Annotated in this window: 50 protein-coding genes and 1 pseudogene (1 of these 51 running past the window's edge); 25 read left to right on the forward strand and 26 right to left on the reverse strand. The window is 70.0% G+C overall.

The genetic code is table 11. The features are described 5' to 3' along the window. Positions 1-131: 131 nt before the first annotated feature. Positions 132-680, reverse strand: coding sequence for a hypothetical protein (locus AB0O19_RS34210; protein WP_363625142.1), 549 nt, complete (start codon positions 678-680; stop codon positions 132-134). 148 nt (positions 681-828) lie between these two features. On the opposite strand from AB0O19_RS34210, the pseudogene AB0O19_RS34215 reads away from it, so the two are divergent. Next, positions 829-2,067, forward strand: a pseudogene (locus AB0O19_RS34215) (IS701 family transposase). A gap of 211 nt (positions 2,068-2,278) precedes the next feature. Here AB0O19_RS34215 and AB0O19_RS34220 read toward each other — a convergent pair. Together AB0O19_RS34220 and AB0O19_RS34225 are read right to left on the reverse strand one after the other, a co-directional pair. Then, the gene (locus AB0O19_RS34220; RefSeq protein ID WP_363625143.1) at positions 2,279-2,545 is read right to left on the reverse strand and encodes a hypothetical protein; all 267 of its coding nucleotides are present in this window, start codon (positions 2,543-2,545) and stop codon (positions 2,279-2,281) included. 96 nt (positions 2,546-2,641) lie between these two features. Then, on the reverse strand, positions 2,642-2,917 hold the full coding sequence (locus tag AB0O19_RS34225; protein WP_363625144.1) for a hypothetical protein: 276 nt from the start codon (positions 2,915-2,917) through the stop codon (positions 2,642-2,644). Positions 2,918-3,088: 171 nt separating this feature from the next. Here AB0O19_RS34225 and AB0O19_RS34230 point away from each other — a divergent pair, with 171 nt between their 5' ends. From AB0O19_RS34230 to AB0O19_RS34255, 6 genes are all read left to right on the forward strand, one after another. After that, positions 3,089-3,640, forward strand: coding sequence for a sigma-70 family RNA polymerase sigma factor (locus AB0O19_RS34230; RefSeq protein WP_363625146.1), 552 nt, complete (start codon positions 3,089-3,091; stop codon positions 3,638-3,640). 173 nt (positions 3,641-3,813) lie between these two features. Then, positions 3,814-4,080 (forward strand): hypothetical protein, encoded by a 267-nt coding sequence (locus AB0O19_RS34235; RefSeq protein WP_363625148.1) that lies wholly within the window; start codon positions 3,814-3,816, stop codon positions 4,078-4,080. Positions 4,081-4,351: 271 nt separating this feature from the next. Further along, a complete protein-coding gene (locus AB0O19_RS34240) occupies positions 4,352-4,936 on the forward strand; it encodes a ParB N-terminal domain-containing protein (protein ID WP_363625214.1) in 585 nt (194 codons plus the stop codon). Beyond that, positions 4,929-6,341, forward strand: coding sequence for a ParB N-terminal domain-containing protein (locus tag AB0O19_RS34245; protein ID WP_363625150.1), 1,413 nt, complete (start codon positions 4,929-4,931; stop codon positions 6,339-6,341). The genes AB0O19_RS34240 and AB0O19_RS34245 overlap by 8 nt, the downstream gene beginning before the upstream one ends. 104 nt (positions 6,342-6,445) lie before the next feature. Beyond that, entirely contained in the window at positions 6,446-6,985 is a 540-nt protein-coding gene (locus AB0O19_RS34250) for a winged helix-turn-helix domain-containing protein (protein ID WP_363625152.1), read from the forward strand. Further along, entirely contained in the window at positions 6,982-7,509 is a 528-nt protein-coding gene (locus tag AB0O19_RS34255; RefSeq protein WP_363625216.1) for a transposase, read from the forward strand. Before AB0O19_RS34250 ends, AB0O19_RS34255 begins: the two co-directional genes overlap by 4 nt. A 443-nt stretch (positions 7,510-7,952) precedes the next feature. On the opposite strand, the gene AB0O19_RS34260 is transcribed toward AB0O19_RS34255, so the two are convergent. Both AB0O19_RS34260 and AB0O19_RS34265 read right to left on the reverse strand, forming a co-directional pair. Then, positions 7,953-8,348, reverse strand: coding sequence for a hypothetical protein (locus AB0O19_RS34260; RefSeq protein ID WP_363625154.1), 396 nt, complete (start codon positions 8,346-8,348; stop codon positions 7,953-7,955). Between the two features lie 809 nt (positions 8,349-9,157). Further along, on the reverse strand, positions 9,158-16,300 hold the full coding sequence (locus AB0O19_RS34265) for an RHS repeat-associated core domain-containing protein (RefSeq protein WP_363625155.1): 7,143 nt from the start codon (positions 16,298-16,300) through the stop codon (positions 9,158-9,160). A gap of 584 nt (positions 16,301-16,884) precedes the next feature. Between AB0O19_RS34265 and AB0O19_RS34270 the strand changes: the two genes are divergently transcribed. Then, a complete protein-coding gene (locus AB0O19_RS34270) occupies positions 16,885-20,415 on the forward strand; it encodes an RICIN domain-containing protein (RefSeq protein ID WP_363625157.1) in 3,531 nt (1,176 codons plus the stop codon). A gap of 369 nt (positions 20,416-20,784) precedes the next feature. Here the strand turns inward: AB0O19_RS34270 and AB0O19_RS34275 are convergent, their stop codons facing one another. Continuing rightward, positions 20,785-21,291, reverse strand: a complete 507-nt coding sequence (locus AB0O19_RS34275) for a hypothetical protein (RefSeq protein WP_363625159.1) — start codon at positions 21,289-21,291, stop codon at positions 20,785-20,787. A gap of 886 nt (positions 21,292-22,177) precedes the next feature. Between AB0O19_RS34275 and AB0O19_RS34280 the strand changes: the two genes are divergently transcribed. The 3 genes from AB0O19_RS34280 (at position 22,178) to AB0O19_RS34290 (ending at position 25,346) form a co-directional block, all read left to right on the forward strand. After that, the gene (locus AB0O19_RS34280; RefSeq protein WP_363625161.1) at positions 22,178-22,663 is read left to right on the forward strand and encodes an NUDIX hydrolase; all 486 of its coding nucleotides are present in this window, start codon (positions 22,178-22,180) and stop codon (positions 22,661-22,663) included. 761 nt (positions 22,664-23,424) lie between these two features. Next, positions 23,425-24,600 carry a macrolide family glycosyltransferase gene (locus AB0O19_RS34285; RefSeq protein WP_363625163.1) on the forward strand — a complete coding sequence of 392 codons (1,176 nt, stop codon included), beginning with the start codon at positions 23,425-23,427 and terminating at the stop codon, positions 24,598-24,600. A gap of 98 nt (positions 24,601-24,698) precedes the next feature. Beyond that, positions 24,699-25,346, forward strand: a complete 648-nt coding sequence (locus AB0O19_RS34290) for a M15 family metallopeptidase (RefSeq protein WP_363625165.1) — start codon at positions 24,699-24,701, stop codon at positions 25,344-25,346. A 150-nt stretch (positions 25,347-25,496) separates the two neighbouring features. On the opposite strand, the gene AB0O19_RS34295 is transcribed toward AB0O19_RS34290, so the two are convergent. Then, complete coding sequence (locus tag AB0O19_RS34295) at positions 25,497-25,727, reverse strand: hypothetical protein (RefSeq protein ID WP_363625167.1); 231 nt, start codon at positions 25,725-25,727, stop codon at positions 25,497-25,499. A 253-nt stretch (positions 25,728-25,980) separates the two neighbouring features. Further along, entirely contained in the window at positions 25,981-26,454 is a 474-nt protein-coding gene (locus AB0O19_RS34300; RefSeq protein WP_363625169.1) for an ATP-binding protein, read from the reverse strand. Between the two features lie 159 nt (positions 26,455-26,613). Between AB0O19_RS34300 and AB0O19_RS34305 the strand changes: the two genes are divergently transcribed. Further along, positions 26,614-27,897, forward strand: coding sequence for a hypothetical protein (locus AB0O19_RS34305; protein ID WP_363625171.1), 1,284 nt, complete (start codon positions 26,614-26,616; stop codon positions 27,895-27,897). 17 nt (positions 27,898-27,914) lie between these two features. After that, positions 27,915-28,628, forward strand: a complete 714-nt coding sequence (locus AB0O19_RS34310; RefSeq protein ID WP_363625173.1) for a creatininase family protein — start codon at positions 27,915-27,917, stop codon at positions 28,626-28,628. Positions 28,629-28,699: 71 nt separating this feature from the next. On the opposite strand, the gene AB0O19_RS34315 is transcribed toward AB0O19_RS34310, so the two are convergent. Next, positions 28,700-29,026: an antibiotic biosynthesis monooxygenase gene (locus AB0O19_RS34315; RefSeq protein WP_363580788.1), complete on the reverse strand. Its 327-nt coding sequence runs from the start codon at positions 29,024-29,026 to the stop codon at positions 28,700-28,702. 213 nt (positions 29,027-29,239) lie between these two features. Between AB0O19_RS34315 and AB0O19_RS34320 the strand changes: the two genes are divergently transcribed. Next, positions 29,240-29,428: a hypothetical protein gene (locus AB0O19_RS34320; RefSeq protein ID WP_363580777.1), complete on the forward strand. Its 189-nt coding sequence runs from the start codon at positions 29,240-29,242 to the stop codon at positions 29,426-29,428. Between the two features lie 84 nt (positions 29,429-29,512). Here AB0O19_RS34320 and AB0O19_RS34325 read toward each other — a convergent pair whose 3' ends face one another. After that, on the reverse strand, positions 29,513-29,923 hold the full coding sequence (locus tag AB0O19_RS34325) for a cupin (protein WP_363625175.1): 411 nt from the start codon (positions 29,921-29,923) through the stop codon (positions 29,513-29,515). 63 nt (positions 29,924-29,986) lie between these two features. On the opposite strand from AB0O19_RS34325, the gene AB0O19_RS34330 reads away from it, so the two are divergent. Next, entirely contained in the window at positions 29,987-30,511 is a 525-nt protein-coding gene (locus AB0O19_RS34330) for a MarR family transcriptional regulator (RefSeq protein WP_363625177.1), read from the forward strand. Between the two features lie 157 nt (positions 30,512-30,668). Next, positions 30,669-31,598, forward strand: a complete 930-nt coding sequence (locus AB0O19_RS34335) for a S41 family peptidase (protein ID WP_363625179.1) — start codon at positions 30,669-30,671, stop codon at positions 31,596-31,598. Here AB0O19_RS34335 and AB0O19_RS34340 read toward each other — a convergent pair. Further along, complete coding sequence (locus AB0O19_RS34340; protein WP_363625181.1) at positions 31,595-33,667, reverse strand: MFS transporter; 2,073 nt, start codon at positions 33,665-33,667, stop codon at positions 31,595-31,597. The genes AB0O19_RS34335 and AB0O19_RS34340 overlap by 4 nt on opposite strands. A 403-nt stretch (positions 33,668-34,070) precedes the next feature. Here AB0O19_RS34340 and AB0O19_RS34345 point away from each other — a divergent pair, with 403 nt between their 5' ends. Then, positions 34,071-35,213 (forward strand): peptidoglycan-binding protein, encoded by a 1,143-nt coding sequence (locus AB0O19_RS34345; protein WP_363625183.1) that lies wholly within the window; start codon positions 34,071-34,073, stop codon positions 35,211-35,213. 17 nt (positions 35,214-35,230) lie between these two features. Here AB0O19_RS34345 and AB0O19_RS34350 read toward each other — a convergent pair whose 3' ends face one another. The 4 genes from AB0O19_RS34350 to AB0O19_RS34365 form a co-directional block, all read right to left on the reverse strand. Next, the gene (locus AB0O19_RS34350) at positions 35,231-35,821 is read right to left on the reverse strand and encodes a TMEM165/GDT1 family protein (RefSeq protein ID WP_350878273.1); all 591 of its coding nucleotides are present in this window, start codon (positions 35,819-35,821) and stop codon (positions 35,231-35,233) included. Between the two features lie 299 nt (positions 35,822-36,120). Continuing rightward, the gene (locus AB0O19_RS34355; RefSeq protein WP_363580974.1) at positions 36,121-36,837 is read right to left on the reverse strand and encodes an ABC transporter permease; all 717 of its coding nucleotides are present in this window, start codon (positions 36,835-36,837) and stop codon (positions 36,121-36,123) included. Positions 36,838-36,887: 50 nt separating this feature from the next. Continuing rightward, positions 36,888-38,510 carry a phospholipid carrier-dependent glycosyltransferase gene (locus AB0O19_RS34360; protein WP_363625185.1) on the reverse strand — a complete coding sequence of 541 codons (1,623 nt, stop codon included), beginning with the start codon at positions 38,508-38,510 and terminating at the stop codon, positions 36,888-36,890. A gap of 232 nt (positions 38,511-38,742) precedes the next feature. Continuing rightward, a complete protein-coding gene (locus AB0O19_RS34365) occupies positions 38,743-40,047 on the reverse strand; it encodes an MFS transporter (RefSeq protein WP_363625187.1) in 1,305 nt (434 codons plus the stop codon). A gap of 146 nt (positions 40,048-40,193) precedes the next feature. Between AB0O19_RS34365 and AB0O19_RS34370 the strand changes: the two genes are divergently transcribed. After that, positions 40,194-40,754, forward strand: coding sequence for a MarR family transcriptional regulator (locus tag AB0O19_RS34370; RefSeq protein ID WP_363580762.1), 561 nt, complete (start codon positions 40,194-40,196; stop codon positions 40,752-40,754). A 132-nt stretch (positions 40,755-40,886) separates the two neighbouring features. Here AB0O19_RS34370 and AB0O19_RS34375 read toward each other — a convergent pair whose 3' ends face one another. The 3 genes from AB0O19_RS34375 to AB0O19_RS34385 all read right to left on the reverse strand — a co-directional run bounded on the left by AB0O19_RS34375 (position 40,887) and on the right by AB0O19_RS34385 (position 44,419). Further along, positions 40,887-42,716 (reverse strand): glycosyl hydrolase family 18 protein, encoded by a 1,830-nt coding sequence (locus AB0O19_RS34375; protein ID WP_363580760.1) that lies wholly within the window; start codon positions 42,714-42,716, stop codon positions 40,887-40,889. Between the two features lie 364 nt (positions 42,717-43,080). Then, on the reverse strand, positions 43,081-43,707 hold the full coding sequence (locus AB0O19_RS34380; protein ID WP_363625189.1) for a hypothetical protein: 627 nt from the start codon (positions 43,705-43,707) through the stop codon (positions 43,081-43,083). 151 nt (positions 43,708-43,858) lie between these two features. After that, positions 43,859-44,419, reverse strand: coding sequence for a DoxX family membrane protein (locus AB0O19_RS34385; protein ID WP_363580756.1), 561 nt, complete (start codon positions 44,417-44,419; stop codon positions 43,859-43,861). 195 nt (positions 44,420-44,614) lie between these two features. Here AB0O19_RS34385 and AB0O19_RS34390 point away from each other — a divergent pair, with 195 nt between their 5' ends. Next, the gene (locus AB0O19_RS34390; RefSeq protein ID WP_363625191.1) at positions 44,615-45,247 is read left to right on the forward strand and encodes a MarC family protein; all 633 of its coding nucleotides are present in this window, start codon (positions 44,615-44,617) and stop codon (positions 45,245-45,247) included. A gap of 31 nt (positions 45,248-45,278) precedes the next feature. Here AB0O19_RS34390 and AB0O19_RS34395 read toward each other — a convergent pair whose 3' ends face one another. Together AB0O19_RS34395 and AB0O19_RS34400 are read right to left on the reverse strand one after the other, a co-directional pair. Beyond that, entirely contained in the window at positions 45,279-45,824 is a 546-nt protein-coding gene (locus AB0O19_RS34395; protein ID WP_363625193.1) for an NADPH-dependent FMN reductase, read from the reverse strand. 76 nt (positions 45,825-45,900) lie between these two features. Beyond that, a complete protein-coding gene (locus AB0O19_RS34400; protein ID WP_063347413.1) occupies positions 45,901-46,344 on the reverse strand; it encodes an Lrp/AsnC family transcriptional regulator in 444 nt (147 codons plus the stop codon). 215 nt (positions 46,345-46,559) lie between these two features. Between AB0O19_RS34400 and AB0O19_RS34405 the strand changes: the two genes are divergently transcribed. The 3 genes from AB0O19_RS34405 to AB0O19_RS34415 all read left to right on the forward strand — a co-directional run bounded on the left by AB0O19_RS34405 (position 46,560) and on the right by AB0O19_RS34415 (position 49,255). Beyond that, a complete protein-coding gene (locus tag AB0O19_RS34405) occupies positions 46,560-47,390 on the forward strand; it encodes a tryptophan 2,3-dioxygenase family protein (RefSeq protein WP_363580750.1) in 831 nt (276 codons plus the stop codon). 14 nt (positions 47,391-47,404) lie between these two features. After that, positions 47,405-48,631, forward strand: coding sequence for a kynureninase (kynU, locus tag AB0O19_RS34410; RefSeq protein ID WP_363625195.1), 1,227 nt, complete (start codon positions 47,405-47,407; stop codon positions 48,629-48,631). A 126-nt stretch (positions 48,632-48,757) separates the two neighbouring features. Further along, positions 48,758-49,255: a hypothetical protein gene (locus AB0O19_RS34415; protein ID WP_363580746.1), complete on the forward strand. Its 498-nt coding sequence runs from the start codon at positions 48,758-48,760 to the stop codon at positions 49,253-49,255. Between the two features lie 161 nt (positions 49,256-49,416). Here AB0O19_RS34415 and AB0O19_RS34420 read toward each other — a convergent pair whose 3' ends face one another. Beyond that, a complete protein-coding gene (locus AB0O19_RS34420; protein WP_363625197.1) occupies positions 49,417-50,865 on the reverse strand; it encodes a choice-of-anchor A family protein in 1,449 nt (482 codons plus the stop codon). Between the two features lie 284 nt (positions 50,866-51,149). Here AB0O19_RS34420 and AB0O19_RS34425 point away from each other — a divergent pair, with 284 nt between their 5' ends. From AB0O19_RS34425 to AB0O19_RS34435, 3 genes are all read left to right on the forward strand, one after another. After that, positions 51,150-51,857, forward strand: a complete 708-nt coding sequence (locus tag AB0O19_RS34425) for a 4'-phosphopantetheinyl transferase superfamily protein (protein WP_363625199.1) — start codon at positions 51,150-51,152, stop codon at positions 51,855-51,857. A gap of 154 nt (positions 51,858-52,011) precedes the next feature. After that, positions 52,012-52,494, forward strand: a complete 483-nt coding sequence (locus AB0O19_RS34430; protein ID WP_063347418.1) for a DUF2269 family protein — start codon at positions 52,012-52,014, stop codon at positions 52,492-52,494. A gap of 135 nt (positions 52,495-52,629) precedes the next feature. After that, a complete protein-coding gene (locus AB0O19_RS34435; RefSeq protein WP_363580740.1) occupies positions 52,630-53,466 on the forward strand; it encodes a helix-turn-helix transcriptional regulator in 837 nt (278 codons plus the stop codon). 7 nt (positions 53,467-53,473) lie between these two features. Here AB0O19_RS34435 and AB0O19_RS34440 read toward each other — a convergent pair whose 3' ends face one another. From AB0O19_RS34440 to AB0O19_RS34460, 5 genes are all read right to left on the reverse strand, one after another. Next, positions 53,474-53,953 (reverse strand): hypothetical protein, encoded by a 480-nt coding sequence (locus AB0O19_RS34440; RefSeq protein WP_363625201.1) that lies wholly within the window; start codon positions 53,951-53,953, stop codon positions 53,474-53,476. 166 nt (positions 53,954-54,119) lie between these two features. Beyond that, the gene (locus AB0O19_RS34445; protein WP_363625203.1) at positions 54,120-54,998 is read right to left on the reverse strand and encodes an amidohydrolase family protein; all 879 of its coding nucleotides are present in this window, start codon (positions 54,996-54,998) and stop codon (positions 54,120-54,122) included. After that, positions 54,995-56,629 (reverse strand): acyl-CoA dehydrogenase family protein, encoded by a 1,635-nt coding sequence (locus tag AB0O19_RS34450; RefSeq protein ID WP_363625205.1) that lies wholly within the window; start codon positions 56,627-56,629, stop codon positions 54,995-54,997. Before AB0O19_RS34450 ends, AB0O19_RS34445 begins: the two co-directional genes overlap by 4 nt. Continuing rightward, the gene (locus AB0O19_RS34455; RefSeq protein WP_363625207.1) at positions 56,613-57,278 is read right to left on the reverse strand and encodes a TetR/AcrR family transcriptional regulator; all 666 of its coding nucleotides are present in this window, start codon (positions 57,276-57,278) and stop codon (positions 56,613-56,615) included. The genes AB0O19_RS34450 and AB0O19_RS34455 overlap by 17 nt, the downstream gene beginning before the upstream one ends. A gap of 140 nt (positions 57,279-57,418) precedes the next feature. Continuing rightward, positions 57,419-57,671 carry the 3' end of a S28 family serine protease gene (locus AB0O19_RS34460; protein WP_363625209.1) on the reverse strand. It continues 1,238 nt past the right edge of the window, so the window shows 253 of its 1,491 coding nt (coding positions 1,239-1,491); the start codon falls outside the window, past its right edge; the stop codon is at positions 57,419-57,421.

Raw genomic sequence — 57,671 nt, forward strand, 5'->3', positions numbered from 1 at the left:
AAGACCCCACACCGTTCACCTGGACCAAGACCGCCGACGAGATCCTCGACTCCCTCGCCCGATTCTGCCGACGGATCTCCGGCGCAGGACACTAGTACTCCAGCTGTAGATCGCTCCTGTGCCGGTGGCGCCTATGCTCGCCATGGTTTGCGCGGCTTGCCCCAGCTGCCGTGTGGCCGGCTTCGAGTCTGGGCCAGCGTCGCCGCGTCGAACTCGCCCTTGCTGATGACCGCTCGTGGTTCTGGCACGAGCAGGGCCGCAGTCGATCGCCATGGGACAGCCGAGGCCCAACCGACCAGGGGCATCGTCTCGTCGTAGCGGGGAGCGAACTGCGCGACGGTGATGGTGGGCATCCGATAATTCAGGCTACGGACGTGTTCGACGAACGCTTCAGGCAGCGAGACGTGGTGCGTCTCCACGTAGTGCGGGAAGTCCTGGCGCCACAGCCAGGTACCGTCTGTCGTCAGTGAAGAGCACCCCGGGGAGTGGCGGTGGGCGCTGCCGGTGATGGCGTCGCGTCCCGCCTCCATGACGTCGATGAGGATGTGGCCAGCATCCAGGTAGGCCACCAGGTCCGCCTCGTCCGACTCGCCGACAGGCCGGACGGCATCGTGTATCGATCCGTTCGGCTGGCCGGAGCGGTTGTCCAGTTCGTCGTAGAAGCCCAGCAATCCCAGCACTGCGTCCTCCTCTACGAGCCTTGCCGTCCCATCGGCACGTGCAGGTGCGGCCACCGTTGATCATCAGTGTGTGAAGACAAACGATCACGCGGTGGCCGCAGGTCACAGCGTAGACGCCGACCACTGGCAGGAAGCGTTCGAGGGCCTGATGGGCCGTATTGCGGGCCGGTTCGCCCAGGTCGAACCCCGCCACCGAATACGGCGCTTGGTCATGGGACTGCTCGCGGACCTGCCGAGGAAGAACTGCTGGACCATCGCCGAATGGGATGGAGAGGCGACTCCTGACGCCATGCAGCACTTGCTGAGCCGAGCCAAGTGGGACGCCGATGCCGTCTGCGACGACCTGCGCGCCTACGTCGTCGAGCACCTGCATGACGACCAGGCGGTACTCGTGGTCGACGAGACCGGCAACGTGAAGAAGGGCACCCACACCGTCGGCGTCCAGCGCCAGTACACCGGCACCGCGGGGAGAATCGAGAACTCCCAAGTGGCCGTCTACCTCGTCTACACAGGTCGACGCGGACACGCCACAGTGGACCGCGAGCTCTACATTCCGCGCTCGTGGACCGACCAGCCCGACCGCTGCCGGGCGGCCGGACTCGCCCCGGACACCGCGTTCGCCACCAAGCCCCAACTGGCCGCCCGCATGATCACCCGCCTTCTGGACTCCGGCCACCACGCCCCCTGAGTGGCCGGAGACGAGGTCTACGGCGGCAACCCCCAACTGCGCACGGCCCTGGAGGAACGCACCACCGGCTACGTCCTCGCGGTGGCTCGCACCCACGAGGTCACCACCGGGGTCGGCAAGCTCCGCGCGGACGCCCTGGCCAAGAAGCCCCCCAGACGGGCCTGGCAGAAGCTGTCCGCCGGAGCCGGAGCCAAAGGACAGCGGTTCTACGACTGGGCCCACATCGACCTGCCCAGCACCGCTCCCGGCCACCGCCACCTGCTGATCCGCCGCAACCGCACTACCGGCGAACTCGCCTACTACCGCTGCTACCCACCCCGACCGGTGCCGCTGACAGCCCTGGTGCGGGTCGCGGGATCCAGATGGAGAGTCGAAGAGGCATTCCAGGCTGGAAAGGGCCGGGCCGGCCTCGATGAGCACCAACTCCGCCGCTACACGTCCTGGTCCCGCTGTGTCACCCTCGCCATGCTCGCCCATGCCTTCCTGGCCGTCGTCCGCGCCGAGGAGCACCAACTCCGCCCCGGGCCCGACGGCCTGATACCGCTGACATGCAACGAAATCCAGCGACTCTTCATAGCCCATGTCGCCAGATCCGTTCACGAGGCCGACCACTGGCTTCGCTGGTCCATCTGGAGAAGCCGCCATCAGGCTCGCTCCCAGGCCAGCCACTACCAACGCCAAGCCGCGACATCAGCATGATCGTGAACTACAGCTGGAGTACTAGCTCATAGATCATTTGTGCGAGTTTCCTGCATGTGTCTCGGGCCTCTTGAAGGAGGGCATCAGGGAGTTGTCCGGGAGATTTGCCGGACAACTTTCGAACCGCACTCGCCCTGGTGGAGAGTGTGGTCCTCGACCTTCGAGGAGTGCGCAATTGTCAGGAAGCCGACGGACCAGGCCGTGGGGGCCGTTACGTGGCCGAAGTCAGCAGGCAGACTCTACGGCCCTGCTGATGCGGTGTTGGCTCGACGCGACCGGCATGACCGTAAGGGACCTGCATACCGGACTCATGGCCGGTCGCCGGTGCCCGAAGATGGGTCGAACCGCCGTAGCCGACCGCCTGGCAGGAATGTATCTGACGGTCGACTTCGTCGACGCTGTAGCCGAGGTCTGCTTCGACGATATCGATGTCCGGCGAGCCCGTTCGCAGGAAGGTCGAGATGCTCTCAATGGCCAATCCTCGCCGTCACCTTGCTCAGCGAGTGAGTCCGTTTACAGGACCTTGCCGTTAGCGGCGGAGGCTTTCCACCGAGCGAATGAACCCGATCACGAATCAGCCGAGACCCTTAAAGCCAGAGCTGCGCGGCTGGACAGGGAGAATAGCCGCCTGCGTGTCCAAATCGCTGACCTTCGCGAACGAGGGCAGGTCGCCGCAAGTGCAGCTAGTCGCGCTATTCAGCAGCGGGACGACGCCAGGCGTCAGCGCGACGAGCGCGCGGCGGAACTGGCGGACCTCTTGGCTCAGTTGAGCCAAGACACCGAACGCGAGGGAGTTTCCAAGCCCGCACCGTCCGACCAGATCGACTCCGTACATGGTGGCGACGGTCAACCAGGTGATGCTGACGGTTGTCCGCCGCGTCGAGTAGCGGATGGGGTAGGACCTCAGCCAACGTCGTCCGGATCTCCGAATAGGCTCGACGCAGATCGACCGGAGAGGTCTCTGCCGGCGGGTAGAGAAGGAGCTGTCGCACGGGCAGTGGCTGTCCTACCATCCCCAGCCTTGAGTGAAGTTACCGATGCTGCTCAGGAGTCCAGTAACGGGGCGGCCCTCAGTGGGCGAGAACGTCTCGCGTTCGAGGCCTTCCACGACGTCCACTTCCGCGCTCACTACAGCTTCGTGTATGCAAGGTTTGGTGACCGGCGTCGGGCGCTACGGATCGCTGAGGAAACCTTCTCCCAGCTGGCGGCCAACTGGAGGTTCGTCCTAAGGCAGGAGATCCCCGCAGCCTACGCCTGGTCAATCACGCGGAAAGCTATCAGGCGCGAGTTCGGCTACGTGCAGCGGCGGGCCGGCGCCGCTCGGGAGGTGTTTGAGTCAGCCAGGGCGGGCCTTGCTCTCATGGATGACGCGACCGGTCTCTTCGAGGCCATTCTGGAACTACCAGAGCGCCAGTACGAGGTGGTCGTGCTCCGCCACATCCTTGAGCTCGATTTTTATGAGGTGGCGGCTTACCTGGGGGTTTCGGAGACCAACGCGAGGGCCCTCGCCCGACGGGCCACTGACCGTCTACGCAGAACTCTGAACCTGCATCAGTCAACCGATCCATCATGAACTGCGAAATTTCCAGGATTTCGGCTGCTGTGCGCGGACCCCCAGAGCGGCCGACCAAGGCGACCACCGGCCCGGTGAGGGATCGTACCCCCCACCGAGCCGGGCCCCATCAGAAGCGGTACATAGCAAACCCATTACCGCCCTGAGACAAGCAGCACCTACAGGAGGACTACTTGGACAGCAACGGTAGCGCGAACCCACCATTGCAGCCGCCGGTGATCAACATCAACATTGGCGGGACTGGTACGCAACTGCAGATCACCACGCCGGTCGCGATCGCCGATGGTGGCTCTGTCGCTCAGGCGGAAGCTACGAAGTACAAACCGTCGGAAGCTGGCGAAGAACCGCCGTACTGGCGCCGCACCGCGGTCGTGTGGAGTGCAGTAGCTGCGCTTGCGACACTCGCGGGTGTGGCATTCTCCGCCTGGAGTACCAGGTAGCGACGCCGCTGGCGTCCTGCGGAGTTCCTGCAGCACGGGTGGGATCTGCCCGTCGGCTCCCGCCCGTGCTTTGTCGGATGTGCAGGGACTCCCCGCTCGGGAACGGTGAATGGAGGCTCCCGTCCTGTGATCGTCTAGGCTGGCTGCCCAGTAGGGCGCGGGGAATCGGCCTATGAAGGATCCAGCTCGTGCCTGCTCCGATCGACCGGATCGTTGACTCCCTGCTGCCTCTTGCCGTTCCGATCGCGACCTGACCCGGTACTACCGCAACCTGCGGCGTGGCGATGTAAACTCCGTCGCCGACTCTCTGTACTGGCACGGCCAGTTCAAGCCGATCGTCGTCAACCGGGGCACGCTTACCGGCCGCCTGAACGAAATCCTGGCCGGCAACCACACCTGGGATGCTGCCGTTCAGCGCGGCTGGGACCAGATCGCGGTCTCCTGGGTTGACGTCGATGACGACGCGGCCGCGAAGATTGTGATCGTCGACAACCGCACCAGCGACTTGGCCGGGTACGACACCGAGCTGCTGGCCGACATCCTGGGTGCCCTGCCCGACCTCGACGGGACCGGCTACGACCACGATGCCGTCGATGACCTCCTCGACGGCATTGAGCTGCCGTCCCAGCTCGCCGCCGAGACCAGCGACCGCGAAGGCGACAAGACCGTCGACGAGCACCTGCAGTGGGGCTTCGTGCAGTGGGGCACCACCCGCGTGCAGATCACCAAAGACGAAGTCGAACGGCTGAACAACATCCACGAGGCGTTCTACGAGGCCCGCGGCACCGACACCGGCTTCGCTCACTACCTCCTCGACCAGCACGGCGACGCGCAGCAGGAGGCCGTCGATGCCTAAGTTCGTCGAGGCGTACGCGATCGACGGGCTCAAGCCCGCCCCGTACAACCCGCGCCGCCTGTCGGAGGAGGCGTTCGACCGGTTGCAGAGGTCCCTGGCTTTGTTCGGTTGGGTGAAGCCGGTGATCGTCAACGGCAACGGCATCCTCGTGGCTGGCCACCAGCGAACCAAGTCCCTGAAGGCCATCGGCCAGACCCACGCCCCGGCGATCCTCCTCGATGGCCACGTCTCCACCCAGGACGAAGTCCAGTTCAACTTGTTGCACAACTCGATCGAGACCGATGGCTCGAAGGTGCGGGTGCCCGCGTCCGGGCCTGATGGGCACGGCTGGGAGTGGATCCAGCCCGAGGACGTCACCGCGGTGTCCCACTCGAACCCGGCGATCCAGGCCGAGATCCGCCGCCTGGTCACCCGCTACGGCACGTGGGGCTCGGTCGTCGCCGACAGCGACGGCAGGGTCATCCTCAACAACGACTACGCGGTGGTCGTCGCCGATCTCAAGCTGCCGCTGCTGTGCTACCGCATGTCCGTGCAGGAGGCCGACGAACTCGCCGTGTGGCTGGACGGCGACTACGGCGACTACGACTACACCCAGCTCGGCATCCGCGCCTACAACCAGCACTGGTGCCAGATGCACCGCCTCGGCGGAGACGAAGGCGACTCCAACAAGTCCACGACGTACGAGCAGCACGTGCTGCCCGCGCTGCGCCCCGGCCAGCGGGTCATGGACTTCGGCGCCGGAGAGCTGGCCTACATCCAGCGGATCAAGGCGCAGGGCTGGGACGCGCACTGGTACGAGCCGCACGTCAAGGCCGCCGGGAGGCAGAACGCGCTGGACGTGGCGGCCACGGTCTCGCACATCCGCGACCTCCAGCGGGACATCCCCGCGAACGGCCTCTACGACGTCGTCGTACTGGACTCGGTGCTGAACTCCGTCACCTCGCTGGAGTTCGAGAACGCCGTGGTCGCCACGTGCAGTTCGCTGCTCGCCAAGGACAGCACCTTCTACACCGGGACCAGGTCGCTCGGCTCCGTCGCGCGCAGGGTCGGTGGGAAGAAGGCCCGTAACAACGGCCGGTACAGGCGCAGCGTCGAGTTCCTGGACGACAACGGGTTCACGGCGAGCTTCCGTGCCGGCGTGTGGACGATGCAGAGGTTCCACGACCCTGAGCCGCTTCGGTCGCTGATGGGCCGGTACTTCGACGAGGTGGAGGTTCGGGGCAACCCGAACGGGAGCAACATCTACGCGGTGTGCCGCAAGCCGAGGGCGCTGCCGGAAGAAGAGCGGCGGGCGGCGCTGGAGCTGGAGTTCAACATGGAGTACCCGAGGGAGTACCGGCACAACAGGCACCGGCCGCTGGTGGAGGCGCTGATGCGGGCCTGTCGGGAGCGGGACGGCGGCTAGGACACCGCCAGTTAGGAGCATAAAAGATAAGCTACTGAACTTGATCGGGTGATGTCGGGGCTGTTCGCCTGACAGGCGCTGGACGGCTCCGGTAGTTCTGGCCTGTGAGATACGCGCAGGGCGGCGGCTTGACCGACGCCGAGAGGGCCGCGCGGGAGCGGATCCGGCTGGAGGCAGTCGTTCGCTTCGAGGGCGGGGAGAAGAACCGGGAGATCGCTGCCGTGTTGCGGGTGAGCGAGCGGTCCGTTGAACGCTGGCGCCGGCAGTGGCGGGAGCTGGGAGCGGATGGGGTCCAGTCCAAGGGATCGCCTGGGCGTCCGAGGCTGGGTGATGCGCAAATCGCGCGGCTTGAAAAGGAGTTGGAGCGCGGCCCGCTGGCCCACGGCTGGGAGGACCAGCGCTGGACGTTGGTCCGGGTGAAGACGTTGATCGGTCGGATGTTCCACGTCAGCTACACCGTGGAAGGGACCTGGCGCCTGCTCAAGCGCCACGGTTGGTCGTGGCAGCAGCCGACCCGGGGGGCGATCGAACGCGACGACGACTCTGTCGAGTTGTGGAGGAAGGAGGTGTGGCTCCAGGTGAAAGCGCCGCGGCGGCTCGGGGAGCCTGGCTGGTCTTCGAGGACGAGGCCGGACAGACACTGAGGCCGCCGCGCGCCAGGACCTGGGGCCGAGTCGGGTGCACGCCGGTGGTGCGGGTGCGGGGCGGAGGCTCCGGACGGATATCCATGGCCGGGATGAGCTGCTACAAGCAGGGCGAACGTTCCCGGCTGATCTACCGGGTCCGCCTGCACCGAGGACGTAAGGGCGAACGCAAGAGCTTCAGCTGGCAGGACTACCGCGACCTCATCCTCCGGGCTCGCATACAGCTCGGCGGCCCGATCGTGCTCGTCTGGGACAACTTGTCCGTCCACCTTGTGCCGCCGATGAAGGAGTTCATCGCGGCGAACGAGGACTGGCTGACGGTCTTCCAACTGCCCTCGTACGCCCCGGACCTCAACCCGCAGGAAGGCATCTGGTCGCTGGTCAAGCGGACCATTGGCAATCTTGCCGTGGCCAACCTCAACCACCTGACCAAGAGCGTGAAGCGGAGTCTGAAGAAGATCCAGTACCGACCGCACCTGATCGACGGATGCCTCGCCCAGGCCGGACTGATCATGGACGACTGACCACCACGCGGCCCGACATCACCCATTCAACTTCAGTAAAGGATTGTCCAACTAGCAGACAGGGCAACGGAGTAGCCGTCCGCAACCATCGAGACGGGGGAGCTTCAGTGCTGGCACCTGTGGTTCAAGTACGTCACAGGCATCGACCTCGGCCGCCACTGGGCCGTCGCCCCCCACGGCCGCTACAGCCGCCACATCGACGAGACCACCCGCCATGTCACCGTCGAATTCGTCATCATCAAGGAACTGCTCGGACATGCCCACATCGGCGTCACGGCCACCGTCTACGTATCGGAGGTGCAGCGTGCAGTGCCCTTCCGCTGACGTTGCCGTCAAGACGCCAGAAGCCTCTCCCGAAATTTTTGGGGAGAGGCTTCTGGATTTACACCAGGATCACCCTGCGGAGTAAATGCAAGACCATTCTGGTTCAGATCGATTCAACATTACAGGTCGTACGGGTAAAGTTGAATCGAAGATACATTTAGAGAAATCACATCTCCTGGAGCTATCTCCCATTTTCGATCCGGCGCCTCGATGAGAACGATGTCGGAGCCAAGCCTTAGCCCTACGATGGGGTCATCTCCCTCGCCGATCTCGACGACTGTACCCGAGATGGAGATAGGGCCCTTCCCTTCGGTGAATCCCATGATTGAACCGCGGGGTGCATCGTCGACGATTGCCAAATCTGCGACCTCCTCCGGAATTTCAATTTCGACGTCAAACTCCCCCCGCCGGGCAGGCGTTGGCCCCATCCAGCAGGCGAAGGCGCTCCCGAGCGCACACCGGAATGCAACCCATCCCTTTGGGTTATCCAATACTCTGGTGATCTCTACCTTCACTACTTCAGCCCCAGTGGGACGCGGACCATCTCATTACTAACGGTCCACTCATTTGACGGGGAAAGCCAATCCCATGTTTCCATATGAAAGTGGAACTTTGTGGGCTTGCTGTTCATCTCATGATCTCCCATCCGAATGCTGCGGCGGCCATCAGCAGATACAAGGCGGTTCGGGTCCGGCACACCCGTGCGAGGATGGATATTTGTGTATGGTCCTTCTCCCAAGAAGTCCTCCCACGCTTTCCCTGCCTGAGAAGGCTTCAGGGCTCTGGGGGCTGTAACCTCCGGCAGATTTTTGACTGTTACCTCTGGCCCCGTTTCCCCACAGTTGTGAACCAAGACTGGCGTGCTTCCCGCCAGCACATAGTACGTGTCGGGCACTCAATTGCCAGCATTGCACAACTCTGCGAAGGTGTAGGTCTCTGAATCCCCGGGGGCAATCAAATCGCCGGACCAGCAATCACTCGGCACCGGACCACATCATGCGATATATCGACGGCTGACTCGCGAAAAAGTCGGCGACGGCCCGCCGGATGAACCGACGGGCCGTCGCCGACTTTGGCTAATAGGTAATCTCCTCTCCGCTTGAATTCCAGACCCGTGGCCAACCCGATCCCGGCGCGGCGCTGGGCTCAGCGATTATCAACCGATCCGGCCGCCAATAGAACGATCCGACAGCCCTGCCATCCCAATCGGGCCATTCGATGACAATTCGATCGCCGGGAGAAACGGTCACCTCATTTGCTGCCGGCTCAAACTGAACTACCAGAGGAGTGTCGCTGTCGGCAACCACGTCAAATCTAATCACGATCACTCCATATTCTCACTGTACCAGTCGAGAAGAGTTGCCCTATCTGCAGCACTTGGATTGGGATTTCCGCGCCCTTCGGACACGCTGGCCACCTTATTAAAGTAATCCGAAAATACTTGAATATCATCTTTCGTGTATGGCGATGAATTTACCTTGCCGAGTTGCCCGGGCGTCCTGAGATCGAGGCTTCCGCTGCCATTGTCCCATAGCCTGAATCCGCCATGCGCGCCATCTGCACCGGCTCGTCCCCTGCCCAGCTCCCCTAGGGTGTGTCCGTTCTTTGCCGCTACAGCAATAGCCTTTTCTCGTTCGGCTGCTGTCAGCTCTGAAACAGTGGGCGGCTTTGCCATAGGACAGTTATGAACAAGGACCGGTGTCGTCCCCGCGAGCACATAGTACGTGTGGAGCTTGTTGATCGTGAGGTTGTAGGCAGTGGCTGGGGTGGTTTGATAGTTCCGAATCGATGCGATGGTGACGGTGTCGCCCGTGGGCGTCAGGAGTTGGTCGCCCGCGTGGAGTTCTGCTGCGTTGGTCCACCGCTTGGTGGTGATATCCCAGTATGGGTGGTGTTGAGTCGAGGTGAGCGTGACGGCGGATGCGGCGGAGCTGCTGGTTTCTGCAGAAGGATCCGCTTCGGTCGGGGCGCTCAGTTGGAGGTCGGTGAAGTCCTCGTCGTTAGGTGTGATGATGGTTTGCGTGACACTTTCCCCAGTGGTGTTGCCGGTCTGGGGGTCAGTTGCGGTGACTTTGTCACCGGCGGTCAGTTGGTCAATTGGCTTGGCGGTTCCGTCCGCGAGGAGAACTGCGGTTCCCGCAGGAAAGCTGTTGCACGGCATCCGACCAGGCGCCCCCGGACTAGCGGCGTAGGCGTCTCCTATCGAAGCAGGGAGATATGTTCCCGAAGCAAAATTTGCACTGTGCGGGTCGAGGCCCTGCCCCATGGCCCAGCTTACGTAGGAATCCATTGGGCCGGGCTTGCTGTATTCGTGATCACCCAGATGAATAATCGCGTGGGCGAAGTCGATCGGTGCAATCGCGACTGCACCAAGGCCGAAAAGGAAGTCCCTGTTGTTGCCTTCGTGACCTTCCTTGGAGTTCGGGTTGCATCGACCGTTGCTGCATTTGACTGCATATTGTTCTCGAACTGTCTTGTGGGTCCTCCAGTAGGTGTAGGCAGAGTATGCTTGGAACTTTTCTGTCGTTTTGTTTTCTTCTACGATCTTGTCATAGTCGCGCCCCTTTTCAATTGGCGTGATTCCGCCGCTGCATGTGTACATCCCGTTGCCGCACTCTTCGAAGTGCAGGCCTGAGGGGTCCGAGAGATTGACGGGGTTGTTGCTGCTGTAGGCGTAGCCGTTCCACTGCTGGGGGCTCGCTGGGTCGAGGATGGGGTCGGGGTTGATGAAGCGTCCGTGGACGGGGTCGTATTGGCGGGCGCCGAGGTTGGTGAGTCCGGTGGTGTCGTCCTTGCTGCCTCCGATGAAGCCCTTGGTGCCGGCCCAGTCAGAGGTGGCGGGCTGGGTGCCGCGGGGGTTGCCGAACGGGTCGGTGGGGCGGCGGGTGACGGTCTGGTTGGCGTCGGTGTTGATCTGGAGGCCGTTGGTGCCGTGCGGGTCGGCGGCCTGGATCAGGACGGTGCCTCCGCCGATGGCGGCGGTGACGCGGGTGTAGGTCAGGCCGCCCGGGGCGGGGATGGAGCGGACGTTGCTTGTGGAGCCGCTGGCCGTGTCGAGGGTGAGTTCGTCGGTGGGCAGGTTGAGCGTGGTTTTGCCGGGGTTGCGGCGGATGAGCTGATTGCCGTCGGCGTCGTAGAGGTAGGTGGTGGCGGCGGCCTGGCCGGTCTTGGTGAGGGTGTCGAGCTTGTCCTCGCCGTTCCAGGTCAGGGTGGTGGTGCCGCCGGTGTCGGTGATGGCGGTGGTGTTGCCCTTGGCGTCGTACTGGTAGCTGACGGCCTTGGTGCCTGCCTGCCCGCTGGTGGTGGAGGTGAGCAGGGCGTGGGGCCCGCCGGTTCCGCCGCCGGTGTTGGGGGCGTTGGTGGGGGTGTTGCGGCTTTTGGTGGCTCCGAAGGTCTGGGTGGTGGTGGTGTCGTTGAGGCTGTTGCCGGTGATGTCGTGCTGGACGTATCCGGTGCGGTTGCCGGTGGCGTCGTAGGTGTAGGTGTTCCAGTAGGGCGTCGGTCCGCCGATGGTCCGTCCGCCGGGGTTGACGGTGGCCGGGCCGTTCGTGTTGTTGCAGCCGCCGATGCCGGGGACGGTGGTGGAGCTGCCGGTGCCGTGGACGGCGCCTGAGGTGTCGGTCCAGTCGGCGGTGGTGGCGGTGCCTGCGGTGTCGGTCCATGCGCCGGTCAGTCGGCTCAGGTGGTCATAGGTGAAGCACTGGGTGTCGGTTGCGGTTGCGTCCTGGATGTCGGTGACCGAGGTGATCCGGCCTGAAGGGGTGTAGGTGTAGCTGGTCTGGTCGACCGAGACGGTTCCGACCTGGCGGTCGACGAAGTTGTTGATGACCCGTCCGGTGGCCCAGTCGTACTGCTGGGTGGAGACGACCTGTGTGCCGTACTGGCCGACTGTCGTCCGTACGGGGCGTGCGAGGGCGTCGTAGTCGACCTGGGCGACGATGGCCTGCTCGAGGCTGGCGGATCCGTAGAGCAGACCGGTGATGGTCTGGGCGTAGGTGATCGATTCGGCCGGGAGCCCGCCGGCTGCGGGGATGTCGGTCTCGGTAACAGTGCCGAGGACCGGGCTGTAGGTGTTGGTGGTGGTGTAGGTGCCGGCGAGTGCCCCTTCCACGGGTGGGATGGTGATGGAGGTGCCGAGCGGCCTGTAGGCGGTGTCGTAGCCGGTCACTGCGGTGGTGTAGGCGGCGCCTCCGCTGCCGCCGACGTAGCGGGTGGAGGAGGTGGGCTGGCCCTTGACGAGGGTGTCGTAGGTCCACGCTGCCAGCTGGTTGGCCGGTGTCACGCCGCCGTTGAACGTGCCGGTCTTACGGCCGAGCAGGTCGTAGGTGTAGGAGAGAGTGTTGCCCTTGGCATCGACAGTGTGGTCGATGCGCGAGTTGACGTCGTAGTACGTCTTCGTGACGCCGGTGTCCGGGTCTGAAGCGGAGACCTGGCGGCCGTGGAGGTCGTAGGTGTGGGTCCAGGTGTTGCCGCTGCTGTCGGTGTGCGACGCAGGTTGGCCGGTGGGCGTGTAGGCGTAGGTGGTGATGTCCGCGTCGGTGCTGTTGCCGGTCGCGGTGGGTGTGCGGTACTGCCAGAGGGCGGTGGTGTGGCCCCGGGCGTCGGTCACGGACGAGGTTGGCGCGCCGCCGCTCGGCGGGGTGGTGTCGGTTCGGTCCGCACCGGGGTAGGCGGTGGTGGTGGCCCACTGGAGGTTGCCGTAGGAGCGGAACTCCGCGCGTACGACGCGTCCGTTGCCGTCGTAGGTGTTCCAGGTCTGGCCTGGTATCTGGCCGTCACCCACCGGGACGAAGATTGATTCGGTGGGGAAGGAGCTCTTCTCGTAGTACGGTGCCGAGGTCTTGATGACCCAGCCGTGGGTGTCGTAGACGGTATCGGTGATGAGGCGCCCGGTGGGCTTGGCGGCGCTGGTGCTCTGGCTCTGGCGGGGGCGACCCAGACCGTCATAGATACTGATGTTCACCGAGTAGGTGGCCGCGTCGTCGTTGAGCGACTCGGTCTTGACGGTGGACGGGCTCTTGGTGCCATTGAGCGAGTAGGTGAACTGCTTGCTCGGGAGTTGGTTGGTCGGGCGGTCCGGTGCCCAGACGGCTGTGAGCCGGCCGAGGGCGTCGTACTGGGCGGTGACGACGCGGCCGTTGGCATCGGTATTGGTGAGTGCGGAGCCGCGGGCCGGGTCGAGTGTGGTGCTGGTGGTCCAGTCTGCGCCCATGGGTCCGGTGGTTCGTACCTGGGTCGGCAGGGCACCGGTGGCCGGGGTGAGAACGACCTTGGTCGCTGCGGGGGTGATCGATGGGCCGGCCAGTACGGCACCGGAGGCGTTGTAGGTGGAGCCGTCGGTGGTCGCTGTCGTCAGGCTCCGACCGTAGGCGTCGAACGTCGCGCTGCCGGTATGGGCGTAGACGGCGTTGCCGGCCTGGTCGAAGTGGTCGAGGACTTGGTTGCTCGTCGGGTCGCCGGTCGTGCCAGCTTTCCCGAAGGGCTTGCCGTCGTAGAGTGTGCGGCCGCTGGACAGGGTGTTCGCCGAGGTGGCTTTACCTGCGCAGGATCCCTGGAAGGCGGTCTTCTCCGAGACGAGTGTGAGCAGCTGCGGGTTGTCGCTGGCCGCGTAGCTGGTGATGGCACAGGTTTCCGGGGTGGCGGCGGTGCCGTCGCCCTTGTCGTCGACCTTGACGACGCGGTTGCCGTTGGCCGGTTCCGTGGTGGTGACAACCGTGGTGGTGCGCCAGCTGCCGTCGGTGAGTTTGGCCTTGGCGATTGAGGTGGTCTCGGAGTCAGGACGCCAGGCGTAGATCTTTGGGGCTCCCGCGCTCTGGGCGTGGGTCGCGGACGTCGTCTGTCCGGTGTAGGTGCTGCCGGAGACCGCGGTGACTGTGCCGTCGGCCTTGTCGAAGGTCTCGGTGGCGACGACGCGGCCGGCGAGCTGGGCGCTGTCGGTGACGGTGCCGCCGAGCGGGCTGGGGACCTGGACGCTGCGTTGGGTTGTGCCGTTGGCGAGGTAGTCGTCGTTCATGCCCCGCAGGTAGGTGACCTTCTGCTGGGTCTTGGGCGCCTCGCTGGAGCTACCGCTTCCGGTGGTGGTGGTCACCGACTGGTAGCCGCGGAAGTTGTCCCAGGTGCGGGTCTTGGGGTCGGTGAACTCGGCGTCGTTGCGGTGCCAGGCCGCGCCGCCGTTGTAGGTGTACTCGGTGGTCCTGCCGATGTTGGGTGTGCTGACGAGGTCCTGCTCGACGACGGTTTTGACGAGGGGCTTGTCGAACCAGTCGTTGACCGGGTCCTTGGAAGACCAGAAGTCCGGATACCACTTGACGGGTATGCAGGCCATCGTGTTGCTGTCCTCGGAGGACGGCATGTGGTTGTTGACCCGGGAGCACTCGGGGTCGTTGTAGATGACGTCGATGCTGCCGCCCATCTCGGTCGTGATGTTCTGGATGCGCGGGCGCATGAACATCGGCGAGGCGGGGACGAGGCCGTCGACGCGGTTGGCCCGCATCTGGTACTGGAACTGCACCGGGGGCAGGTTCTTGATCTCTGCCTGTCCGTTGCTCGGGACGCGCTGGATCAAGTCGAGCTGCAGGAGGCGCTTGGTGCCGTCCTTGGGGTCGGCGAGCTCCTGGTTGAGGTTCCAGGTGTCGACGGTACGTGGCGCGGAGTTGACCATGATCTGGGTTCTGATCGTGGTCAGGCGCTTGGTGGTGAAGAACGTCGGTGCGGAGTTGACGCAGCTGCTGTCGGTGCAGATCTGGTCGACCGGCGTGTCAGGCCACGCGTTGGCGTTGCCGGCGCGCTTGCCCTCGGAGCAGTCGTTCGTGGCGTCGGGCATGCAGCGTTCGGCGACGTCGAAAAGGACCTTGGCCGCCGGGCTGGTGCTTCCCTTGGCGGCCTTCTGCTCGTCGAGACGCTGGCCGTAGGCGATCTCCTTGAGGTAGCCGGCCCGCTGGTAGTCGGCGAGGGCGCCGGTGCCGCCGCTCTGGACGCGGCCGCGCTTGTACTTGTTGCCCTCGGCGGCGTACTTGTACGTGGTCAGGTTTCCGTGCGGGTCAACCACGTAGTCGAGCTGCCAGCGCCAGGCCATCTGGCACCATGAGTTCTTCCCGCTGCCGGAGTTGTAGCAGGGGTCGCCGTTGTTCGGCGAGTACACCGGCACCGTGAGGACGGAGTTCGCGGCGGGGTCGGAGCCGTCGCCACCGGGCAGGTGGTTGAGGCCGAAGTAGTACTGGACACCGTCAGACGTGGTGATCCGCCAGTACTCCATACCCTGGTAGTCGACATCGCCCGCGGCCTTCGAAGCCCCGGTGAGCTGCTCGACCTTGGAGCCGTCGTCGCTCTCGAGGTGCCAGGTGCCGGTGGCGTCGTCGCGCACGATCTTGCCCGAATGGCCGCTGAGGGAAAGGGTGGCGTTCTGCCCGCCCCAGCACTCGTCGCCCGAGCCCGTGATGCCGGCCTTGTCGCAGCTGCGGTAGGAGCGTTCGATGAAGCCAGGCTCGTAGCCCCAGCCGTCGCCGATCCACGAGGGCTGGGCGTTGGTCGAGGAGGTCTTGCCGTCCACGTCCGCCGAGTTGTAGCCCAGCGACACGGTCGGAGCCGAGCCGCTGAGTGCGGGCGGTACCTCGATGGGGTAGCTGTAGGTGAAGTTGCCCGTGTTGGACCCGGCGGACCAGGCAGAGGACGGGGACAGAGATGTCGCGGTGTAGTTGCCCATGGCGCCGGAGGGCGACGGCGCTGCGGAGAGCACCACCGAGCCACCGCTTTCACCCTTGTCGGTGGCGGCCACCGCCTGAGCGGGCGCTGCCGTCGTGGTGAACGAGGCCTTCACGGCTTCGTTCTGCCCCTGCTGGGGAGCTGCCCTGGGGGGCAGCGTGACGTCGGCGGTGATCTTGCCCTGCCCGTCGGTCTTCGCCGCAACCGGGTTCTGGGTGCGGCACTCGGGCAGGTCCGGCGTGGTCAGTGCGCAGGCCGGCAGGGCGACGAGGTGGGCCCGGTCGGACCAACCGGCCGCCTGCAGTGCCTTCAGGTCCAGGGTGACGCTCGCGGCACGGCCTTCGCCGCTGGTGGGCGCTTCGGCGTCGCTCAGGGCGATGAGCGGGCCGGTGACGCCGGCCGCCTTGCCCGTCTCCGGCCCGGTTACCTGAACCGTGACCGTGTGCGCGCTTTCGCCCTTGCCGGTGCCGGGAGCGACCTGGACGGCCAGCGCCCCCGCCTTCGCGCCGGTCTGCGCTTCAGGGCTGTCGGCCCCCAAAGCCACCGTCGCGGTACCGGTCACCAACGGCGCCGTCGGCTCAGGCTTCCAGTCAGGAGCGTTGGAAGCCGGTTTGGAAGCCGGCTTCGGGGCGTCCTTTCCCTCGACCGAGACGGTCGCGTCACCCAGCGGCGTGTGCGGGGGAGTCCAGACCTTCCCCTTCGGCGCGGGGTAGGTCCACGCCACAGCGGGCGGCGCGGTTATCCCGGTCATTGTCAGGGCGACCATCGCCGCCACAACAGACGAACGCCACCGGTTGCCTGGTGGTCTTCCAGCCCGTTTGTGGGCAGCCCAAAACATCTTCACATCGCTCCAATGATTATCGACATAACGTCAAAAAGGCGTGGCAGTGCCATGGTCAGCGTGACGATAAGTGAAGAATCGAACACGCCACCAGGGTGTTCGGCCGCCGTGTATGAGAAATTTGCAAAGTCTTGGGAATCGCGATCGGTGCGTATCAGGACATGCCTACGCAAGGCGGTAATGGGTTTGACCTATCGACAGGCCAGGCCACATCGTTCCCATCCGAACGCAGACACAGCAGCGTCTGCCGACCGGGAGGGACTCACCGAAGATCCATGTCCACCACGTCACGGACAATCACGAGCACGCCACCGCCATCATCGACACGCAAACGTGTGACTCGCCTGACCGCGCTCGGAACCGGTTGCGTCCTGAGCCTCGGTCTGCTCGCCGCGCCGACCGCCCTGGCCGTCGAACCCGACGCCACGCCGACCCACGGCCCGGCCGGTGGGGCGGCGCCACTTCTTCCGCCCACACCCGCCCCGCCTCGTACACCTCTGCAGCAGGCGGTGCTGGACGCAGTCGCCAAGGCCAAGTCCACGGGCAAGCCGGTCGTCATCGACGCTCTGACCGACGTGGCGTCGAAGACCGTCGCCAACCCGGACGGCAAGCTGACGACCACTGACAATGCCCAACCGGTCAGAGTGAAGCAGGACAATGGCTGGGCCGACCTCGATGCCACCCTCCGTGAGAACTCCGATGGCACCGTCAGCCCGACCGTCGCGAGCACCGCCCTGGCCCTCTCTGGCGGCGGTGGCGGGCCGATGGCCACCGTGTCCACCTCCGACGGCAAGAAGCTCTCCGTCAGCGCACCGTTCGCACTGCCGAAGCCCGTCCTGAACGGGGCGACCGCCACCTACGCGAACGTGCTGCCCGGCGTCGACCTCCAACTGACCGCACTGCCCATCGGCGGCTGGCGCGACGTGATCGTGGTCCGCACGCCCGAGGCCGCCGTCAACCCCGCACTGAAGACCCTGCGCTTTCCGATCACCGCCCAGGGTTTGACAGTCACCTCCGACGACCAAGGCCGCATCGACGTCAAGGACGACAAGGGCGACCTGCGATTCCGCTCGCCCTCACCCTTGCAATGGGACTCCTCCACGCCGCCCGCCGCGTCCAAGACCGTGAAGTCCGCCATGGCAGCCGCAGCCGCGCCCGCAACAGACCCAGCACCTGCGGCCGGCATTCGCTCGTCCACAGAGGAGCCGGGCGACGGCGCGAACGTCGCCGCGATCTCCACCAAGGTCACCTCCTCGGCCATCGAACTGACGCCGAACCAGGACGCGCTCGGCTCCGGCACCGGCCCGTGGTACCTCGACCCGTCGCTCGTGGCGACGAGCTCGGTCCAAGGAGCCGTGGAGGTCCAGGAGAACCACAAGACGGCGGAGAACTTCAACAAGAAGAGCAACCTGGCCACCGGCTACTGCGGCTACCACAGCAGCGACCCGAGCCTGGACTGCGGTGACCTGGGCCGCCAGCGCGCCTACTTCCAATTCGGCATCAACCCGGCGCTCTACACCAAGCCCGGCGGCGCCGAGAGCCCGCCGACCATCTTCAACTCCACCCTCAACTTCCAGGTCACCGGCGCCTCCAGCCCCAGCACCAACACGCCACTCGTGGTGTACTCGGCGCCCAAGCCCATCCATGAGCACACCAGCTGGAACGACCAGCCCTGCGGGGACAGCAAGACCGTCGTCATGGAGAACTGCCCGACGGTCAACGGCCAGTGGATCACCGGCACCGGCCCGCTAGCCGTCGACGTCACCGACATGATGAAGCAGGCGATCGCCGGCCAGTGGCCCTGGTGGACCGCCGCCATCGCCCCGATGAACAACGAGTACGACAAGAGTTTCCGGCACTACATCGCCAACAACCCGTACATCACCACCACCTACGACATCACCCCGACCGTCTGGTACCCGCGCACCAGCCCCGCCCCCGGCTTCGCCTGGAACAACAGCACCGCCGAGTGCACCACCGGCGGCGCCCACCCCTGGGACAACCCCGGCTGGATCGGCAGCAACCAGAACATCTACCTGACCGCCAACAGCTACTCCCCTGCCGGCCAGTCCCTGTACACCAGCTACCGCATGTGGGACGACAACGACGGCAACTTCTCCTTCACGGACGGACGGTGGGGCCGCAGCTACAACGACCCCGCCGAGTCCGTCACACCCGGTTCGCTCAGCGACGGCCACCAGTACGGCTGGTATGCCCAGTCCGGTGACGGCACTCTCAGCTCACCCGAAAGCGCCTGGTGCTACTTCCGCGTCGACCGGACCAACCCGCGCGTCAGCATCAGCTCGTCCGACTTCCCGCCGTCCGGCACCCCGAACCCCACCCCGGCCAAGTACATGAACGACTGGGGCAGGTTCGCGATCAACGCGGAGGACCCGGCCCCGGGCGCGGGTCTGCAGGCTTCGGGCGTCGCCTGCGTGCGGGTGAGCACCGACCCGACCCCGGTCGTCGGCTGGAAGTGCGGCCAGAGCGGCACGCTCTCGCCGGGACAGCCCTACGACTACCAGCCGCGCCAGTGGGGCACCAACACCCTCTACGCGTGGGCCATGGACAACGCCGGCAACTACAGCCAGCCGGCCCTCTACAACTTCTACGTGCCCTGGAAGCCCGGTACCCAGCCGCTGTTCGGTGACGTCACCAACGACCAGCAGCCGGACATCGTCCTCGCCGACAAGAACGGCGACCTGCGGATCATCGGCGGTACCGCCGACCCGACGAACTCCCTGGTCGCGCCCGCCGCCGCGGCACCCGGCAACCTCAAGTACGGGGCCACCTGGGCCGACTACCAGATCAGCCACCACGGCGCCCTCACCGCCGGACTGCCCGTCGACCAACTCGTCGTCCACTACACGGGCGCCGCGGCCGAACTCAAGAAGATCCTCTACGTCATCCCCAACGACGGCACCGGACGCTTCGACCAGAGCCAACCCCTGGCACCCAGCCGCCCCACCACCTGCAAGGTCTACGGCACCACCACGCCGTGCGACGGATACAACAGCGGCGACTGGAGCAACGTCTCCCAGGTGATCGCGTTCGGCACACCCAAGGGCGAGGCAGTCGGCCCCAAGCCGGGCGACCCGACGAAGACGGTCTTCACCACCCAGACGTCCATCATGACGCTGGAGAACAACAACCTCTACGTCTTCAACCCCGTCGGCAACCTCCTCAGCAGCACCACCCTCATCCCCACCCTCTCCGGCAGCTGGAACGACCTCGAACTCATCAACCCCGGCGCCGCCAACGGGCCCACGACCAACCCCGCCACCAAGGCGACCGCGAACCAGACCACGCTCTGGGCACGCAGCCGCACCACCGGCGACATCTACGCCTACCCCCTCGGCTTCAACGCCGACGGCACCGTCGACTACTCCGCCCTCACCAAGCCCGACGCCGGCACTCCCATCCTGACCGGCGCGAACTGGAGCGCCGCGGCCCAGCCGAAGATAGGCGCCGCGGACCTCAACAACGACGGCTACCCCGACCTCTGGGCCATCAACAACAGCAACGCCATCACCGTCTTCCCCGGCAAGAGCAGCACCGGTGCCACGAACAAGGTCGACGGCTTCGACAACTGGCAGTTCCTCGGCTACGCCGACGCCAGCGTCTCCGTCCACCCCAACACCGTGAACTCGCAGTGCATGGACGCCGTCAACGGCCCCCGCGACGGCGCCGAAGTTGCCATCTACAGCTGCTGGCAGACCGCCAACCAGCGGTTCAGCTTCGCCACCGACGGCACCATCCGCGCCGGCAGCTGGTGCCTGTCCACCAAGGACAACGCACTCGGCAACGGCACCCGTGTCATCCTCACCACCTGCACCGGCAACACCGGCCAGAAGTGGAGCATGCGCCCCGACGGCCGCATCTACCTGCCGGCAACCGTCGACCCCGCCAACAACCCCGGCGGCCAGTGCCTCGAACTTCCCGGCTGGGCCACCGACCAGGGCACCCGCCTCGGCATCTGGACCTGCCCCGGCGTGCAGGCCAACCAGCAGTGGACCCTGCAACCCGAACGTACCCCGTAACGCGTCAGCCATCACCAAGGTGAGCTGACGTAGCAACCGCAGGGCGAGGGGACCGGCCATTCCGGGTCCCTCGCCCTGCTTGCATGTACCGGTATCGAGCGCCCTCCGGACGGAAAGCAGTCGTGCGAGGCAAGGGCGGCAGAGCCCCGGCGGTGAGGCTTGCGACACCACCGCCGGGGCGCTTATAACCAGGCCTTCCAACTGTTCGGTCGGGAGCGAGCCGGGCCTCGAACACCATCGCCTTCGACTGCATGACCGCTATGCAGGCTGTCGTCGACAGACCGCAGCAACCGACGCCTGTCGGGAGCGGGACGGCGGTTAGGCCACTAACAATTATGAGTATAAAAGATAAGCGATAGATTTGTTCAACTAGTAGACAGGATAAGTAAGTTGCCATCCATGGCCATCGAGGCGGGAGGGCGTCGGTATCGGCACCTGTAGCTCAAGTACGTCACCGGCATCGACCTCAGCCGACACTGTGCCGTCGCTCTCCACGGCCGCTGCAGGCGCCTCATTGACGAGACCACCCGCCACGCCACCGTCGAACTCAACGAGTTCCCACACGCCCTCGCCTGGTACCTGTGCGGCGTCACCGCCGGCCCCTACCGCTGGGCCGACAACCCCCACCTCGCCCTCGAAGCAGCCCCCGGCCACACCCAAGACCTCACCGTCCAGGACCTCACCGTCCACCTTGACGGCGTCCGCCCCATCCCCTTCACCGACGCCGATATCCCCGCCGACGACCCCCACGCCGACGACCCGCTCTTCCGCACCTGCCGCAACTGGCAGTTCGCCCACTACCTCCGGGCATGCGGCGTCCCCCATGTCCACGGCGACCGGCCCCGCATCACCACCCTGCGGCCCGGCAACGGCCAAGGTGAACTCCTCCCGAAGCCGCCCCGTATCGTCGCCGCCACGGACAAGGAGACTGGCGCCCCCGGTAGCGGGCACGCTCGGTCGAACGGAGAGCCCCAGGAGCAGTCCGGGCCCGTCCCGCATCAGCTGCGACTCGGCGCAGTAGAGCTAGCGCAGGACGTACCGGGTCGTGCGGTTCGGGGCGACCGGCTGCGGGCCCTGGAAGGCCACGGCCAGGGCGGCGGCGAAGCTCCGGAGAAGTCCGGGAAGAAGAGGGCCACGAAGGGGGCTGAGGGCGGCAAGGGCAAGAGCGGCAAGTAGCAGGCGAACCTGCGGGTACCATCACCCCGGGAGAAGGGGTCAGCACTTCGGCGCAGGCCTCCTTTTCGCGTACTGCCGGAGGAAGTTGGGCCAGTCAGCCCCTGCGCACCCGGGTCGGACATCTTGTGCTGGGGGTTCAGCTCGACCGCGAGCGGTCAGCCCCTGCACGCCCGGGTCGGACCCGCGAGCACGGCGGCGGCAAGCCCCTCAGGGCGGTCAGCCCCTGCACGCCCGGGTCGGACCCTTCATGAACTGGGGTTCTGCGTGGGCTTTGCGCATTCTTTGCCCTCTGTGGAGTTGTGGTCCGAGCGTGGTTGGGTGGGGGGCTGCCGGGGGATTACTCCCGCCGAGGTGACCCGTCGCCTGGTGGCGGTGGGCCTTCCCGCGTCAGCGCGGCCAACACCGGACGGGACTTCCCGGCGCGCTCCCGGTAGTACTGGATGCGCCGGCCTACGGGCAGAGCGGGATCCACAGCCATGCCATCAGCGTAGGGCCGCCGGGTCGATCAAGGCAGCCGGAGAACGGAATTGGGCACGCCTCGGATGCAGCCCCCTGGGGATTCCGTCACGGCGACTACAGTCTCGCCGTGACCGACTCCCCGCACGAAGCCCTGGCCCAGCCGCGCACCGCAGCCGGTGTGCTGTTCTTCGACGAGGAGAACCGCATCCTCCTCGTGAAGCCGACCTACAAGCCTGGTTGGGAAATCCCAGGCGGCTACCTGCACGCGGGCGAGCCCCCGAGCGAGGGCGCGGCCCGGGAGGTCGCGGAAGAGCTCGGCATCACCCCGCCCGTCGGCCGTCTGCTCGTCGCCGACTGGGCACCCCACCCCGCCGAGGGCGACAAGCTCCTCTTCGTCTTCGACGGAGGGATTCTCCCGGCCGCCGAACTCGACCGCATCACCGTCGACCAGGTCGAGATCGGCGCGCACTCCTTTCACCACGTCGACCAACTCGACGCGCTCCTCATCCCCCGGCTCGCCCGCCGAGTCCACGCCGCATACGCCGCCCGGGCACAGGGCGAGACTGCCTACCTTGAGCACGGCGCGCCGCACGCGCAGCCAGGGATCCTCTGACGGCACCCCCAGCAACCACTGGATGCGAGTAGGAGTGTCGTGCGTGCCGACCTGCGGCACCGAGCCGTCGCGACTCCATACAGCAAGCTCGCCGTCCGCCCCGAAGTAACCACGCCGGTCGTGGCCATCGACGAGTGGCCATGACTGGCTCGGTCATCGTTCGAGGCCCGGCTCGCACAAAGGCAGGAAGTGGATGACCGGTTCCTCATACGGATGAGCCGCGCGCACCGCTCGCAGCACAGCCTCAGCCCGCTCGGCATCGCAAACGGATTCGACCCTGCTCTCCTCGCCCGGCTCGTATCGCCCACTTCACCGTCGTAGGGCCGAGAACCAGGCAAGGGCTTCCATGTCCCCGTGACCCGCCAGAGGCTGGCGCACCGGGCGTAGTCGCCCACCCGCCCCGCGCCGGCCGCCTGGAGAGCATCGATCACCTTCTCGACATGACTCTCCGGGACAGATATCTCGATCTCCAAACGCGCCATGCCCGGACCCTGACAACCAGTGCCGGCCAACACTTTCGCAACAGGCCCTGGATCCCGAGATCCAGCCGTCCTGCGAGACGGCGGCTCCGCGCCGCGTCGTCACGCGCCGTCCGCGAGGTCGCGCAGCGTCTGCCGCCGGACCCACCAATCTTCGGCCGAACCGTATCCCCCGTCACAGCGGCGATGGAAAACGTTACGTACTGTGCTGACAGGCGAGTTGACGTCAAGTCAGCCAGCCGAACGCAGGACGCCTAGCGACATACGAGGAGAGGGCCCGACATGTCCCGACCAGCACACATCGCCATGGTGAACATCCCGGCACACGGCCACGTCAACCCCAGCCTGGAGGTGATGCGGGAGCTGGTCGCCCGCGGCCACCGGGTCAGCTATGTCAACGACCCGTCGTTCGCCGGGCAGATCGAATCCACCGGCGCCCGGCTCGTGCCCCACGACACGACCCTGCCGATCGCCAAGGGCGGGGTCGACCCCAACATCGGGGCCGGCGTGCACACCATGATCTTCGAGGAGGCGCAGGCGATGCTGCCGCGACTGCGCGAGGCCTTCCACGACGACCGGCCCGACCTCGTCCTGTACGACTTCATGGCGTACGCGGGCCGGGCGCTGGCCGACGGCTGGGGCGTGCCGTCCATGCTGATCTCACCGTCCATGATCATCCGGGAGGACTCCCACCTGGCGCGCTTCGAGATGGCGCGGGAGGCCTTGGAGGCGGAGAAGATCCCGGAACGGTTCGCGCAGTGGCTCGCCGACAACGGCGTGCCGGCGGGCGAACCGTTCGGGTACATGCTGCGCCCGGATCGCGGGCTGGCGCTCATCCCGCGGGTGCTCCAGCCCGAGATCGAGCTGGTCGATCCCCAGATCTTCTCCTTCGCCGGGCCCTGCCTCGGCGCCCGCGAGCACCAGGGCGGTTGGACCCGTCCGGAGGGGGCGCAGCAGGTGCTGCTGGTCTCGCTCGGCTCCACCTTCACCCACCAGCCCGACTTCTACCGCGCGTGCCTGGAGGCCTTCGGCGACCTGCCCGGCTGGCACGTCGTTCTCCAGGTCGGCCAGGCAACCGACCCGGCCGAACTGGGTACGATCCCGGCCAACATCGAAGTGCACCAGTGGGTGCCGCAGTTCGCCGTGCTCCAGCAGGCCGACGCGTTCGTGACCCACGCCGGAATGGGCGGGTGCAGCGAGGGCCTGTACTGCGGGCTGCCGATGGTCGCGGTACCGCAGGCCGCCGACCAGTTCGACAACGCGGACCGGCTGGTCGAACTCGGCGTCGCCCGCCGGCTGGACACCCCCCAGGCCACCCCGGAGGCGCTGCGCTCCGCCGTGCTGGAGCTGACCGGCGATCCGGCGGTGACCGCCCGGCTGGCCGAGCTCAGCCGCGAGGTCCGCGCCGGCGGCAGCGCGGCCAGGGCCGCCGACCTGGTCGAGGCCGCCCTCATCTGAACCACCCGTCCGCCACCGCCCCGCCGCCCGGGGCGGTGGCGGACACCGCACCGGCCGCCGGGCCCGCACCGCCGCTCCCTCCTCCCCAAGAGACCCTGTTGACCGAGATCATCCTCATGTCCGACCCGCAGGTGGCCGCCGTCCCCGTCCAGGACTGCGGCGAGCGTCTCCTGGACGTACGCGAGCACGAACTCCTGCTGGACGGCCGCAAGCACGACGACACCGGGGCGTTCGCCCACCTGCGGTCCGGCGTGCTCGACCGGCTCCTCGACGCCCAATCGCACCTCCCGGACGGCCTGCGGCTGCTCTTCGTCGAGGGCTACCGCCCGCCGGCCCTCCAGCGCCGCTACTTCGACGACTACGCCGCCGAGTTGCGCGCCGCGCACCCCAACTGGCCGGCCGCGCAGCTCCGATCGGCCACGAGCCGCTACGTCTCCCCGCCCGAGATCGCACCACACAGCGCCGGCGCCGCCGTCGACCTCACCCTGGCCGATGCCGACGGCCACGAACTCGACCTCGGCACCCGGGTCAACGCCAACCCGGAGGAAAGCGCCGGAGCGTGCTACACCGACGCCGCCGGCCTCTCCCCCGAAGCCCGCACCAACCGGCAACTCCTCAGCCACACCCTCACCCGCGCCGGCCTCGTCAACTACCCCACCGAGTGGTGGCACTGGTCCTACGGCGACCGCTACTGGGCCCTCACAACAGGCGCACCCGCCGCCCTCTACGGCCCCCAACACCGATAGCCCTCACGCGACTGCCCTCCCACGCCCGCCGCAAGCTCCGCCCGACCCGCCGGCGACAGGACGGGCCACCCAGAGCGCCCCGGGGCTCGGAAGCCCCGGGGCGCATTGGCTACCCGGTGATCCGTAAGACCCGGAGCCGTTAGCCGACGGTCACCACTCGGCCGGGTGGAGACGGACCAGGTGCGGGGTCAGGCCGACGAACGCCAGCGTCCGCACCTCGCCGAAAGTGGCCAGCCGATGCCCGACCTTCTGCACGGCGGACGGGCCGAACAACTCGGTGAAGTAGTCCTGCTGATCCGTGCTGAGCGGGAGGGCGCGGAGCGATCCCAGGAGCGCCGCCAACGCGTCCGGAAGCCGGGAGAAGCGTGCGGGTTCCGTCACGCCGCGGATCTCCACCACCACCGGAAACGGGCACGACGCCGCTCCCGCCTCCCCGCCGGCGGAAACCGGCTCCGTCCCGTCGTGATCCCGAAACGCCGTCATCGCGCCGACACCTCCCCCGCACGGCGCGGGTGCCACATGTGAACGCCCACCGTCTGTCCGTTGACCACGATGTTCCGCGTCACGGCCTTCCGCAGGCCCGCACCGCAGTAGAGGCATCGCGTCGCCGCCGATCCGAACGCCCGACCGTTCCTCATCTGGCACCGCTTCCCGGGCCGACCAAGGCCCAGACGATCTTTCCGAAGCCTTCGGGGCGGGGCGCGCAACCCCACTCCACGGACAGGGCCTCCACCAGGAACAGTCCCCGCCCCAACAGCTCGTCGGACACGGTCGACCGCCGGATCGTCGGCTTCTCGCTGCTCGCGTCGTGCACCTCGATGCGAAGATGGCCGCAGGTCAGCTCGAACCGGACAGCAATCTCCCGCCCCGGCGAAACCCGCCCGTGGACCACGGCATTGGACACCAACTCGGTGAGCACGAGCGGCCCGTCCATCGCGAGGGCCGCGCCGTCGGGAACCTCCGCAAGGAACTTCCGGAGGTGGTCCCTGGCCATGCCGGCGGACTTACGGTGCCGGGTGAGCATCGCCCCGAACGTGGTTATCCCGGCGCCCGACTCATTGGACTCAGCGTCGTCCCGGGATTCTCCCGAGCTGATCACGTGCACCACCCTCCCGATGCTCGACAGCGGCCGGAACGGGTCTTCCGGCCCGTGGCTCCAGGTTGCCGGGAGGCGATGCGGTCGACGTACCCAGGCTGAATACCCAAGGTGGATAAACTCACTGACAATCAACTTCGCTTCAGGGAAAACTGATCGACAGCGGGGGCAATGGTGACCGAAGCTCGCCTTCCGGACCGGCTTCCATCAGGTCTGCTCGCCAATCCTGAGATGATCGCCGCGTGCCGACAGCGGGACTTCGCCGCCGTATTCCGGCTGCTCAAACTGGTCGGCGTCTACCCGTCGCTCATCGCGCGAGCCTGCGACCTGACCCCGAGCCGTGTCGGCGAGGTAATGGCTGGGAAGCGGCGGATCGAGAAGATCGATCTCGTCGAACGCATCGCGGACGGCCTCCACATCCCGGGTCACATGGTGGGCCTGGCCACCCGGGATTGGGAGCAAGCAACTGCGCCGCCCCAGGCAAAGCACTGTGTGATCGAGCCCCATCTCGCCGCCGCAAGGCCCAGCCCGCCCGTCGACCCCGAGTTCTTCGCCTGCCACCTCCGCGAGGTGATGCCCGGCCACTACAGGACCGCCAACCTTCTGGGATCCCGCCACGCGCTCGACCCGGTCACCCGGCACGTCGAAGTACTCGACCGTCTCCAGCGATCCGCCGACGGGAGCGCCAGGGCCGAGATCCTCACCATCGGTGCCCGGACCGCCGAGTTCCTGGGCTGGCTGAACCAGGACCTGGGCGACTTCGACCAGGCCATGTACTGGTCGGACCGCGCCATGGAGTGGGCGCAGGAGTCCGGCGACGACGTCATGGCCGCCTACCTCCTGTTCAGGAAGAGCAACCAGGCGACGGCCCGCCGCAACGCGCAGCAGGCCGTCGGGCTGGCACGCGCCGCCCAACGCTCACCCGGGGCGACCCCGCGCATCCGAGCCCTGGCCGCGCAGCAGGAGGCCCAAGGGCACGCGCTCATGGGCAACCAGCGCTTCGCCCAGGCCAAGTTCGACGAGGCCCACGAGCTGGCCGCGTCACCGGACGACAAGCACCGCGACGATGTCCTCGACATGGCCTACTGCACGCCGACGTACATCGAGATGCAGCGCGCGAACTGCCTGCTCGAACTGGGTGACCCGCTCACGGCGGTGGCCATGTTCGAGGCCGAGCTCCGGGCGCTCCCTCCGGTGTACCGCAACGACCAAGGTGTGTACCTCTCCCGGCTCGCCCGCGCCTACGCGGTGTCCGGCGAGCCGGAGCAGGCTGCCGCGGCGGCGGACCGCGCGCTGTCGATCGCCATCGACACCGAGTCCGCGCGAGCGATGGCGGAACTGTCCGCCGCAGACAAGGCCCTCCGGCGGTGGAACACCGTGGCCGAAGTCGCCACCTTCACCGGCCGGTTGAAGCTGATGAGCGGCACGGCGCCCTCTCGACCTGCGACAGGCTGATGAGAGAGGGTGGGTCCATGGACGCACTGATCACGGCCGCCACCTCCGCGGACGAACGCCGGCGCGGCGCCAAGATCGCCGTACTGCCGGTCGGCAGCTTCGAGCAGCACGGCGACCATCTGCCGCTCACCACCGACACCGTCGTCGCCGGCCTGATCGCCCAACGGATCGCCGCCGACTACGGCCTGTTGCTCCTGCCGCCCATCACGGTGTCCTGCTCGCATGAGCACGCCCACATGCCCGGCACCGTCAGCATCAGCGCCGCCACGCTCTACGCCGTCGTCAACGACATCTGGAAGTCGCTCCAGGCGTCCGGCGTTCCCGGCCTGCTCATCGTGAACGGCCATGGGGGCAACTACGTCCTCTCCAACGTCGTCCAGGAGGCCAACACCTCCGGCCCGCGCGTCGCCCTCTTCCCGGTCCGCGAGGACTGGCACCAGGCCCGCGAGGCGGCGGGCCTGGTGAGCAGCGGCGCGGAGGACATGCACGGCGGCGAGTTGGAGGTGTCGCTCCTCCTTCACGGCGCCCCGGAGCTCATCCGCGACGGCATCGAGCAGGACGACCACTCCGCCCCCGAGCGCCCGCACCTGCTCACGCTCGGCATGGCCGGGTACACGAAGAACGGCATCATCGGGCAGCCCTCCCTCGGAACGGCGGCGAAGGGCCGAGCCCTCCTCGACAGCCTGTCCCAATCTGCCGCCGCGCATCTCTCGATCCTCGTGGGCGGCTGAGAGGCACTTCGGGCCCTGCCCCGGCTGGGGAAGGGCCCGAAGGGAAAAGCGAACAACCGCGAAGTGAGGCGTCAGGCCTTGGGGCCGGCGGACTGGACGACCTCGAAGGACCAGAGGGTGGAGCCGGAGGCGGCGGGGCGCTTGGGGGCCTCGCCCTCCGGGGCGGCGGGGCGGTGGGCGGCCTGCATGGGGCCCTCCATCCACGCCTTGAAGTCCTCCTCGCTGCGCCAGCGGGTGTAGACGAGGTACTGGTCGGTGCCCTCGACGGGGCGGAGGAGCTCGAACCACTCGAAGCCGTCCGAGTTCTCCACCGCGCCGGCGCGGGAGGCGAAGCGCTGCTCCAGGACCTCCCGCTGCTCGGCGGGAACCGTCAGTACGTTGATCTTGACGACGGACATGCCGCTCCTTCTGCTCCGCCGGGGCCGCGGGTGCGGCCGCCGGTCCGGTGACTGTCTGCGGTCAGCAGTCTCCTACACCTCACACCGCGCGGGTCGGGCGATCCGGGGCCTGTCGATCGTGACGCTCTGCGGCAACTTGCCCGAAGTGCAGGCGGAGAAGGTGCGTGCAAGCCTGGTTGGAGAACCCGAAATCCAACCGAATGGGGCACAGCCATGGGTATCGGCGACAAGTTCCGGGACAAGGCCGAGCAGTTGGAGGAGGAGGCGAAGTCGCGCCTCGGCAGCAAGCCCCCGAAGGGGGACGACGCCCAGCAGAAGGCCGCCCAGACCCAGCAGCAGGGCCAACAGCAGGGTCAGCAGAACCTGGACGACCTCCAGGACGACATCGACGACCGGAAGTAGCGGCGAGGACCGGGCGGGGACGGTCAGGGGTAGGCCCTCGACCGTCCCCGTACCCGTGCCCGGACCGCCGGGCCGCCTCGCGGGTCAGGCGATCCACGGCGGGAGGAGGCGCTCGGCGTCGCGGGGGGCGAGGCCGCAGGCGCCTTCGGGGGTGACGGCGTCGGGGTTGTAGGCGTGGGCGGGGGACGGCCCGGCGACGATGGCGGTGAAGCCGTCGGCTGTGGTGATCTGGCGGGCGAGGTCGGCGGGGAGGACGAGGGTGTCGCCGGCGGTGAGGGGCACCGGGCCGTCGGGGAGGGCGACGGTGGCGGTGCCGGTGAGCAGCGTCCAGATCTGTTCGACGTCCATGGCGTGCAGCGGGCCGCTCTTTCCGGCCGTCATGTCGACCTGCCACAGGGCGAGGGCGGTTGAGCCCTGGGTGGGTGAGGCGTAGGTGGTCATGACGGCGTTCGGCGTCTCGGTGCGACGGGCGTCGGTGTGGCGGATCACGGGCATGGCGAGGGAACCCCCTAAGATGGTCAATGGCGTTGTCCATATGGTCAATGAGGTTGTCTACCTATGTCAAGCGAGCCCGCGAGCACACCCACCAGCGCACCCACGAGCGCACCCACGAGCGAACCCGCCCCGCCCGGCTTCGAGTTGCCGCTGCGCCTGCTGCTCGCCTTCCGGACGATCATCGACGAGTTGCACGAGCGCATCGCCCGCGAGGGCCACCCCGACCTGCGGCCCATGCACGGCTTCGTCTTCCAGGCGATCGGACCGCACGGCACCACCGCCGTCGAACTCGGCCGCCGGCTCGGCGTCTCCAAGCAGGCCGCCGGCAAGACCGTCGAGAACCTGGAGCAGCTCGGCTACGTCGAGCGCGGCGGCGACCCGGCCGACGCCCGCCGCAAGGTGGTCCGGCTGACCGCCCGCGGGGTGGACTGCCTGGTCCGGTCAGCCCGGATCTTCGACGAGCTGCGCGCCGAGTGGTCCGCCACCCTGGGCGAGGAGCGCCTGCGCGAGGTGGAGACGGCCCTGCGCCTGCTCGCCCCCGGCGACCCGTTCCGCCTCGACACCCCTCGCTGGTTCGGGAGTCCGTGAGGGAGGATCAGGAGCGACACGAACCAGGGGCAAGCGGAGGGGGCAGCGGATGAGGCGGCCGGGACGGACGGTTGCGGCGGCGGCCGTACTGGTGCTCGCGGCGTGCTCCTCGCCGGCCCCCGAATCACCGGCCCCCGAATCACCAGCCCCCGAGCACATGTCCCCCGAGGCCCGCGGCTACCTCTCCGAGGCCCTGGACCTCATCCAGCAGAAGTCCCTCAACACCGCGAAGGTGGACTGGCCGAAGCTCCGCACCCAGGCCTTCGCCCAGGCGGCCACGGCCCGCACCCCGGCCGACACCCACACCGCGATCAGCGCCGCCGTCACCGCCCTCGACGACCACCACAGCCGCTTCTACCCGCCCGACCAGGCGGCGAGGGTCGACGCCGACCCGGAGGCAGTGAACGCCCCGACCACCCGGCAACTCCCCGGCCGAATAGCCCAGTTGACCCTCCCGGCGGTGAACGGATCGGAGCGCACCTACGCCGAGTACGTCACCCGCGGCCGTGCCGCCGTCGCCGAAGCGAGCGCCTGCGGCTGGGTGGTGGACCTGCGCAACGAGACCGGGGGCGGGATGTGGGCCCCGCTGGCCGTCGCGGCGCCGGTCCTCGGCGACGGCCCGCTGGGCGCCTTCGTCACCGCGGACGGCACCCGCAGCACCTGGTCGGTCCGCGACGGCGTGCCGTACCTGGACGGCGCCCCGCAGGCTTCCCCCGCCACCCAGCACGACAAGGCGCCCACCCACCACGGCAAGACGCCCGGAACGCCCGTCGCCGTCCTCACCGGCCGCGCGACCGGCAGCGCGGGCGAGGCGGTCGCCATCGCCTTCATCGGCCGCCCGGCCACCCGCAGCTTCGGCCAGCCCACCTACGGGGTGCCCACCGGCAACGCCGCCCACCGGCTGTCGGACGGCGCCGTCCTGCTGCTCACCGGCGCCGCCGAGGCCGACCGCACCGGCAGGGTGCACGAGGGCCCGATCGAGCCGGACGAGGCGGTCGAAACGGCCGACCCCCGCACGGACGACGACCCCACGCTCGCCGCCGCCGTCACCTGGCTCTCCCACCAGACCCCCTGCGAGGCGGGCTAGAACGACCGCCCCTCGCCCCGGTACGGCGGCTCGTGAGCCGGTCGGTCGGGGCGGTCGCGCCGGTCGGCGCAGAGGGTGGAACTGAGGCGGGTGAGCAGGTCGGCGAGGTCGGCGTACTGCTGCTCGTCCCAGTCGCCGAGCAGGTCGGCGAGTTGCGAGCGCCGGGCGGCGACCAGCTTGACGGCCGCCTCCGCCCCCGGTTCGGTGAGCCGTAGCGGCAGCCCGCCGCTGCGGACGGCGAGGCCCCGGCCCTCGACTTCCCGGACGGCGCTCTCGATGACGGCGATCGGGATGATCCGCCGCTCGGCGAGTTCGGCCGGCTCGACCGAGCCGTGGTGGTGCATCTGCAACAGCAGCCAGCTGGAGGCGGGTTGGAGGTCCAGCCCGGCCCCCTCGGTGATCCGCCGGAAGAGGTCGCGCCGGGCCTCGCGGGAGCTCAGCACCGAGAGCGCGCGGGCGATCTCGTCCAGCGACGAGCGTTGGACGGGGTTGAGGCCGATGGATCCGCTCAGGTCGGGCGCGGTGGCGGTGGAGCGCAGCTTCTGCTCGCGCAGGAACAGCGACAGCACGAAGGCGACCATCGCGACGGGCACCGCGTACAGGAACACCCTGGTGATCGACTCGGCGTACGCGTGGTGGACGGCTTCCTGGGCGACGGCGGGCAGCCGGGTGATCACCCGTGGGTCGGAGGTGACGGCCTCGGGGTGGAAGCCGGGCGGCAGCGGCAGGCCGGTGAGGGCGTCGGCGAGCCGGTCGCGCAGCCCGCTGGCGAACAGGGTGCCGAAGATGGAGACGCCGAAGGAGGCGCCGATGGAGCGGAAGAAGGTGGCGCCGGCGGTGGCGACGCCGAGGTCCTGGTAGCCGACGGAGTTCTGCACGATCAGCACCAGTACCTGCATGACCAGGCCCAGCCCGAGGCCGAAGACCAGGAAGTAGAGGCTCATCTCCGTGGTGCTGCTGTGCTCGTCGAGCCGGGAGAGCAGCAGCAGGCCGACGGTGGTGACGGCCGTCCCGGCGATCGGGAAGATCCGGTAGTGGCCGGTGCGGGCGACGATCTGGCCGGAGCCGATCGAGGTGAACAGCATGCCGAGCACCATCGGCAGCATGTGGATGCCGGACAGGGTGGGCGAGACCTGCATGACGACCTGGAGGAAGGTCGGCAGGTAGGTGAGGGCGCCGAACATCGCGAAGCCGACCACGAAGGAGATCACCGCGACCAGGCTGAACGTCCGGGAGCGGAACAGCCGCAGCGGCAGCACCGGTTCGCTGGCCGTCCGCTCGACCAGGACGAAGGCGAGCAGCAGCACCAGGCCGAGCACGCCGAGCCCGACGATCTGCCAGGAGGTCCAGCCCCAGGTGGTGCCGCCGAGGGAGGTCATCAGCACCAGGCAGGTGGCGACGGCGGCGATCAGCACGGTGCCGAGGTAGTCGATCCGGTGCCGGCGCCTGACCTCCTGCCCGTGCAGGACGGCGGCGATCACCACCAGGGCGACGATGCCGATCGGCAGGTTGATGTAGAAGACCCAGCGCCAGCTGAGGTTGTCGACGAACAGGCCGCCGAGCAGCGGCCCGAGGACGCTGGTCACGCCGAAGACGGCGCCGAAGAGGCCCTGGTACTTGCCGCGGTCCCGGGGGGAGACGAGGTCGCCGACGATGGCCTGGGTGAGCACGATCAGCCCGCCGCCGCCCAGGCCCTGCAGCGCGCGGAAGGCGATGAGTTCGCCCATGTTCTGGGCGATGCCGCAGAGTACGGAGCCGAGCAGGAAGATCACGATGGAGGCCTGGAAGAAGCGCTTCCGGCCGTACATGTCGCCGAGCTTGCCCCAGAGCGGGGTGGCGGCGGTGGAGGCCAGCAGGTAGGCGGTGACCACCCAGGAGATGTGGTCCAGGCCGCCGAGGTCGCTGACGATGGTGGGCAGCGCGGTGGAGACGATGGTCTGGTCGAGGGCGGCGAGCAGCATCGCCAGCAGCAGGGCGCCGATCGGCACCCAGAGGTTGGGGGTGGTGACCTCCGGCGGGCCGGGCTCGTACGCCGGGCTGCGGTCGGACGCGGCGCGCGAGTCCGTCATGGCGGCTCCGTAGGGTCGCGGGCCCCGGCCGAGGCGGCGGGCCCGTGCGGATGATCACTCCCAGCTCACCATGCTGTCAGAAATGCCCTGGTTTGCTCCCCCGGATTGAGCCGAACGTAGCCTCCGGGCCTGCCCGAGCGGACCCTCCGGGCCTGCCGACCCAGGACGCACCGAGCCGAGCCGACCACACCCACCGCACCGACCCGACCGCCGGCACCGGGGACATCCGCCGCCCCCCGACCGTTCCTCGGGAGACAACCGCCACCAACCGGCACAACACCCCCGCCCGGGTCCGGACGCCCCTGTCCCCCCTCCGGGACGTCCTGCATAATCAGGCGCGATCGTGAGCCCGGGAACCGCCCCGGGGCACGGAGACCGCCCGAGAACCGAGGAGGACCGGCCGATGCCGGACCAGCACTGCCCGACGTGCGGCACCGCACGCTCCACCGGGTGCGGCTGCGTCCCGGACCCGAGCCTCACCGAGACGGCCGTCCTCCCGCACCTCGAAGGCCCGCCGCTGGTCCGCCCGTACGTGCCGCAGGCGGTCGGCCAGGTCGCCGAGGAGCCCGTGGCGGACGTCCCCGCCGTCGACCCGTTCGCGACCGCCGTCCTGCCGCCGGTCGCCCCGGGACAGCCGGCCCCCGTCCACCCCGCCGCGCCCCCGCCCGCCGCTGCCCCTCCCGTGGTTCCCCCGCTGGGGCCGGACGCCGACGCCTACGCCACCACCGTGCTGCCGCCGGTGCCCGCCTCCGGGCCGGGCGCTTACGCGGCGGCGACGGCCCCGCAGGCCGCGTCCGGCGGCGACCTCGGAGTCTTCCCCTTCGACCACGCGACGCCCGGGCCCGAGCCGGAGCCCGTCGGCGGCCGGGCCGCGCGCAGAGCCGCCGAGCAGGCCGCGCAGAACCCGCTGGCCCGGCACAAGCTGCTGCTGGCCGGGGTGGGCGCCGGCCTGGTCGCGCTCACCATCGGCATCGCGTACGCGGTGACGCCCTCGCCCGCGCCGACGACCCGGCAGGCGCAGCCGCTGCCCACCACCCTGGCGCCCGCGCCGGTGGAGCCGACCGCCCCGGCACCGACGGACCCGGCCACCCCGCAGCCGACCAGCGAGGCGCCGAGTCCGACGTCGTCCCCCACCCGCAAGCCGAGCCCGACGAAGACGGCCACCCCGGCGCCGACGCCGACCACCCAGGCCCCGGTCGCCGCTCCCCCGGCCCCGGCTTCCGCCCCGACCGCACCCCCGACACCCACGCCCACCCCCACCACCGCGACGCCCTCGCCGACTCCGACGCCGACCCCCACCCCGACCCCGACCCCGACCACCCGGGTGCTCCAGATCGGGATGACCGGCGCCGACGTCAAGGACATGCAGCAGCGGTTGTGGGCGGCCGAGTGCGGATACGTCGACAAGTCGATGATCACTGGCACCTTCGACTTCTGGACCAGGTCGGTGCTCGGCGACTACCAGACCAGCAACCGGATCAAGGGCGAGACCTACGTCTACGGCCCGAAGACCCGGGCCGCCCTGGAGGCCGACCCGGGCTGCTGAGCCCCGCGAACAAGGGATCAGCCGGTGATCGCCCCGAAGATGCTGATGCCCGCCAGCACCACCATGATCGCCGCCGCGACCCGGATGATCAGCTTCATCGGCACGTACTTGAGCAGCTTCTGCCCGCCCACGATGGCGAGCCCGCCGACCGCGCACAGCGCCAGCCAGGCGCCGAGGCCGACGGCCAGCGGATCGGCGTACTTGGCGGCCAGGTTGGCGGTCATGATCTGGGTCAGGTCACCGAACTCGGCGACCGCGACGACCACGAAGCTGGCCCCGGCCACCTTCCAGAAGCTGTTCGAGGACGGCTCCTTGGCGGCGTGCCCCTCCTCGTCGTCACCCCCGCCGTGGAACAGCAGCATGGCCGCGCCGGCCAGGAACAGCACGCCGGTCACGCCCTCCACCCAGCGGTGCGGCAGCAGCGAGAGCAGGTGCCCGGCGGCGAGGGCGAGGACGACCTGAACGCCCATCGCGGCGGCGACACCCGCGAAGACGTAGCTGGCACGGTACTTGGTGCCGAGTACGAGGCTGGCCAGCGCGGTCTTGTCCGGCAGTTCGGCCAGGAAGATGATGCCGAACGTCAGCGCGGCCACGGTCAAACTCATCAGAAAGGGTCCCTCGGTCGGGCTGCCCGGCCTCCGCAGGTCCGTCAGGGGACGCTTCGGCCCGACAGCACTGGTCATGGTCACAGCACTGCGGCCGAAGGTCTCGCCGGCACAGACCCCGGAGGATCGGGTGCCCCGGGCGCCGGGCCCGTGAGGGCCAGTATGTCGACGGTCCGGTGGAGGGCTACTCCCCTTCAACGTGCTCAAGGGTACCCGACCGCGTCCGGCACCCAAGGCGGCCCGGTCCCCGCCCCCGTCCGGCACCCGCCCCGGCCCGGTACCCCGCGCTCACCAACCCACGCTCACCAGCCCGCGTTCACCAGCCCCCGGCCGACCAGCTCCAGCACCACCACGATCGCCACCGACTCCACCGCGAGCAGCCCGACCAGCACGAACAGCTGCACCGCCCCCGCCTGGACGGGCGAGGCGCCGCCGAGCAGCATGCCGACGAAGGCGCCGGGGAGGGTGACCAGGCCGACCGTCCGGGTCTGGTCGAGGGCGGGCACCAGCGAGGTCGCGGCGGCGGTGCGGCAGATCTCCAGCCGGGCGTCGCGGTCCTCGAAGCCGAGCGCCAGGGCCGCCTCCACCTCGCCGCGGCGCTGCCGCAGTTCGTCGAGGGCGCGCCGCCCGGCCAGCGAGGTGGCGGTGAGCGCGCCGCCGATCAGGATGCCCGCGACGGGGATGACGGACAGGCCCTTGGCCGGCAGCAGCCCGACGGCCAGCAGCAGGGCGAGCACCGGCAGCACGCCGGCGCCGATCGGCGCGGCCGCCCAGACCCAGCCGGGGCCGGGGGTCATCCGCCGCCCGGCGGTGCGCACCGCGACGGTGAACATCAGCAGCACGAACAGCGCCGACCACCAGAGCGAGCCGACCACCCAGCTGATCACCGCGGCGACGGCGGCCAGTTGCACCACCGCGCGCAGTCCGGCCCGCAGCACCGCGTGCCCGTGGCCGAGCAGGCCCCGGCCGGCGACCGCGACGGCGGCCAGCAGCAGGGCGGCGGTGACCACCCCGAGCATCGGGGTGACGGGTAGCAGCTGGCCGCCTGCGGCGGACAGGGTCACCGGTGTCAGATCCAGCTGGTGAACCACATCCGGTCCTGCCAGGACGTCATCGGGATCACCTCCGCCGTGTACAGCGGGTAGAAGAAGGCGAAGCAGGCGACGATGGCGAGCACGATCAGCCCGGCGCCGGCCGCGCCGATCCGGCGGCGTTCGGGGCTGCATCCGGCCGGGCCGAGGATCGCCCCGAGCATCTGCGCGACGGCCAGGCACAGGAACGGCACCAGGACGACCATGTAGAAGGAGAAGACGGTCCGCTCCTGGTACTGGAACCAGGGCAGGTAGATCCCGGCGACGGCGCACAGCACGGCGCCCGAGCGCCAGTCCCGGCGGAAGAACCAGCGCCACAGCAGGTAGACCAGGGCGAAGCAGGCCGTCCACCAGAGCAGCGGGGTGCCGAGGCCGAGGATCTGGGACGCGCAGCCGCCGGTGGCGGTGCAGCCGTGCTGCCCGTTCGGGACCTGCTCCCAGTACATGGAGACGGGGCGGCCGACGACCAGCCAGCTGAAGGGGTTGGACTGGTAGGTGTGCGGGGTGCTCAGCCCGGTGTTGAAGTCGTACATCTGCGAGTGGTAGTGCCACAGGCTGCGCAGCGGCGCGGGCACCCAGCTCATCGACACCTGCGGCAGCGGGACGCCGAGGAAGGTGTCCGGGGACAGGCCGGGACGGCCGTCGGCCCAGTGCCGGTCATACCCGCCCTCGCCGTTGCCGCCGCTGGCGAGCCAGCCGGCCCAGGCGCCGACGTACACCACCAGGGCGGAGCCGACCATGGCGAGGAAGGCGGGGACGGCGTCGCGGCGCAGCATCGAGCGCCAGGGGCGGCGGGCGCCGGCCCCGCGTCGGCCGGACTGGTCCCACAGGACGGTCAGCAGGCCGAAGGCGGCGAGGATCATCGCGCCGTTCCACTTGACGGCGCAGGCGGCGCCGAGGAGCACCCCGGCGGCGATCCGCCAGGGCCGCAGGCCGAGCCGGACGCGGTCGCCGTCGCCGTCGGTGATGCCGGCCAGCCGGGCGCGGACGTGGTCGCGGTCGATCAGGAGGCTGCCGAAGGCGGCGAGCACGAAGAACATCTGGATGCCGTCGAGCAGCCCGACCCGGCTCATCACCAGCTGGAGGCCGTCGACGGCCATCAACAGGGCCGCGGTGCAGCCGATCAGGGTGGAGCCGAAGAGCCGGCGGCCGATCCGGGCGAGCATCAGCACGGTGACGGTGCCGAGCAGGGCGGTCATGAACCGCCAGCCGAAGGGGTGCAGGCCGAACAGCTGTTCGCCGATCGCCATCACCCATTTGCCGAGCGGCGGGTGGGCGATGAACTCGGGCGCGGAGGTGAGCGGGATGTGCTGCGGGACGGCCAGGACGTCGGCGTTGGCGTGGTCCGGCCAGCTGCCCTCGTAGCCCTGCCGCAGCAGCGACCAGGCGTCCTTGGGGTAGTACGTCTCGTCGAAGACGAAGGCGTTGGGGTAGCCGAGGTTCCAGAACCGCAGGAGGCCCGCGAAGAGCGCGACGCCGATCGGCCCGAGCCAGCCGGACCAGTCGGCCGGCAGGCGGAGCAGCCGGCCCCGGGCCGGTGCCGGGGCGGCGGGGGCCGGGGCCTGGGCCGCCGGGGGGTGCGTGAGCGCCGCTTGCGTCATTGCCTCGCCGATTCGCCTGTCTCCTGTGCCGGCCGGGTCTCCTGTACCGACCGGGCCGGGCGGCCAACAGCCACTGACACTATGTGGCGGTGGTCGCGAAGCCAAGCGCGACGGGCGCCGACCAGGTGACCCGGTCGGCGCCCGTCGACACGCCTGTTCGATCGGCGGTCACGCCGCCGTCCGCAACTTCCCGCCGGCGGTCACGCAGCCGCCCACAGCCCCACGTCGGCGGTCACGCCGCCGTCTGCAACTCCCGGACGACCGTGGTGCGGACCACGGCCGGGGCCGCGTTGTCCTGCTCCGGCGTGAGGTACGGGCGCAGCCGCAGCGCCAGGACGACGACCAGCAGCGTGGAGCCCGCCATGGCCGCGAGGTAGAGCGGCCAGGTGCCGGAGCCGACCAGCAGCACGCCGACGGCCGGGCCGACCGCGATGGCGATCTGCTTCACCAGGGCGTACCCGGAGTTGTAGGTGCCGAGCAGCCGGGCCGGGGCGAGGTCGGCGACGATCGGGCCCATGGTGGGCGCGAGCAGCGACTCGCCGACGCCGAACAGGGCGTAGATCGAGACGATCGCGACCGTGGCGGCCATGGTCTCGGTCCGGATCAGGCCGGCCACCAGGGCCATCGCCCAGGCGCCGAGCCAGACCACGCCGGCCGCGGCCATCGCGGTGGTGCGGCGGCGGCGCGCGGTGATCCGCACCATGAACATCTGCAGGACGACGATGGTCAGCGCGTTGGCGCCGATCGCGAAGCCCAGGGTGGAGGGTGCGGTGCCGACGGTGTCGGTGGCGAAGGCCGCGACGCCGGACTCGAACTGGCCGTAGCAGGTGAAGAAGATCAGCCCGGCGAGCGCGCAGAGCCGCAGCATCGCCTTGTCGGCGACCAGCGCGCGCAGGCCGGTCGGGCCGTCGCTCTTCTCCTGGAGGGGGATCAGCGGGTTGGCCGGCATCCGGGCGGTGCCGGTGACCAGGGCCAGGCCGAGGAAGGTCGCCGCCTCGATGGTGAACAGCCGGGTGAGGCTGGCCGGGTCGGCGACGTTCACGATCTGGCCGCCGACCAGGGCGCCGATGCCCATGCCCAGGTTGACCAGGGTGAACTGGAGCGCGAAGGCGTGCGAGCGGGTCGCGGCCGTCGAGCAGCGGACGATCATCGTGGCGAGCGCCGGCTGGCAGGTGGTGACACCCGCGCCGAACAGGAAGGAGGAGACCAGCAGGGCCGGGGTGCCGGTGGCGTGGCCGAAGGCGAACGCGCCGGTGGCGGCGAGCGCCGTACCGGCCAGCAGGACCGGGCGGGGGCCGTACCGGTCGATGCCGCGACCGGTGAACGGCAGGACGGCGAGCGCCGCCAGCGCGAAGACGGTGAACACCATCCCGGCCGCCAGCGAACCCAGCCCGCGCACCTGGTCCACGTACACGAACATGTACGGCATCGTGAAGCCGCTGCCGAACGCGCTGAGCGCGTTGCCGATCTGGACGCGGCGCAGCGGGCCGCCCGCCCCGCGTCGCTGCCGCCCCTGCTGCTTCACCGTGCCGGTCACCGTGCACATCCCTTCCTGGATTCAACTGGATACTCTTAAGTCCAGAAGATTTCAGAGCTAAAGTTTGACAAGATAAATTCTTAGCACTGGAAGAGTGTGGAGTCAAAGGCTTAAGAGATGCACGCCCCCGTGCGACACTGGTCCGCATGACTACGGACAAGCCCCCGCCGGCCACCGCCAGGGAGCTCGGCATCACCGAGCAGGTGGCCGTCTACCAGCGGGAATTCCCCACCGTCGACCCCCAGGTGGAGACCATCGTGCAGACCCTGTCCCGGGTCGCCCGGCGGATGGGCGTGGCCTACGACCGGCAGCTGACTGTGCTGGGAATCACGGCCGCCGAGTGGGAGGTGCTCAAGGCACTGGTGGTCTCCGGCAGCCCGTACCAGCTCGGACCGGGCGAGCTGGCCAAGCGGCTCGGGCTCACCCCGGCCGCGATGACGCACCGGATCGACCGGATGGTGACCGAGGACCTCGTCACCCGGGAGCGCGACGAGACCAACCGGGTCCGGGTGATCATCGAGCTGACCGAGAACGGCCGCGACAAGTGGCTGGAGTCGATGCGGATGGCGGCGGTGTTCGAGGAGGAGCTGCTCCAGGACGTCACGGGCGAGGAGCGGGCCGTGCTGTCCGCGATGCTGGCGCGGATGCTGCGGCGGATCGAGGAGAGCCAGCCGGACGCGCTCGGGCGCACCGCCGACCTGGCCTGAGCCGCGCGCCCGGGTCGCGCCCCCGAAACGCAACGAGTCCGGCCCGCCGGGGGTGCTCCCCCGGCGGGCCGGACCGCTTGGTTCAGGTGCTGCGAGGGTCCGTCAGGCCCTCAGTCCGTGCCGCCCGAGGGGTCAGCAGGCGCCGTTGTCGGTCCAGACGCCCCACTGGCCGCTCTGGCTCGGGTCATCGCCCTTGGTCCACCACTTGTTGGTGTAGTAGTGGCCCTTCCACGAGACCTTGGTGCCGCCGGCCGCGTAGGTGGTGTTGGCGTCCCAGCTCGGGGCGGCCGGGCAGCCGGCCGGCGAGGTCGGGGTGCCGGTGGGGGTACCGGTCGGGGTACCCGTGGGGGTGCCGGTCGGCGTGCCCGTGGGCGTGCCGGTCGGGGTCTGGGTCGGGGTCGCCGTGCTGCTCGGGGTGCCGGTCGGCGGGGCCGGGCAACCGGCGGCGGAGCCGTTGGTGGCGTTCACCATCGTGTCGAACAGGCCGGTCTTGGTGCCCAGGTCGTACAGCGAGAAGGCGAAGGAGCCGCCGAGGCCGTTGCAGTGCGCGTAGTCGAGCTTGGCCTGGATCGACCGGGTGTCCTCGCCGCTCCAGAAGGTGTTGCCGTCGTAGAAGTACGTGGCCTTGGCGTCGTCGTCCCAGAAGGTCCTGGACGGGTTGTCGACGAAGCCCGCGAGCTCCTTGTACATCTGGATGCCGGGGACGTTGCCGGACATCGCCGCGCCGGTCGCCGGGCTGGCGGCGGGCTGGAACAGGCCGTTCTTGCCGTTGTTCTGGACGCCGGTCCAGCCGCGGTAGTAGAACGGCACACCCATGTTGATCTTGTTGGCGGGGAAGCCGCCGGGGATCCCGTAGTCCGCGTCGCCGACCGTCCACGCCTTGATGGCGTTGTCGATCGAGTACTTGCCGTGGCCCGGCTTGACCGGGGTCGACGGGTCGTTCGGGCCCGCATAGAGCGCGGCCTGGTGGTTGGTCGGCCCCTGGGCGTCCCAGCCGCCGTGCATGTCGTAGGTCATGACGTCGAGGAAGGTGAGGTACTGACCGATCTTGTCGGTCTCGACGTTCATGATCTTGTCCTGGCCGGCGCCGACCGCCGCCGACAGGGCGTAGGTCTTGTTGTCGGCCTTGCCCTGGGCGTCCAGCTGGGTGCGGAACTCCTTCAGCAGCGCCGTGAAGTTCTGCTTGTCGGCCGGGCTGGAGATGTTGCCGGTGTGGCCGCCGCCGCCCGGGTACTCCCAGTCGATGTCGATGCCGTCGAAGATGCCGGCGCCGGAGCCCGGGCCGCCGTAGCCGGCGTCGCTCGGGAGGTTGCCCTTGATGAACATGTCGAGGCAGGACGAGACCAGGTGCTTGCGCGAGGCGTCCGTGGCGGAGGCCGGCGAGAAGTACTTGGAGTAGGTCCAACCGCCGATCGAGAGCAGGATCTTGAGGTTGGGGTTCTTCGCCTTCAGCTTCTTCAGCTGGTTGAAGTTGCCCGCGATCGGCTGGTTCCAGACGTCACCGACGCCGTCGACCGAGATGTCCGCGCCGAAGCTCTTCTGGTAGTCGGCGAACGCGTCGGCCGCGCCGTCACCCGCGTTGGGGTTGTTGTCGTTCGTGTCGGCGGCCTTGGTCGCCTCGAAACAGCCCAGGTCGGTCGGGTGGATGTTCGCGAAGTCGTAGATCAGGTAGTCGAGCTTCCCGGCCACGCCGGTGTCCTGGATCGTCTTCGGGTAGTACGCGTTGGCGTAGACCGACCACTGGTCGTAGTAGGCGACCTTGATGCCGCCGCTGGTGGCGGCCGCGCCGGTGGTGTTGGTGGTCGCGGCGTTGGCCGCGGCGCCGCCGGTCAGCGCGAGGCCCGCGCCGAGCAGCACGGAGGCGGCGGTGCCGGCCGCGACGGCGGCCAGGCTCTTCGGGCGGCGTCGACGGCCGCCCGTCGGAGCCGGGGTCCCGGCCCTTTCAATGCGTGAACGCAGCATGGGTGCGTGACTCCTGGTTGTGGGGGTTTTCCGTCGTCCCGTGGGGGTGCGCCCGAGGTGGGGTCGGGCGACCGGGACATGACAGCTCAGTGCGGGGAATCGTGCGGGGAATCGAGCGGGATCAGCGGGATCGGGCCTGGACGGACACCGGGATGTGCCGAACCGGCGCCCACGGCACGAGGCCGTTGACGCCGGTTCAGGGGCTCCCTGCACCTGGGCAATAAAAATGGACTAGACCAACTCCCCCGTCAAGGGGTCCCGTTGGGCCTTGAGCCGCGCTTAAGGTTCGGCCCCCGCCCGGCACCCGCGCTGACCTGCGAGCCAGTAGCGGGAAGTCAGCAGCGGGAAGTCAGTGGCGGGGAAGTCAGTAGCGCAGCGCGTTCGCCACCACGGCCTTCAGGCTGCCCGAGAGGTCCCGGTTGCTGCGCGCGGTGGCCTGGGCGCTCCGGCCGGCCGCCACGTCCTGGACCGTCACCGCGGTCGCGTCCTGCACCGTGCCGGAGTCGTCGGTGAAGTCGACCTGGATCACGTACCGGTACGACTGCTGCCCGTGGTTGGTGACGGTCAGCTCCACCTGCGCCCTGCCGTCCGAGCCGGTGCTCACCGCCCCGACGGCCACGTCACCCTTGGCGTCCAGCCCGCCCTTGATCCCGGAGACCGCCGAGGAGGCCGCCGACACCGCCGCCGAGGCCCGCGCCTCCGCCGAGGCGATCACCGCCCCCGCTCCGCCCGCCACCGAGGCCAGCGCCGAGGCGGCGGAGGCCGCGGCCGAGGCGCCCCGCTCGATCGCGGCGGAGGCCGAGGTGGCCACGCTGCTCGCGCTCTTTCCGGAGGAGCAGCCCGCCAGCGCCGCCGCGGCGACCATGGTGGCGGCCAACACCCCGGCCACCGCCCGGCGTTGGCGGCGCACCGGCGGCGCGTCCAGCTGCCGCGCGGTGATCCGCGGCCTCGAACCGATCCGGGTGAGCGGCTGGCGGTCCATGCGGTCCATGCGGTCCCTCGTTTCTGCCCCGGCGCCGGGCTGCCCGGCACGCCTTCCCGACCACCCTCCGAGGGCCGCCCAGTGGCCGCCAGCAGGACTGGTGCCTCCGGGTGACCGGGGCGAGCAGGCCGGCGAGGGCCGCCCGGGGGCCGCCGGCGCGTCAGGACAGCCCCGAGCCCTCCTGCTCGTCCGCCTCCATCGCGGCCCGCTCCTCGCGCAGCCGCACCACGTGCCGGCGCCGCGCCACCACGCCGTACGCCCCGGCGACGGACCCCGCGAAGGCCACCAGGCCCATCCACGGCTGGTCGAGGACGTGGCAGGTCAGGTGGTCCAGCGAGTACCGCCCCGGACCGGCCAGGCCGAGCGCCAGCCCGGCCGCGCCGAGGAAGGCCGGGTACTCGTAGCCGCCGGAGGTCGCGAAGAAGCCCCCGGGGGCGTGCACCGCCACCGCGCCGGCCATCGTCCCGGCCACCACCGCGCCGGCCGCGCCGGTGGCCAGCCCGGCGACCAGCAGCACGCCGCCGCCCGCCTCACCGGCGCCCGCCGCGATGGCGCTCTGCCGGCCCGGGTGGAAGCCCATGTGCTCCATCGCCTGGGCGGTGCCCTCCAGGCCTCCGCCGCCGAACCAGCCGAACAGCTTCTGGGTGCCGTGCGCGATCAGCACCCCGCCGACCGCGCCGCGCAGGGCCAGCAGGCCCAGGTCCTTACGGTTCAGACACATGTCGCATCCTCGTTCCCGGGGAGGTGATCCGACTTCCATGGGAGCCGAGAGCGCGCACCCGTTCGAGCCGGGACGGCCATCCGGGCGAATTCGTCGGCGACCGGGAATGAACCGCTCCCCGGCGAGATCCACGCCACGCCCGACCGCGGGGCGTGGCGGAGCGGCCGCACCGACCGCCGCGGTCATGCTTGGCGCATGTTCGTCTTCAATCTGAGCAGCGCCTTCATCACCTTCTTCGCCGTGGTCGGCCCGCCCAAGGTCCTGCTGGCCTTCGCCCGGCTGGCCTCCACCCGGAGCACCCGGGAACTGCGACGGCTGGCGGCGTGGAGCACGATCATCTCGGCGGTGATCGGCCTGGTGCTCGGCTTCACCGCGGACGAGGTCACCACGCTCTTCCACATCAGCGACCAGTCGCTGCAGCTCGCCGGCGGGACGATCTTCTTCATCTACGCGGTCGCGCTGGTCTTCGGCGTCCACCTCGGCGGCGAGAACGAGGACGACGACCACCTGCCGAACCCGATGGTGGACGGCATCCGCGAACTGCTGCTGCCGTACATCGCCAGCCCGCTCGCGATCACCGCCGTGCTGGTCGCCTCGCTCGCCCGCAACGACTGGAGCTGGAAGGCCACCATCGGCGGGGCCTACCTCGCGGTCGTGGTGATCAACTACGTCTGCGTGGCCCTGCTGGCGCCGCTGATGCAGCGCACCCACCGCACCTCGCTGGAGGTGCTCTCCCGGCTGCTCGGGCTGCTGCTGGCGGCGGTCGGCGTGGAGCTGTTCCTGACCGGCCTGGCCGGGCTCGGGGTCCACCTGCCCGAAGGGCACTGAGCCCGGCCGCCGCCCGTCAGGCCGCCACCCGTCAGGCCGCGGCCGCCGCCAGCCGGGCCAGCACCTCCCCGATCCGCTCCCGCACCAGCGGATCGGCGACCAGCCCGTCCGGGCCGACCGTCCCGCGGTCCAGCGGGATGCGGACGCAGGCCCCGTCCACCACCGCCGCGCCGGTGTAGCCGAGGACGGTGCGCAGGGTGGCCTCGGCGCCCTGGCCCCGGCCCGGGCCCGCCGCGTTGATCCAGCCGGCGGGCTTGTCCGCGATCTCCGTCCCGCCGACCGTCCAGTCCAGCAGGTTCTTGAAGGAGCCGGGCAGCGTCCCGGCGTACTCGGGGGTGCAGACCAGCAGCGCGTCGGCGGCCTCGACGGCGGCGCGCAGGGCGGCCACCGGCCCGGGCAGCGGGTCGGTGTCGTGGTCCGGGTTGAAGTGCGGCAGGCCGGCCAGCCCCGCGTAGTAGGTGGCCCGCAGGCCCGGGGTGGCGGCGGCCACGGCGGCGGCGGTGCGCAGCACCGTCTCGTTGGCGGAACCGGCCCGCAGGCTCCCGGGCAGCAGCAGGATGTGGCGCTCGTTCGGCATGCCGAGGAACCTACCGTTCCGGCCCCGGGCCGCTCGGCGGTCGCGACGGCGCCATCGCGCTGTGGCGCTACGGCTCCTACGCCCCGGCGGGCGCGACCACCGGCCGCCAGGGCACCGGGCTGGAGAGGATCATCGAGCTGGACGGCTGGCCGTAGCCGCCGAGCCGGTCGCACAGGGCCTCGAAATCGGCCATCGTGGGCACCGCGACCAGCAGCGCGCAGCAGGCCCCTCCGGTGACCCGGTGCAACTGGAGCACCTCCGGCCAGGCGGCCACCTGGGGGTCGCGCAGCACGCAGCGCGGACCGTAGCACTGGATCTGGACCAGCGCGGTGATCGGCAGTCCGGCCCGGCTGAGGTCCACGTGGGCGTGGTACCCGGTGATCACGCCGTCGGACTCCAGTCGGCGGACCCGTTCGGCCACCGCGGGTGCGGACAGGCTCACCCGGCGGGAGAGTTCGTTGTAGGAGAGCCTGGCGTCGGTCTGCAACTCGGCCAGCAGGCGGCGGTCGACGGCGTCCATGGCGGCTCCCGGAGTGACTGGAACGGGTGGTTTCGCGATCGTAAAGCGAATCGGCCGAACGCCTCGTGAACAACAGCCCGGATCGCGGTTGCGGTGTCCGTCGACCATTCAACCGGGGGGTCGCACCGCCGCACAATGGGCACCCCGGTGGAACCAGGCCGTCCGTCTGGTCGCCGGTCCGGGCGACGGGCCCGGGTGGATCAGGAGGAATCGGGATGGGGCACGACACGGTGGAGACGCCCAGCCTGTCGTTCGGTCGGCGCGGGGAGCCGGATCGGGGCACCCCGTACGCCCGCTACGTGTGCCTGGACGAGCTGCACAGCCTGCAGCACCCGCGCAGCAAGGTGCCGGCCGAGCTGTCGTTCATCGTCACCACGCAGGTGATGGAGCTGCTGTTCGACCTGTTGCGGCACGAGTGGACGCTCGCCCAGCGCGCGCTGCGCGAGGACGACCTGCCCGCCGCACTGGCCGCGCTGCGGCGCGGCACCCACGTGCAGGACGTGCTGGTGGAGTCCTGGGACCTGCTGGCCACCATGACGCCGCAGGAGTTCAACGGCTTCCGCGCGGCGTTCGGCCAGGCCTCCGGCTTCCAGTCCGCGGCCTTCCTGCACCTGGAGTTCCTGCTCGGCAACAAGAACGCCGCACTGCTCACGATGTACGACGGGATGCCGCGGACGCAGGCCGAGCTGACCGAGGCGCTGCGCTCCCCCGGCCTGTACGACGACGCGCTGGCCCTGCTGGCCCGGCGCGGCCTGCCGCTGCGCCCGGAGCCCTCCGAGGAGCGCTACCGCGCCAGCGACGAGGTCGCCGCGGCCTGGCGCCTGGTCTACACCGACCCGGAGCACGCCGGACTGCGGCCGCTCGCCGAGGCGCTGCTGGACGTCGCCGAGCGGGTCACCCGCTGGCGCCAGCGCCACCTGTCCGCGGTCAAGCGGACCATGGGCGGCAAGCCCGGCTCGGGCGGCTCCAGCGGGCTGAGCTGGCTGCGCAGGTCCGCCGAGCAGGACGTGTTCCCGGAGCTGTGGACGATCCGGGACGAGCTGTGAACGAGGGGATGGGCATGGTCACGCGCGAGGAGTGCGCGGCGCTGGACGCCGTCGACCCGCTGGCGGCGTTCCGCAAGGAGTTCGCCCTGCCGGACGGGGTGGTCTACCTGGACGGGAACTCGCTCGGCGCGCTGCCGGTGCGCACCGCGGAGCGGGTGCGGCAGGTGGTCGAGGAGGAGTGGGGCCGGGAGCTGATCCGCAGCTGGAACGACGCCGGCTGGTTCGAGCAGCCCTACCGGCTGGGGCGGCGGATCGCCCCGCTGGTCGGGGCTGGGCCGGAGGAGGTGGTGGTCTGCGACACCACCTCGGTGAACCTGTTCAAGGTGCTCGTCGCCGCGCTGCGGCTGCGCCCCGGGCGGCGCACGGTGCTGGGCGACGGCGAGGCGTTCCCGACCGACCTGTACATCGCCGAGGGCGCCACCGGCCTGGTCGAGGGCGCGCGCAGCGTGCTGGTCCGGCCCGAGGAGCTGGACCGGCACCTGGACGGCGACGTCGCCGCGGTCGTCCTCTCGCACGTGGACTACCGCACCGGCGAGCTGCTGGACCTGCCCGGGATCACCGCCCGGGTGCAGGCCGCGGGCGCGCTGATGATCTGGGACGTCTGCCACTCGGTGGGCGCGCTGCCGGTCGAACTCGGCGCCGCGGGAGCGGACTTCGCGGTCGGCTGCACCTACAAGTACCTGAACGGCGGCCCCGGCTCGCCGGCCTTCCTGTACGTCGCCGAGCGGCACCTCGCGGCCGGCCCGCGGCAGCCGCTGAGCGGCTGGTTCGGGCACGCCCGCCCGTTCGCCTTCGAGCCCGGGTACGACCCCAAGCCGGGCATCGGGCGCTTCCTGACCAGTTCGCCGTCGCTGCTCGGGCAGGCCGCGCTGGGCGCGAGCCTGGACGTCTGGGAGCGCGCCGACCCGGCCGCCGTCCGGGCGAAGAGCCTGGCCCTGACCGACCTGTTCATCGGACTGGTCGAGGGGCTGGACGGGATCGAGGTGGTGACCCCGCGCGAGCACGCCCGGCGGGGCAGCCAGGTCGCGCTGCGGCACGCCGACGGCTACCCGGTGGTGCAGGCGCTGATCGCGCGCGGCGTGATCGGGGACTTCCGCGCGCCCGACCTCATGCGGTTCGGCTTCACCCCGCTGTACCTCTCGTACACCGACGTCTGGGACGCGGCCCGGGAGCTGGCCGAGGTGCTGGCCGGCGGGGAGTGGCGGGAGGAGCGGTTCTCCCGCCGGGGCGAGGTGACCTGAGGCCCGGCGCCGCGCCGCGGCCCACCGTGGAACAGTGACGCACGTCATGCCCAGGTAAAGTTCGACCCTCATCGCCCTTGGGAAACCTCCTGATTGACTCACCGTCAGCCACAAGGGGAGGTTTGCGTGAACATCGAACTCGGACCGCTTTCGCCCGAACCCTTCATGCTGGCCCTGGGGTTGACCCTGTTCTTCCTGATCACGTGGACGCTGGGCCACCGCATCCTCCCCCGCGTCGAGCGGATCCAGGCCGAGCGGTGGGACGCGACCGAGGGCCGCGCCGAACGCGCCGAAGCCATCCGCGCCGAAGCCGAGGCCGCCCACGACGCCGGCCGGCAGGAACTGGCCCAGGCCCGGCACGAGGCGGCCCGGATCCGACAGGAGTACGCCGAGCAGGGCGCGGCGGCCGTCGCCGCGGCCCGCGCGGAGGGCATCCGCGACCGGGACCGGCTGGTCACCGCCACCCACGCGCGGATCGCCGCCGACCGGGCCGAAGCCGCCGAACAACTCCGGCAGGACGTAGGAGAGTTGGCCGTGACGCTGGCCGGCCGGGTGGTCGGTGAACCGGTGCACGCCGTCGCCGCCGGCCGCCGCACGGTGGACCGCTTCTTCCGCTCCCGCTGAGCCGCCGTCGGCCCCTCGCCCGTGCTGGGCGAGGGGCCGACGCATGCCCGCGGCGGGCCGTCGACACGGCCCAGGCCGCCCGGTCGGGGTCGACACGGGCGGCCTGGGCCGTTGTTGTCGTTGTTGCCGTTGTTCAAACGTTCAGACGTTCCTTGCGAGCGCTAGCTGTGGCGACCGCGACGGCGGGCGGCCAGGACGGCGAGACCGCCGAGGCCGAGCAGGCCGACGCCGGCCAGGCCGAAGACCACCGGGGCGTTGCCCGCGCCGGTGGAGGGCAGCTCACCACCACCACCGGGGTGGCGGCTGGTCGGGTGCTCGGACGGGTGGTGGCTGGTCGGGACCGGGCCCGAGCTGGACGGACTGGCCGAGGGCGAGGAGGACGGTGACGACGACGGCGAGGAAGAGGGCGACGACGACGGCGAGGAGGGCGGGGAGGAAGACGGCGAGGAGGACGGTGACGACGACGGCGAAGAGGAGGGCGAGGAGGACGGCGAGGAGGACGGGGACGACGACGGCGAGGTGGAAGGCGACGGGCTCGGCGTCGTCTGGCAGTCCGGCAGGTCCCCGTCGAACGGGTAGCTGTGGATCTCGTAGCCGCCGGTGCCGGTGTGGATCAGGTTGCCCGCGAGGTACACCCGGCCGTTCATCCCGGGCTGGGCGATGGTCGTGGTGCCGCCCGGGTTGCCGGCCAGGACCGAGCCCTGGAACTGGGCACTGCCGAGGATCTGCGCCGAGGTCGCGGTCGGGAAGTTGTACATCAGCTTCGACCGCATGTCGGTGGTCTGGTCCCCGGCCAGGCCGGTGCCGGTGTAGGTGTTGATGATCGGGCTGTCCCCGAGCATGTTCACCACCACGGTGGCCCCGGCCGGGATGTTGTTGAAGACCAGTCCGATCTGCCCGCCGCTCGGCGAGGCGAGGTTCTGGGTGACGTTGAAGACCTGCTTCAGGCTGGTCCCGTCACCGGTGAAGGTCGCCTGGCTGGAGGAGATGTCGACGGTGCCGGTCGCGGCGGCCTTGCCGACGCAGTCGGAGATCTCCTCGATCTGGGTGAGCACCGTCTGGTACGGGGCGGCGGCGTTCGGGTCCTGGATCGACTGGCCGGTGGGGTCGATGCTGACGGTGCCGGTGACGGTGCCCGCGTGGCGCAGGTTGCCGAAGGCCGGGCCGTGGGAGTCGCTCCCGCCGATCAGGATCGAGTTGCCGGTCACGACGTCGACGTTGCCGCCGGTGGTGACGAAGTCGCTGCCGTTGGGCGGCACGACGCGCGAGCCGACGCCGACGACGCCCATGTTGTAGATGCCGCCGCCGTTCTTCTCGACGGTCAGGTTCCCCAGCGTGACGATCTTGCCCTCGGCCTCCGCGGCGCGACCGGTCACGGTGTAGTCGCCGCCGGTGAAGACGTTGATGCTGGCGTCCCGGCCGGGGAAGTCGCCGTTGTTCGGCGGCGGCCAGGTGGCGGGGCAGTCGGGGCCCGTGCAGGCGCCCAGCGGCGGGGCGAGCGGCGCGGCCGAACCGACCGTCAGCACGGCCGCCAGCGGCAGCGCCGCGACGACGGTCGCCACGGCGACCCGGACGGTCCGACGCCTGCGGGTGGCGGGTTCTCTTCTCACGGCGGTCGTTCTGTGATCCGGCGTACCGGTGCCCTGACCCATCGACACATTCCTCCGCGCATAGGAAAAGGAGCAGGTGCGCACAACCTGCCCCGTTCGTACTATCTGCTGGCGATCCCGCAGATCCGGGACATCCAACCTTAAATCGGGCGATTCCTACCCTACAGATCCTCAGATCCGATCCGAGAATCCACCGCGCGGCGCAGCAGTCGCCTCCCACCGGCCCTGCCCGGACGACCTCCGCGCCGCCCCCGCCCGACGCCCGCGCCCGTTAGGTTGGAGCAATGACCTCCGAGGCCCAGGACCAGAGCACGCCGCTCGTCGCCGTCGCGTCCGCCGACGCCGTACTGCGGCACCCCGAAGCGGGCGAGCACCTGCTCACCCCCCTCGAACTCGAACGCGCCGCCCGCTTCCGGCACGAGTCCGGGCGGATCGACTTCACCGCCGGCCACGTGCTGGTCCGGCTCTGCGCCGCCCGGCTGCTCGACGTCCCGGCGGCCTCGCTCACGCTCGCCCAGCAGTGCCCGGACTGCGGCCTGGCCGACCACGGCAAGCCGTACCTGCCGGACCACCCCGAGGTGCACGTGAGCCTGTCGCACACCCGGGGCGTGGTCGCGGCCGGAGCCGGCCACCAGCCGGTCGGGGTGGACGTGGAGCTGGCCGCGCGCGGCGGGTCGCTGGGCGCGGTCGCCCGCCGGGTGCTCTCCCCCGCCGAACTGCGCCTGGTCGAGGCGGCACCGGAGCCGGACCAGGCGTTCCTGCGGCTGTGGGTGCGCAAGGAGTCGCTGATCAAGATCGGGCGGGCCACCCTGGACACCCTGGCCTCCGTCGACCTGTCCGACCTGCCCCTGGACGTCCCGCCCGGCGCCCCGCTGCGCAGCCGCCACCAGGACCTGCACCTGCTCGACTGGGCCGACCCGGAGCACGGCGCCGCCGTCGCGGCGGTCAGCACCGCCGCGCCGAGGATCGTCCGGCTGACGACGGCGGGCTGACCAGGGCGGAGCTCCGCCGCCCTGCGGAACGAGCACGCCCACCCGCGCGGCAGGCCCCCGGATAAGCGGTGTTAGCGTGCCTGATCGCGGGCGCGCCGCCACCGGACGCCCGCCGCACCAGCTGCCCACCGCCGGATGTAAGGGTGTCCCCGCCATGGCCAAGTTCCTGCTGAGCCTGCACGTCCTCGCGTCGGTCCTGTTCATAGGCCCGGTCGCGGTGGCCGTCAGCATGTTCCCGCGCCGGGCCAAGGCCGCGCTGGCCGGCGGGCCGGACCAGGCCTCGGACGCGGGCGTGCTGCGGATCCTGCACCGGATCACCCAGGTCTACGCCCTGCTGGGGGTCGCGGTGCCGGTGATGGGCATCGGCCTCGCCCAGGTGATGGACGTGCTCGGGCAGTCCTGGATCATCGTCTCGATGGTGCTCACCGCGATCGCCGCGCTCTCGCTGCTGCTCTTCGTCCTGCCCGGGCAGCAGGCCGCGGTGGACGCGCTCGGCGCCGACACCGCGCCGGAGCAGCACGCCAAGGCCGTCCAGGGCCTGCGGCTGCTGCCGATGACGGCCGGGGTGTTCAACCTGCTGTGGGCGGTGGTCGTGGTGCTGATGGTCATCCGGCCGGGGTCGAGCACCGGCGTCTGAGCCGGGCCCCCGAAGCCGTACCGAAGCCGTAGCGAACGAGGGACTCCACCGCCCGGCCGTGCCGGCCGAAGCCACGCCGACCGGGCCGGAAGGCCCTCTCCCCCGGGGCGGGCCCGGTCCAGTACCGTCCTGGCCATGACGATCATGGCGGGCATGGGCAGCCCGACGGGTACCGGAGTCGGTCCGCTGCTGCGCGGCTGGCGCGAACGGCGACAGCTCAGCCAGCTGCAACTGGCCCTGCGGGCGGACTCCTCGACCCGGCACCTCAGCTTCGTCGAGAACGGCCGGTCCCGCCCGAGCCGGGAGCTGGTGCTGCGGCTCGCCGAGCACCTGGACGTCCCGGTCCGCGAGCGCAACACCCTGCTGCTCGCGGCCGGCTACGCCCCGCACTTCCCCGAGACGCCGCTGGACGACCCGTCGATGGACGCGCTGCGCGGCGGCCTGGAGCGGCTGCTCGCCGCCCACGACCCGTACCCGGCGCTGGTCGTCGACGGGACCTTCCGGGTGCTGGCGGCCAACCGCTCGCTCGGGCTGCTCCTCGACGGCGTCGCCCCGCACCTGCTGGAACCGCCGCTCAACGCGATGCGGATCGCCCTGCACCCCGAGGGGCTGGCGCCGCGCATCGTGAACCTGCCGCAGTGGCGGCGGCACCTGCTGGAGCGGGTGGAGCACCGGATCGAGCTGCTGCGCGGCGAGGCGCTGCGGCGGCTGTACGAGGAGGTCGCCGGCTACCCGACGGCGGCGGACGACCCGGGCCCGGGCGGGGAGCAGGCGGACGGCGCCGGGCTGTTCCCGTTCGCGCTGCCGATGCGGATCCGGCACGAGGGGCGGGTGCTGTCGTTCCTGTCCACCATCACGACCTTCAACACGCCGCTGGACGTGACGGTCTCCGAACTGGCCATGGAGACCCTCCTGCCGGCCGACGCGGAGACGGTGCGGTTCCTCCAGGACGCGGTCGGCCCGGAGCGCTGAGCCCGGTTCAGGTGCGGCGCCCCTCGGTGCCGCCCCCGACGCCCCCGACGCCCCCGACGCGGCCGTCGCGGCCGTCACGTCGGCGCAGCGCGGTGAACTGGAGGACGGCGAACAGGGCCACCACCACCGCCTGCACCGGGATCCAGACGGCGCCGACCGTGGTCGGCTCCAGCCAGGCCGCCATCGCCACCAGGCTGAGCACCACCCAGACGGCATTGAGGTCGATCACCGCCCGCACCGCGAGCCGCGGCGGCCACCGGCGGGCGGCCAGGGCGCCGACCCCGAGGGCGTAGCCGGTGAGGAAGAGCCCGAGGGCGAGCAGGACACCACGGCCGACCCCGAGCAGTTCGCCGACCGGGCCGGCGAAGGCCAGGTAGACGAGGCCGTTGCCGCCGGTGACCAGGGCGTCCAGGGCGAGCACGCCGCGCACCGTCCACAGGGGGGAGGCGGAGCCGGGGCGGGCGGGCGTGAGGGTGTTCGCGGACATGGCGGGTCAGCCTCCTGGCGGGGACGGGGCCCGGCGGCGGTGACGCCGGCCGGGCCCCCCACCCTGCCCGCCCGGCCGCCGGGCGTCGATTACCCCGCAGGTAAGGGCCCGGGGCCGAGACCGGTCGCCGGGGCGCTCAGGGCCGCGCCCCCGGCGACCGGCCGCCTCAGCCCGGCAGCCCGAAGAGCTCGGCGGCGTTGTCGTGGCAGACGGCCCGCAGCCACTCCTCCCCCAGGCCCAGCCCGGCCAGCGCCTCCAGCTGGTGCACGTACCGGTACGGGATGTTGGGGAAGTCGCTGCCGAGCAGGACGCGGTCCTGGAGACCGCGCAGGCGCGGCAGTTCGGCGCGCGGGAACGGGACGTCGGCCTCGGCGAAGTCCGTGAAGGCGATCGTGGTGTCCAGCCGGACGGCCGGGTGGCGCTCGGCGAGGTCGAGGAAGTCGCGGTACTCGGGCATGCCGAGGTGGGCGACCACCAGGACCAGTCCGGGGTGGCGCTTCAGCACCTCGCCGATCGGACCGGGGCCGGTGAAGTCTCCCGGCACCGGTCCGGACCCGCAGTGGGTGACCACCGGCGTGCCGGTCTCGGCGAGCAGCCCCCACACCTCGTCCAGCTGCCGGTCCGCCGGGTCGTAGCCGCCGACCTGCACGTGCGCCTTGAACACCCGGGCGCCGTCCTCGATCGCGCGGGCCACGTAGCCGGGCGCCTCGGGCTCGGGGAAGAACGTCGCGGTGTGCAGGCACTCCTGGGTGCGGGCGGCGAAGTCGGCCGACCAAGCGTTCAGCCAGCCGGCCATGCCCGGCTTGTGCGGGTAGAGCATCGAGGTGAACGCCCGGACGCCGAAGTCCCGCAGCCGCTGGACGCGCTGCTCCTCGGCCTCGCGGTAGGTGATCGGCCAGGGCCGGTTCACCAGCGGGCCGGCCGCGTCGAAGTACGCCCACACCTTGTCGAGGACGTTCTTCGGCATGAAGTGGGTGTGCACGTCGATGAGGCCCGGCAGGCCCAGGGACTGCCAGAACGCGCGGACCCCCTGGGATTCGCTCACGCCGGCACCGGGCGGGCCCGGTCGATGATCCCGGCGGTGTCGACGCCGGACGGCAGGGTGCCGAAGGCGGAGCCGCGGTCGCCGGCGAGGCGGGTGGCGCAGAACGCGTCCGCCACCGCCGGGCTGCCGTGGCGGACCAGCAGCGCGCCCTGGAAGGCCAGCGCCATCGACTCGACCAGCCGGCGCGTCCGGTACTCCAGGTCGGCCTGGTCGGTGAGCTGCTTGCGCAGGTCGGCGACGGCCGCGTCCAGCCGGCGGTCCGCCCCGGCGGCGGCGTCGAGCTCGCCGAGGAAGGCTTCGACCGTCTCCGGGCGCTTCGCCATGGCGCGCAGCGCGTCCAGGGCGGCGACGTTGCCGGAGCCCTCCCAGATCGACACCAGCGGCGCCTCCCGGTAGAGCCGGGGCATCCCGGACTCCTCGACGTAGCCGTTGCCGCCCAGGCACTCCAGCGCCTCGGCGGCGTGCGCCGGGCCGCGCTTGCAGACCCAGTACTTGGCCACCGCCAGGCCCAACCGCCGTACCAGCGCCTCGGGTTCGTCCCCGGCCAGGGCCAGGTCGGTGCTCTGGGCGAGCCGCATCGCGACGGCGGTGGCCGCCTCGGACTCCACCACCAGGTCGGCGAGCACGTTGCGCATCAGCGGCTGGTCCACCAGCGGCCGGCCGAACGCGCGCCGGTGCAGGGCGTGGTGCACGGCCCGGGTGGCGCCGTAGCGCATGCCGGAGGCCGCGCCGACGGTGCAGTCCAGACGGGTCATGTTGACCATCTCGATGATGGTCGCCACCCCGCGCCCCTCCTCACCGACCAGCCAGCCGACCGCGCCGTCGTACTCCAGCTCGGCGGAGGCGTTGGACTTGTTGCCGAGCTTGTCCTTGAGCCGCATCAGCTGGAGGCGGTTACGGGCGCCGTCCGGGAGGACGCGCGGCAGCATGAAGCAGCTGAGCCCGCCCGGCGCCTGGGCGAGCGTCAGGAACAGGTCGGACATCGGCGCCGAGGTGAACCATTTGTGGCCGGTCAGCCGGTAGGTGCCGTCCGGGTGCGGGGTCGCGGTGGTGGTGTTGGTGCGGACGTCCGAGCCGCCCTGCTTCTCGGTCATCGACATGCCGGCGATCAGCCCGCGCTTGGTGCGCGGCTCGCGCAGCCCGAAGTCGTACGTGGTGGCGGCCAGCAGCGGCTCCAACTCGCCCGCCAGGGAGGGGTTGGCGCGCAGGGCCGGGACGGCGGCGTAGGTCATCGAGATCGGGCAGGTGTGGCCGGCCTCGACCTGCCCCCAGACGAAGAACTTGGCGGCCCGGGCGGAGTGGGCGCCGGGCCGCTCGTCCCGCCAGGGCGCGGCGTGCAGGCCGTGGGAGACGGCGGTGCGCATCAGCTCGTGCCAGGCCGGGTGGAACTCGACCTCGTCGACGCGGTGGCCGAAGCGGTCGTGGGTGCGCAGGACGGGCGGGTTCTCGTTGGCCAGCCGGCCCCACTCGGCGGCCTGCTCGGAGCCGGCCAGGCGGCCGAGCTCGTGCAGCTCGGCCTCGGCCCAGCCGGCGCCGGCCCGGTGCAGGGCGGCGAGCAGGGTCGGATCGGCGGCGGTGTCGTGTCCGTACGGCAGGGGCACCTGGTTGGTGACCTCATGCGTCGCTGTCATCGCGTCCTCCCAGGGCACGCAGAGTGAAGGAGACCAGGGCGGGGACCACGTCGGTGGTGCCCGCCGGCTTCGTGGGCGCGGCCGTCCGTGTGGGCGCGGCCGTTGCCTCAGGCTCGGGCGCGGCCGCGAGCGGGCCGGCCAGCGCCTCGCCGACCGCACCGACCAGCGCGGCGGCGGTCAGCACCGGGTCCTGCTCGGGGAGTTCGCCGCTCGCCACGGCGGCGGCGATCTCGGTGGCGATCACGTCCCGGAACGCCCGGCGGAACACCAGGCGCTCACTGTCCACGACCGCGTCGGCCGGCTCGACCAGCAGCGCGTACGCCAGCCGGGGCGCGCGCAGGGCGCGGGCGGCGAAGGTCTCGACGACCGCGGCGATCCGCTGCCGCGGGCCCTCCCGGAGGGCGACGGCCGCGTTGACGGCCGCCATCTCGCGGGTGACCACCCGGCGGAACAGCTGCACGGACAGCTCGGCCTTGTTGGCGAAGTGCTGGTAGAGGCTTCCGGTGGCGATCCCGGCGCGGTCCGCCACGGCGGCCATCGTGCAGCCGCCGTAGCCGCGTTCGGCGAGCAGCAGGACGGCCGCCTGCAGCACGGCCTCGCGCTGGGTGTCCAGCCGGGCTTGGACGGCGGGCGTGCGTCGGTAGGCCATAGAAGCATTGAAGCACTGATTCAGTTCTTCAGATAGGGGTCGGCCCCGCCGTATGCGCGAGGAGGCCGCCCCCGACTGGGGACGGCCTCCTCCAAGGCGTCACACGGTGTCACGGCCCGCCGGTCACAGCGGGTGGCGCTCTACAGCGGGTGGCGCTGCGACTCCAGCTTCAGGCCCTCCTCGTCGAGCGGGCCGAACGGCGGGATCTGCTGCTTCTTGCCGAGCGAGCGGGCGGCGTCCTGGTCGCCCAGGCCGGCCCACTCCAGCACCTTGGCGGTCGCCTCCGCCGACTGCGCGGCCGGCAGCTGGCCGATGTTGGAGCCGTGGTTGCCGCCCGGCACGGTGTAGACGTAGCTGTCGTCACTGCCCCGGCCCAGCTTGAACGGCTTGGCG

This window comes from Kitasatospora sp. NPDC091276 (assembly GCF_040684355.1).
Lineage (GTDB): Bacteria > Actinomycetota > Actinomycetes > Streptomycetales > Streptomycetaceae > Kitasatospora.

Excerpts from the sequence above, each read along its gene's own strand:
- AB0O19_RS34245 (WP_363625150.1), top strand. The coding sequence starts at position 4,929 with ATGCCTAAGTTCGTCGAGGCGTACGCGATCGACGGGCTCAAGCCCGCC.
- AB0O19_RS34320 (WP_363580777.1), top strand. The coding sequence starts at position 29,240 with ATGGGTATCGGCGACAAGTTCCGGGACAAGGCCGAGCAGTTGGAGGAG.
- AB0O19_RS34360 (WP_363625185.1), bottom strand. The coding sequence starts at position 38,510 with ATGACGCAAGCGGCGCTCACGCACCCCCCGGCGGCCCAGGCCCCGGCC.
- AB0O19_RS34380 (WP_363625189.1), bottom strand. The coding sequence starts at position 43,707 with ATGGACCGCATGGACCGCCAGCCGCTCACCCGGATCGGTTCGAGGCCG.
- AB0O19_RS34345 (WP_363625183.1), top strand. The coding sequence starts at position 34,071 with ATGCCGGACCAGCACTGCCCGACGTGCGGCACCGCACGCTCCACCGGG.
- AB0O19_RS34425 (WP_363625199.1), top strand. The coding sequence starts at position 51,150 with ATGACCTCCGAGGCCCAGGACCAGAGCACGCCGCTCGTCGCCGTCGCG.
- AB0O19_RS34395 (WP_363625193.1), bottom strand. The coding sequence starts at position 45,824 with ATGCCGAACGAGCGCCACATCCTGCTGCTGCCCGGGAGCCTGCGGGCC.
- AB0O19_RS34310 (WP_363625173.1), top strand. The coding sequence starts at position 27,915 with ATGGACGCACTGATCACGGCCGCCACCTCCGCGGACGAACGCCGGCGC.
- AB0O19_RS34455 (WP_363625207.1), bottom strand. The coding sequence starts at position 57,278 with ATGGCCTACCGACGCACGCCCGCCGTCCAAGCCCGGCTGGACACCCAG.
- AB0O19_RS34430 (WP_063347418.1), top strand. The coding sequence starts at position 52,012 with ATGGCCAAGTTCCTGCTGAGCCTGCACGTCCTCGCGTCGGTCCTGTTC.
- AB0O19_RS34355 (WP_363580974.1), bottom strand. The coding sequence starts at position 36,837 with ATGCTCGGGGTGGTCACCGCCGCCCTGCTGCTGGCCGCCGTCGCGGTC.
- AB0O19_RS34325 (WP_363625175.1), bottom strand. The coding sequence starts at position 29,923 with ATGCCCGTGATCCGCCACACCGACGCCCGTCGCACCGAGACGCCGAAC.
- AB0O19_RS34315 (WP_363580788.1), bottom strand. The coding sequence starts at position 29,026 with ATGTCCGTCGTCAAGATCAACGTACTGACGGTTCCCGCCGAGCAGCGG.
- kynU (WP_363625195.1), top strand. The coding sequence starts at position 47,405 with ATGGTCACGCGCGAGGAGTGCGCGGCGCTGGACGCCGTCGACCCGCTG.
- AB0O19_RS34440 (WP_363625201.1), bottom strand. The coding sequence starts at position 53,953 with ATGTCCGCGAACACCCTCACGCCCGCCCGCCCCGGCTCCGCCTCCCCC.
- AB0O19_RS34450 (WP_363625205.1), bottom strand. The coding sequence starts at position 56,629 with ATGACAGCGACGCATGAGGTCACCAACCAGGTGCCCCTGCCGTACGGA.
- AB0O19_RS34370 (WP_363580762.1), top strand. The coding sequence starts at position 40,194 with ATGACTACGGACAAGCCCCCGCCGGCCACCGCCAGGGAGCTCGGCATC.
- AB0O19_RS34340 (WP_363625181.1), bottom strand. The coding sequence starts at position 33,667 with ATGACGGACTCGCGCGCCGCGTCCGACCGCAGCCCGGCGTACGAGCCC.
- AB0O19_RS34400 (WP_063347413.1), bottom strand. The coding sequence starts at position 46,344 with ATGGACGCCGTCGACCGCCGCCTGCTGGCCGAGTTGCAGACCGACGCC.
- AB0O19_RS34335 (WP_363625179.1), top strand. The coding sequence starts at position 30,669 with ATGTCCCCCGAGGCCCGCGGCTACCTCTCCGAGGCCCTGGACCTCATC.
- AB0O19_RS34305 (WP_363625171.1), top strand. The coding sequence starts at position 26,614 with ATGGTGACCGAAGCTCGCCTTCCGGACCGGCTTCCATCAGGTCTGCTC.
- AB0O19_RS34330 (WP_363625177.1), top strand. The coding sequence starts at position 29,987 with ATGTCAAGCGAGCCCGCGAGCACACCCACCAGCGCACCCACGAGCGCA.
- AB0O19_RS34375 (WP_363580760.1), bottom strand. The coding sequence starts at position 42,716 with ATGCTGCGTTCACGCATTGAAAGGGCCGGGACCCCGGCTCCGACGGGC.
- AB0O19_RS34265 (WP_363625155.1), bottom strand. The coding sequence starts at position 16,300 with ATGGTCGCCCTGACAATGACCGGGATAACCGCGCCGCCCGCTGTGGCG.
- AB0O19_RS34405 (WP_363580750.1), top strand. The coding sequence starts at position 46,560 with ATGGGGCACGACACGGTGGAGACGCCCAGCCTGTCGTTCGGTCGGCGC.
- AB0O19_RS34285 (WP_363625163.1), top strand. The coding sequence starts at position 23,425 with ATGTCCCGACCAGCACACATCGCCATGGTGAACATCCCGGCACACGGC.
- AB0O19_RS34390 (WP_363625191.1), top strand. The coding sequence starts at position 44,615 with ATGTTCGTCTTCAATCTGAGCAGCGCCTTCATCACCTTCTTCGCCGTG.
- AB0O19_RS34385 (WP_363580756.1), bottom strand. The coding sequence starts at position 44,419 with ATGTGTCTGAACCGTAAGGACCTGGGCCTGCTGGCCCTGCGCGGCGCG.
- AB0O19_RS34435 (WP_363580740.1), top strand. The coding sequence starts at position 52,630 with ATGACGATCATGGCGGGCATGGGCAGCCCGACGGGTACCGGAGTCGGT.